The 46,608-nt window shown below is 43.4% G+C and carries 38 protein-coding genes, 1 tRNA gene and 2 pseudogenes (1 of these 41 cut by a window edge); 20 read left to right on the top strand and 21 right to left on the bottom strand.

Annotation, left to right across the window (positions count from 1 at the left end; genetic code table 11):
• The 3 genes in view from G458_RS0107965 to G458_RS0107975 are tightly spaced (each overlapping or abutting the next) and all read left to right on the top strand, a layout consistent with a single transcriptional unit that may run on beyond the window.
• On the top strand, positions 1-1,027 hold the 3' portion of the coding sequence (locus G458_RS0107965) for a nitrous oxide reductase family maturation protein NosD (protein WP_035467930.1). Its footprint begins 209 nt before the window's first position; only the last 1,027 of its 1,236 coding nucleotides appear in the window; the start codon falls outside the window, past its left edge; the stop codon is at positions 1,025-1,027.
• Positions 1,011-1,754, top strand: coding sequence for an ABC transporter ATP-binding protein (locus G458_RS0107970; protein ID WP_026951438.1), 744 nt, complete (start codon positions 1,011-1,013; stop codon positions 1,752-1,754). The genes G458_RS0107965 and G458_RS0107970 overlap by 17 nt, the downstream gene beginning before the upstream one ends.
• On the top strand, positions 1,747-2,514 hold the full coding sequence (locus tag G458_RS0107975; RefSeq protein ID WP_026951439.1) for an ABC transporter permease subunit: 768 nt from the start codon (positions 1,747-1,749) through the stop codon (positions 2,512-2,514). The genes G458_RS0107970 and G458_RS0107975 overlap by 8 nt, the downstream gene beginning before the upstream one ends.
• Before the next feature lie 75 nt (positions 2,515-2,589).
• Here G458_RS0107975 and G458_RS0107980 read toward each other — a convergent pair whose 3' ends face one another.
• From G458_RS0107980 to G458_RS20425, 8 genes are all read right to left on the bottom strand, one after another.
• Positions 2,590-4,812, bottom strand: coding sequence for a T9SS type A sorting domain-containing protein (locus G458_RS0107980; RefSeq protein WP_157359726.1), 2,223 nt, complete (start codon positions 4,810-4,812; stop codon positions 2,590-2,592).
• A 155-nt stretch (positions 4,813-4,967) separates the two neighbouring features.
• Positions 4,968-5,453 (bottom strand): GtrA family protein, encoded by a 486-nt coding sequence (locus tag G458_RS0107985; RefSeq protein WP_026951441.1) that lies wholly within the window; start codon positions 5,451-5,453, stop codon positions 4,968-4,970.
• On the bottom strand, positions 5,450-6,631 hold the full coding sequence (locus tag G458_RS0107990; RefSeq protein WP_026951442.1) for a glycosyltransferase: 1,182 nt from the start codon (positions 6,629-6,631) through the stop codon (positions 5,450-5,452). Before G458_RS0107990 ends, G458_RS0107985 begins: the two co-directional genes overlap by 4 nt.
• A 3-nt stretch (positions 6,632-6,634) precedes the next feature.
• Entirely contained in the window at positions 6,635-7,186 is a 552-nt protein-coding gene (locus tag G458_RS0107995; protein ID WP_026951443.1) for a hypothetical protein, read from the bottom strand.
• The gene (locus G458_RS0108000) at positions 7,183-8,004 is read right to left on the bottom strand and encodes a hypothetical protein (protein WP_026951444.1); all 822 of its coding nucleotides are present in this window, start codon (positions 8,002-8,004) and stop codon (positions 7,183-7,185) included. The genes G458_RS0107995 and G458_RS0108000 overlap by 4 nt, the downstream gene beginning before the upstream one ends.
• The gene (locus G458_RS20420; RefSeq protein ID WP_245579247.1) at positions 8,001-10,967 is read right to left on the bottom strand and encodes a glycosyltransferase family 39 protein; all 2,967 of its coding nucleotides are present in this window, start codon (positions 10,965-10,967) and stop codon (positions 8,001-8,003) included. Before G458_RS20420 ends, G458_RS0108000 begins: the two co-directional genes overlap by 4 nt.
• 55 nt (positions 10,968-11,022) lie before the next feature.
• Positions 11,023-12,108 (bottom strand): mannose-1-phosphate guanylyltransferase, encoded by a 1,086-nt coding sequence (locus G458_RS0108010; protein WP_026951446.1) that lies wholly within the window; start codon positions 12,106-12,108, stop codon positions 11,023-11,025.
• 38 nt (positions 12,109-12,146) lie between these two features.
• Positions 12,147-13,034, bottom strand: coding sequence for a glycosyltransferase (locus G458_RS20425; RefSeq protein WP_051287127.1), 888 nt, complete (start codon positions 13,032-13,034; stop codon positions 12,147-12,149).
• Between the two features lie 178 nt (positions 13,035-13,212).
• On the opposite strand from G458_RS20425, the gene G458_RS0108020 reads away from it, so the two are divergent.
• From G458_RS0108020 to G458_RS0108055, 7 genes are all read left to right on the top strand, one after another.
• Positions 13,213-14,580, top strand: coding sequence for a sigma-54-dependent transcriptional regulator (locus G458_RS0108020; protein ID WP_026951447.1), 1,368 nt, complete (start codon positions 13,213-13,215; stop codon positions 14,578-14,580).
• Between the two features lie 132 nt (positions 14,581-14,712).
• Entirely contained in the window at positions 14,713-15,255 is a 543-nt protein-coding gene (locus tag G458_RS0108030; RefSeq protein ID WP_026951448.1) for a heme NO-binding domain-containing protein, read from the top strand.
• Positions 15,252-19,328: a PAS domain S-box protein gene (locus G458_RS21400; protein ID WP_051287128.1), complete on the top strand. Its 4,077-nt coding sequence runs from the start codon at positions 15,252-15,254 to the stop codon at positions 19,326-19,328. The genes G458_RS0108030 and G458_RS21400 overlap by 4 nt, the downstream gene beginning before the upstream one ends.
• 38 nt (positions 19,329-19,366) lie before the next feature.
• Positions 19,367-19,819 (top strand): cupin domain-containing protein, encoded by a 453-nt coding sequence (locus tag G458_RS0108040; protein ID WP_407636955.1) that lies wholly within the window; start codon positions 19,367-19,369, stop codon positions 19,817-19,819.
• Positions 19,820-19,949: 130 nt separating this feature from the next.
• A complete protein-coding gene (locus G458_RS0108045) occupies positions 19,950-20,336 on the top strand; it encodes a response regulator (RefSeq protein ID WP_026951450.1) in 387 nt (128 codons plus the stop codon).
• Positions 20,337-20,348: 12 nt separating this feature from the next.
• Positions 20,349-23,051, top strand: a complete 2,703-nt coding sequence (locus G458_RS0108050; protein ID WP_026951451.1) for a DUF4184 family protein — start codon at positions 20,349-20,351, stop codon at positions 23,049-23,051.
• 130 nt (positions 23,052-23,181) lie between these two features.
• Positions 23,182-23,721, top strand: coding sequence for an SRPBCC family protein (locus G458_RS0108055; RefSeq protein ID WP_026951452.1), 540 nt, complete (start codon positions 23,182-23,184; stop codon positions 23,719-23,721).
• Positions 23,722-23,726: 5 nt separating this feature from the next.
• Here the strand turns inward: G458_RS0108055 and G458_RS0108060 are convergent, their stop codons facing one another.
• The 5 genes and pseudogenes from G458_RS0108060 to G458_RS0108080 form a co-directional block, all read right to left on the bottom strand.
• Positions 23,727-24,575, bottom strand: coding sequence for an N-acetylmuramoyl-L-alanine amidase-like domain-containing protein (locus tag G458_RS0108060; protein ID WP_026951453.1), 849 nt, complete (start codon positions 24,573-24,575; stop codon positions 23,727-23,729).
• Positions 24,576-24,620: 45 nt separating this feature from the next.
• On the bottom strand, positions 24,621-25,448 hold the full coding sequence (locus tag G458_RS0108065; protein WP_157359728.1) for a hypothetical protein: 828 nt from the start codon (positions 25,446-25,448) through the stop codon (positions 24,621-24,623).
• A gap of 122 nt (positions 25,449-25,570) precedes the next feature.
• A pseudogene (locus G458_RS20435) lies at positions 25,571-26,937 on the bottom strand (FAD-binding protein).
• 81 nt (positions 26,938-27,018) lie between these two features.
• On the bottom strand, positions 27,019-28,470 hold the full coding sequence (locus G458_RS20440) for a sulfatase family protein (RefSeq protein WP_051287136.1): 1,452 nt from the start codon (positions 28,468-28,470) through the stop codon (positions 27,019-27,021).
• 217 nt (positions 28,471-28,687) lie between these two features.
• A tRNA-Asn gene (locus G458_RS0108080) sits at positions 28,688-28,761 on the bottom strand.
• Between the two features lie 267 nt (positions 28,762-29,028).
• On the opposite strand from G458_RS0108080, the gene G458_RS0108090 reads away from it, so the two are divergent.
• From G458_RS0108090 to G458_RS0108100, 3 genes are all read left to right on the top strand, one after another.
• A complete protein-coding gene (locus tag G458_RS0108090; RefSeq protein WP_026951455.1) occupies positions 29,029-29,907 on the top strand; it encodes a membrane protein in 879 nt (292 codons plus the stop codon).
• A 3-nt stretch (positions 29,908-29,910) separates the two neighbouring features.
• Complete coding sequence (gene ctlX / locus G458_RS0108095) at positions 29,911-30,843, top strand: citrulline utilization hydrolase CtlX (RefSeq protein WP_026951456.1); 933 nt, start codon at positions 29,911-29,913, stop codon at positions 30,841-30,843.
• Between the two features lie 613 nt (positions 30,844-31,456).
• Positions 31,457-31,978: a transposase gene (locus G458_RS0108100; RefSeq protein WP_026951457.1), complete on the top strand. Its 522-nt coding sequence runs from the start codon at positions 31,457-31,459 to the stop codon at positions 31,976-31,978.
• 473 nt (positions 31,979-32,451) lie between these two features.
• On the opposite strand, the gene purB is transcribed toward G458_RS0108100, so the two are convergent.
• Positions 32,452-33,795 (bottom strand): adenylosuccinate lyase, encoded by a 1,344-nt coding sequence (gene purB / locus G458_RS0108105; protein ID WP_026951458.1) that lies wholly within the window; start codon positions 33,793-33,795, stop codon positions 32,452-32,454.
• A 205-nt stretch (positions 33,796-34,000) separates the two neighbouring features.
• Here purB and G458_RS0108110 point away from each other — a divergent pair, with 205 nt between their 5' ends.
• Complete coding sequence (locus G458_RS0108110) at positions 34,001-35,104, top strand: ferredoxin--NADP reductase (RefSeq protein ID WP_026951459.1); 1,104 nt, start codon at positions 34,001-34,003, stop codon at positions 35,102-35,104.
• Positions 35,105-35,114: 10 nt separating this feature from the next.
• A complete protein-coding gene (locus G458_RS0108115; protein ID WP_026951460.1) occupies positions 35,115-35,603 on the top strand; it encodes a hypothetical protein in 489 nt (162 codons plus the stop codon).
• Between the two features lie 202 nt (positions 35,604-35,805).
• Here G458_RS0108115 and G458_RS0108120 read toward each other — a convergent pair whose 3' ends face one another.
• The 7 genes from G458_RS0108120 to polX form a co-directional block, all read right to left on the bottom strand.
• The gene (locus tag G458_RS0108120) at positions 35,806-36,732 is read right to left on the bottom strand and encodes a DUF4097 family beta strand repeat-containing protein (protein ID WP_026951461.1); all 927 of its coding nucleotides are present in this window, start codon (positions 36,730-36,732) and stop codon (positions 35,806-35,808) included.
• A 15-nt stretch (positions 36,733-36,747) separates the two neighbouring features.
• Positions 36,748-37,563, bottom strand: coding sequence for a hypothetical protein (locus G458_RS20445; RefSeq protein WP_051287131.1), 816 nt, complete (start codon positions 37,561-37,563; stop codon positions 36,748-36,750).
• Between the two features lie 44 nt (positions 37,564-37,607).
• Positions 37,608-38,654 (bottom strand): porin family protein, encoded by a 1,047-nt coding sequence (locus G458_RS0108130; protein ID WP_026951462.1) that lies wholly within the window; start codon positions 38,652-38,654, stop codon positions 37,608-37,610.
• A gap of 39 nt (positions 38,655-38,693) precedes the next feature.
• Entirely contained in the window at positions 38,694-39,497 is an 804-nt protein-coding gene (locus tag G458_RS0108135; protein ID WP_026951463.1) for a hypothetical protein, read from the bottom strand.
• Positions 39,490-40,059, bottom strand: coding sequence for an RNA polymerase sigma factor (locus G458_RS0108140; RefSeq protein ID WP_026951464.1), 570 nt, complete (start codon positions 40,057-40,059; stop codon positions 39,490-39,492). Before G458_RS0108140 ends, G458_RS0108135 begins: the two co-directional genes overlap by 8 nt.
• 128 nt (positions 40,060-40,187) lie before the next feature.
• Complete coding sequence (locus tag G458_RS0108145; RefSeq protein WP_026951465.1) at positions 40,188-40,475, bottom strand: hypothetical protein; 288 nt, start codon at positions 40,473-40,475, stop codon at positions 40,188-40,190.
• 113 nt (positions 40,476-40,588) lie between these two features.
• Positions 40,589-42,292 (bottom strand): DNA polymerase/3'-5' exonuclease PolX, encoded by a 1,704-nt coding sequence (polX, locus tag G458_RS0108150; RefSeq protein ID WP_026951466.1) that lies wholly within the window; start codon positions 42,290-42,292, stop codon positions 40,589-40,591.
• 349 nt (positions 42,293-42,641) lie between these two features.
• On the opposite strand from polX, the gene G458_RS0108155 reads away from it, so the two are divergent.
• The 5 genes and pseudogenes from G458_RS0108155 to G458_RS0108175 form a co-directional block, all read left to right on the top strand.
• Entirely contained in the window at positions 42,642-43,040 is a 399-nt protein-coding gene (locus G458_RS0108155) for an EVE domain-containing protein (protein WP_026951467.1), read from the top strand.
• Entirely contained in the window at positions 43,037-44,656 is a 1,620-nt protein-coding gene (locus G458_RS0108160; protein WP_026951468.1) for a hypothetical protein, read from the top strand. Before G458_RS0108155 ends, G458_RS0108160 begins: the two co-directional genes overlap by 4 nt.
• A gap of 35 nt (positions 44,657-44,691) precedes the next feature.
• Positions 44,692-45,240, top strand: a complete 549-nt coding sequence (pyrR, locus tag G458_RS0108165; RefSeq protein WP_026951469.1) for a bifunctional pyr operon transcriptional regulator/uracil phosphoribosyltransferase PyrR — start codon at positions 44,692-44,694, stop codon at positions 45,238-45,240.
• Between the two features lie 2 nt (positions 45,241-45,242).
• Positions 45,243-46,169 carry an aspartate carbamoyltransferase catalytic subunit gene (locus G458_RS0108170; protein ID WP_026951470.1) on the top strand — a complete coding sequence of 309 codons (927 nt, stop codon included), beginning with the start codon at positions 45,243-45,245 and terminating at the stop codon, positions 46,167-46,169.
• A 256-nt stretch (positions 46,170-46,425) separates the two neighbouring features.
• Positions 46,426-46,608: pseudogene (locus tag G458_RS0108175) on the top strand (IS256 family transposase); the annotation flags it as partial.

Genomic DNA, 46,608 nt, shown 5'->3' on the forward strand with positions numbered 1-46,608 from the left:
GGTCATGGACGGTGAGAATAAAGGCAATATTTTTCTGGTAGCTTCCGAAAATGTATTGATCCGGGGCCTGAAATTTATCCGAACCGGGAAATCCAACATGGACGACTCGGCGGCAATCAAGTTCTTCGATTCCAAAAACTGCACCGTTGAAAACAATATATTGGTGGATACTTTTTTTGGTCTGCACTTTTCCAACTCCTCAAATCTGACCATTCGAAACAACAAAGTGAATGCATCGGCCAGTCGGGAATTTGAAGTAGGAAATGGCATTCATCTCTGGAAATGCAAGGACAGCCTGATAGAGAAAAATGAGGTCTCCGGTCATCGGGATGGTATTTACCTCGAGTTTGTGACCAATACTCTAGCCAAGGAAAACTTCATCCAAGGCAATATGCGCTATGGGCTTCACTTTATGTTTTCTCATGACAATACCTATCTGAAAAACACCTTCAAAAGAAATGGAGCGGGTGTGGCGGTCATGTACACCAAAAACGTGACCATGCAGGAAAACCGGTTTGAAGAAAACTGGGGAAGTAGTGCCTACGGGATTTTGCTGAAAGATATATCAGACAGTAAAGTGATCGGCAATGTCTTTCTGAAAAATACGGTTGGAATCTACATGGAAGGCAGCAGCCGGATTGATTTCAAGGAAAATACTTTCAAAGAAAACGGCTGGGCGCTAAAGCTGATGGCGAGCTGTGACCAAAATCTCTTCCAGGCCAACAACTTCACAAGAAACACCTTTGATATCAGTACGAATGGCAACTTAGTACTCAACCAACTCAAGGAAAACTATTGGGACAAATATGAGGGTTACGATCTCAATCGTGACAGAATCGGAGACGTGCCCTATCGCCCTATCAATCTTTACAGTGTGATCGTCGAAAAAATTCCTGCCTCAGTTATGCTTTGGAGGAGTTTTCTGGTGACCTTATTGGATCGGATGGAAAAAATCCTTCCAACCATGACTCCAGATGAAATGATTGATCATTCACCCAAAATGAGACCCTATGATTTCGGTACATAACCTATCCAAAAAATTTGGCAAGCTGCAAGTGCTCAATGAATTCAATCTGGAATTTGAGCTCGGCAACAGCTATGCGCTCATGGGGCCTAACGGCTCCGGTAAAACAACCCTGATCAAAACCATTCTCGGAATGGTGATTCCTGACAGTGGGGATATTACCGTAGGAAGTCAGTCCATCCAAGGCGATGTATCCTACCGAAAGCAGATTGGCTATATGCCTCAGATTGGGCACTATCCGGCCAACATAAAAATCGGGCAGCTTTTCTCCATGATGAAAGACATGCGTCCTGAGATCAAAAATTACGATTTGGAACTTGTAGAGGCTTTTGGCCTGGAGGAAATGAAAGATAAAGCCATGGGGACTCTTTCTGGCGGTACCCGTCAAAAAGTCTCTGCGGCCTTGGCTTTTCTCTTCCACCCAAGCATTCTCATTCTGGATGAGCCTACTGCTGGACTCGATCCTATTGCGGTGGAACTGCTCAAAACCAAAATCAAGAAGGAACGGGCTCAGGGAAAGCTGATTCTGATTACTTCCCATATCCTTAGTGATCTGGAGGAGCTGACTAACCGTGCGATTTACATTTATGAAGGGGAGGTGTTTTTCTCCAATACCATCGAAGAGCTAAAGGAAATCACTGGAGAGAGCAAGTTTTCCCCGGCCATTGCCAAGCTGATGGAGTGGACCCTGAAAAAAAAGTCAAAAAAAACGATACTGAATCATGTTTAAGTTACTCAAATACGCACTTTACGATATTCTGAAATCACGCTTTGCCATCATTTATACTGTGTTTTTGGCTCTGGTGGCGATTTCGATTTATCAGGTTTCGGACGATCTGAGCAAAGTCTCTCTGAGTCTGATGAACATCATGATCTTATTTATTCCGTTGATTTCGGCGGTTTTTGCTACTACCCATTTTTACAATAATCTGGAGTTTATCGAATTGATGCTGGCTCAGCCGGTAAAGCGGATTCACGTGTTTCTCAGCCAACTCCTGGCCGTAGTGATTATGCTGAGTTTATCCATTTTGCTGGGTTTTGGACTTCCTATGATGCTTTGGGGTGCTGATAGCAGTTTGCTTACGCTTCTGGTTGTTGGAGTCGTGTTAAGCTCAGTCTTTGCAGGATTTGCATTTTTGGCTAGCGTACTCACTAGAGACAAAGCCAAAGCCATCGGAATAAGTCTGGCGCTGTGGATTTACTTTTCCTTGGTCTATGACGGCTTGGTCTTGTACATCATTTACAGCTTTGCCGATTATCCATTAGAAAAAGCCACCTTGGCACTGGTCATGCTAAATCCTGTTGACTTGGGAAGAATACTCATGCTGATGCAGTTGGATATTTCGGCCTTGATGGGTTATACAGGGGCTTTTTTCCAACAGTTCTTCTCCAGTGGATCAGGCATTTTAATTGCCACATTTGCCTTGGTGATATGGATGCTTGTTCCGAATTATCTTGCCACCCGGGTTTTTAGAAAAAGGGATTTTTGATAGAGTTAAAGTTCGAAGGATAACTCCTGAGGTCCCTTTCTAGGATCCCTAGTGAAGGGATAGAGAAATAGATTCTTATTGCACCCAGAGTTTTGCTGTCACAGATTCTGTCAAAGAACCGATTTTGAGAATGTAAAATCCATCTTTCACGGCTTGGTCTAGGATCAATTCTTTTTGGTTTTCTCCCGGAACGGTAGAGATGGTTTCTTCATAAACCAGGTTTCCGGTAGCTAGATTATAAACTCCCAAAACCATATCTCCACCGGTTCGGGTTTTAAAGATGACATTGGTTTTCCCGACAAAAGGGTTTGGATAGACAAAAGCTTCTGCCTTCGCAGGTGCGGTGATTTCTTTTTGATTGGTGAACCTGACCTTGTCCAAAGCTAATTCCATAAGACCGGAATTCGAAAATCCCTCATTGGTGAAAGAGATCATAACCAGATCAGAAGGGTCCAAGCTTTGATTGATGCCGGTGGACACAAAATCCTTGAGAGCTATTTGAACTTGGGACTCTTGTCCTGTAAGTGGTACAGTGAGCGTGTAGTGATCTTCGTATTTGTCCACAGACTTTTTAATCAATCGAATCGCAAGCTCACCAGAACCTTTGGCAGAAAAGCTCAAGTACTCATATCCGGATAAATCAGCAGGAATTCCACCGCCTCGAATTGTCCTGTAAATGGTGCCATAGGTGGAAGTTTGGGCTGACAGATCCACTTTTCTCAAAAGTGGATAATTGGCCGTAGAGTCTTCGGTGGTGCCATTGGATACCGTAAAATCATTCAGGCTGGATCCTTCTGGCAGGTAATAGTTCCATAACCCATCACTGTCAAAGACATAGTCTGTGGTTTGGTTTTTATTTCCTAAAAAGACGGCAGCCTCGGCGTAATCTTTCAAGTCCAGAGTGATAGTATGCAAGCCTTTGGAAGGCAAGGGGAAAGTAAGTTGTTGGTTGATGATCTCATTGGAGGTCTCTGAAACCTTGGCTTCATAGCTTAGGCTGGCTTCATTTGCCTCTAATTGATTGAGGATTTTTAGGGTGACTTTACCGGGTTCGTTTGGATTTCTGTGACCTTTGGTGATCAAAATCTGGGGAACAGAGACTTGAGTAACCTGGTTTATGGTTCCTTGGAATTTTAGATTATTCAAAAGATCCAGGATCAGCGATTGCAAGAGCTTTCCATCTGCGCTCCAAAATTGGAAGTTGAAATGCTCGGGATAAGCTTTGTAATCCTCCAGCAACCAAGCGGACTGCAAGCCGAGTGATTCATTTCCGGAGTCAATTCCTACAGAAAAGGAAATCGCATATTCATTCAGCCCTTGTTCAGGACTGAGGAGGGTTCTTAGAAAGTGAAACCCACCGATCTCCACGCTGTCCACTGCCAGAATCTCGGAACCCTTGAGCCGGTCGCAGACATATTTGGTGTGGTCATAGACTCGCTGAGAAGTCTTGGTCGCAAAATAAGTGGCTAGGTTGTTCCCTCCTTTGACATAGTCTATGGAAATCACCTCTTCTGCATTGGTGAAGTTGATCAAATCTGTGGGGCTACTTAGGTATGCCATAAAATCTTGACCAAGGATGGATTCTGAAGGAGAAAGTTGATTCAACACCAAGCCTTGAATTCTTGCTTCAGCCTTGGAGTCCCAACGCTTAGCTTTGGTATAATTGATTTCTCCTTGGTCTTGTTGTACTCGGTTAAATGCGCGGGTTATTACGGCATTCCCCAAGCTTTTGCTTTCGAGGCCTCCATCACTTCCGGAGCTCACTCGAAGGTTTTCTTCAGAAATCAATCCTCCAACTCCATTTCCTGAACTCAAAGGGTAGGAACAGGTACATATCGGAAGGCCATCAGATGGATCTGTAAATTCCAAAGTGATGATCCCGGCAGTAGGAAGGTTGTTATTGTAAAAAGTGTATTTGACTTCATTTCCAGAAGGAATTCCCGGGGGATTGAAAGGAGATCCTGTATTGTTGTTTCCAAATGCCCAATTCAAGTTAGAAGATCCCTCAGAGTCGGTAATCCAGGTTTTGGTGATGACAGGCGGGTATAAAATGGGTTGGCCCCAGCCCAAAGTGAAATTTCCCTGGCTTTTGGAAGAAAGCGCAGCAAGGAAGTAGGGACTCACCGGACTGATGTTGGCGGCAAATTCAGTGACTTGCTGGCCATTACCGTTGTTTCTTTTATAGACCTCAGGGCAACGTTTGTTGTCTACTTCCTGACTTAATACCTGATGGCAGGATGATACCACCAATGTCCACATCAAGACAAACCGAATTGCAACAAAAATTTTATTTTTCATGACCTCTGAGAATTGTTTCTAGAATAGATTCAATCTCGGGGCCAAATTATAAATAATTGAAAATGAGTATTTTAAATATTGTTTCTATTCCTGTTTTTGGAATAGGATTAAGTGTATTCCATATTTTGGAATAATATGAGAGCCAATTTTAAGTCTTACTTCTTGAACGTGAAGTATTTCTGCAACAGGAAATTGACAGTCAGGACGATTACAGTAGAAATGATTTTAGCTACGGTCGGTTCCATGTCCAACAATACCACCTGAGCCTTGAGCAGCAAATAATCACTTCCCAAACCCTGCCCGACTACCAGGAAGTATTTGAAGAACTGAATGCCTGTTTTTTTCTTTGCCTTGGTTTCTGTTTTGAAGGCAAAGTTTTTACTCAGCCAGAATCCTGTCGGGATAGTCGCAAAAAATGCGATAATCAGGGCCACGGTGTAGGAGGCTACATTATAACCTTGGATATCATATCCTTCTTTAGGAAGTATCCACTCATAAAGAGCCGCAAAAAGAAAGATGTTAAGAGCGGTGTTTATGGCACCTACAGCCAGGTAAGCATACACCTGGTAATTCATCCATTTTTTGAAAATGGGATAAAAGAGACGCAGGAATCCCTCAATGGCTTTGACGAGCAGGCTCATTTCTTTTTGGGTAAAAGCTTCTGAATATGACTCAGGTACCATTGAGCAAGCTCGCCCATCGGAAGACCTTTGGCAGCTTTGAAGTTTTGATCTTCAATGCGCTTGCGTTCTTCCGGATCATCGATTAGCGAGCTTACGGCTTCAGCCAAACTTTCTGCATTGTCAGTTTCGAAAAATGCCCCTCCATAGCCTTCCTCGTCCACTACGCGCTCAAGATCATCAATTTTGGGGAGGATACAGGCCCGGCCATAGCTCCCCGCTTGGTGTAGGATGCCTGAGCTACCAGTGGTCGTGGTATAAGGAAATATTACAAAGGTGCTGTCCCAAAAGATCTTGGACACCATTTCCTCTGGGATGTATCCGGTGTACTCTACATTGGGGAGATGAGAATATTTGGCCTTGAGACTGTCAATATATCCTTTGACATTTGGGTTGTCGGTTCCCGCTACGGTGGATTTGAATTTCAGATCGGGGTATTTTTTCTCCAAAATCTCCATCGCATCGATCATCACTTCGGCTTTTTTGTAGGTTCCAAACTTCCCGAAAGCCATCAGGTTAATTTCTTTGAGATTTTCTGGGAGATAGTTTCGTTCCGGAAGTTCAAAGTTGCCATGAGGCAAAAGAACCACATTTTTGGCTTGGTATTTTTCCTTGAGAATGGTTACATATTGGGAAATAGTCACCCCGACTAGGTCTGCTTTCAAGATAAATTTGGTCAGTTGCTCTCCTATCCAGAGGAAGAGATTTCCCTTAAACTTGCTGTCTGCCATTCCAATCGTATCCAATTTGACAGTTTCGGTGATGTTGTGGAGGATGACCACCGAGGGAATTTGAAGCAGTTTGCACATCCAGGGAGTCAAAAGCCCCAAAGCAGCCGGAATTTTCCCGGATCCGAATGTCATAAACTGGAGATTTAGAATGACTGCATCTGGTTGAAGTTCTTTTAGCTTTTTGCGAAGCTTCAGGACGGTAAACCAACTGTCGAAATCCCAGCAGGGGATGATATCCAAGCCTTCCTCCGCATATCTGGAATATTCGCGGTCATCCTCCAGGTGATTGGTAAGAATGAAGATTTTATCCACCTCTTTTTTACCAATAAAACTTCGGGTAAGGTGATAGCCATACTCGTTGAGTGTGACTTGACTCGGTGGGTAGGGAGTTATAAAAGCTAGTTTCATGGTTTATGGGGAAAGTGGTTTTTCGTCTATAAATTTAATACCATCCAGTCTCCAATTATCACCTTGATAGACCAAGCTTAAAGCTAAGACTGCATCGGTTTGATATTGAGCGGAATCCGGAAGGAGGTAGGCAAACTGTAAGGAATCTATCATCTGGCAGGCAAGTCCATCTCTAGACCAGTTTTGGATGAGTAGCTTGTGATTTAAATCTTTTCGCTGTCCCAGCCCCGTAGTTTTTCCGGGATAGGCTATCGCCAAATTTGAATAAATGCGTTCAGTAAAGCGGTCTTTGCTGGGCTTGAGGTCATTGGTTTCATAGATGGCATTCAAATGAGCCCAAAGGGCCAGATAATCCTTTTTCAACACCTCAAGCTGTTGCTCATTGGGTGGAAAAGAAGCTTCGACATTGATCTCAATATCTGCCTCATGGGCTGCAGCAATCGAATCAAACCTGAGGAAATAGGGGACCTCATCCCTTCTAATTTGAAGCTTCGCCAGAGAAAATAGAAGGACTCCAACCAAGAGATAGAAAAGAATAAAAAGGTATCGGGTCATGGCTGAAGAATTAAGGTTGATGAAAAAACCTGGGCAATATTAGCCCTGACACTTGCGCCCTCAAAGCTGGTTCTTTCCAGCTCTAAATATCCAGATCCTCGGCTGGTAAAAGCCTCAATAGTCCAGGTTTTCAAGCCTTTTTTCAAGCTAAATGTAATCAGGGTTCCATCAGGCACCTGATTTCCAAAGGCATCATTTAAGGGGCCGGTTTCCAAAATGATTTTTTGTCCCGCCAGATCCATTCTGTGCTTCAGAGAAAGTGAAACCGGAGTTCCGCTGGCTACATAAAAACTCGAAAGAGGAGTACCCGAATCGCTGGAATAGGTTCCTGTTTTCGGGCTAATGGAAAGGTAGTTTTCCTTGAAAAGATTTTCCTTATCCAAAGAGTCAATATTTCCCGCTTGATCGATTATCAGCAGCATTTGCTGCTGAACCAAACTGCTATCAGTATTGACAGTTTTTGGACTTCGGAGGTCCACCAATTCTGAGTTTGATTCGGCTTTGTTCAGGTAGAGCGGAAAATGAAAACGACTCTCTTTATGGCCGAGGATTAGAATAGCTTGTCCTTGGATCCAGAGATTTTTTTCAGGCAAGGAAAGGCTGAGTTTTTCGTCCTGAGAATCAATTTTCAGGAAAATCGGCTGTAAGGGTGTCTGAAGCCAAGCTTGCCAGTCTGATTCCTCTACCGAAAACTCCAGAGGAGGAAAATCCTTTCCCCATTGATTGCTTGGATTTAGCCATACAGGTGCTTTTACTTCCTTTTCCTGACAAGAAAAAAGTAAAGCCAAAAGGACGATATGGATAAGCAGTTGCCTCATTGGAGATAGATTTCCGGAGATATAAAGGAGTGAGGTAAAATCTGAATGGGATAATCCTGGTTCCAGGATTTGTTGACTAACAGCCTGTTTTGACCGTTGATGCGCAGGGAAACCGGGAAATCTTCTAGGACTTTTGCCTTAGAACCTAGCCTTGGGAACTCCAATTGAAAGGTCTTGGCAAGTCCGCTGCGGATGGAAGCCGGATGGACGCCAATCTCTACATTGAGCACTCTTCCCAAGCTGTCTCTTTCTGACATCATAACTCCCGGAATGGTGATTTCCACGGACAGAGGATTGGCAATGGATACTTCCAGATGATAAGATTCGGCAGCTTCTTCAAGGACTTCGAAAGCAGTAGATATTCCCCGGATATACCCTCGTTCTGTGACGTCAGTTTCTGCTTCAAGCTCAATGGAAAGAAGTTCTTCAGCAGAAATTTTCCCCAGCCCGATTTTGAAATACGTCAGGGCTTTTGGGGCCAGATTGTAGTGCATCTCTTTCTCTGGATAGACGATGACCGTGCTGTCGTTATTGAATTTCAGATAGGCTTTCAGGGAAATGTTGATGGGGATGTTGTCCGCATTGATCAATTCTCCGGTGAGGCTAAGCGTGCTGTCCACTTGGACCAGATTTGCCTGATAGAATGCTGCAAAAGGCTTTTTTACGCGGTCATCTTTCACAGTTGGGAAGGATGAAATCACCCTTTTACCCATCTTTTTGAAAAGGGTATAGGAGTACGAAATCACTTGTTCCTCGGGAATTTCCAGATTGAGCTTAGGAGGTAGGATGTACCAGCTTCCGTTGATTTTTTCCAACTCCATCTTTTCCTTGGATTCACGTGGTCCTAAAGAGGTTCTCCAGCGGCTATGAACCAGAAATGACGCGGATGATTCTTCCCACGATAAAGTGTCAAGTTTGAGTTGATCCAGCTTGGCAAAAGAGGGGAGGAGACCTCCGTCTTTCACGGATTTTTCCAAGAGGTATTGATCGAGGGAATAATCAGGGGAAGGTTTGAAGAACTTAAATGCATCCTCGAAACGCTGAAAATCCAGATGGTCGTAAAAGGTATAGATCGCTGTGCCGGGGTCTTTTTGTTCATTGACCAAGAGGAGCTCATAGACCCGGATGACTAAAAAGCCTGAGAAAATCATAAATGGAAGCCAAGAGGAAAAGTAAATAACCGGCTTAGGATAATCGGGGATTACCTCCTCCGAGATCAGCTCCTCCTGTGTTTTCTTGAACTGAAACAGATAAAGCAGGGTGAGCAAAAAGGCGATGGCAACGGTAGAAAAAGGAAAGATTCCCCATACCAACTTCAATACCGGATGAAGTTCGGTAGGCTGTACAGGCTGTACCGTTGAGATATTCCCTTTCTCCCAGACCATGATACCGTTTTCCAGCTGGACAGTTCTATTCCAGCCGGTATAGAACAGTAGGGGATCATAATATCGGTCGTTGCTGAAAATGTATTTGAGCTGGTATTTCTCCGAGTCGGTGAGAAAGTCCGTCAAGCTAGCCATGCCTTCCTCGTAGAGGTATTTGGCATTTTCCAGGCGTTCCACGGCTTTGGAGGTCATTTCAGGAAGCCTTCTGGCCGAGTGATAATTCCCATCAATACTGGCAGCTAGAGTATTGGCGCTAAGCCAAGCCATTTGATCCCCAAATCCCAATGTCAAATACCTCCATCGCATGTGGTCATCCCGGTTTAGGAAGTTGAGAATGGGCTCAATCTTTACCTCAGAAGGCTGGAGAGGTCTAAAACTAGCTAGATGAAAGATGTAGATAATGAACAGAAAGTAGGACAGGCCACTCAATCCAGAAAGGAGAAAATGGGAGGTTTCACCGAATTTCCTGACCCAATATTGCCGGACATCTCCTGAGATAAAGGATAAAATAAAATGGCTCAGGTAGGGAATGGCGATTATAGAAGCCCAAAAACCAAACCGGTCCAGTGTCAGGATGTTGAAGGCGGTTTCGCCAAGCATCATCCTGGGAAGAGGCGTGGTGCCCCCGCTTCCCAATAACAGACAGAGGTAAAAGGATACAGCCCAACCCAAATGTCTTTTGTGTCGGGTAATCAGCCAGGAAATGGCGGGCAAAAGCGCGAATATGAGTAATAGTGGGATGACATAGAAAATCAGCCCAGAGCTGGTGACTTCCATGAAATTGTCCCTGGAACCGTGAGGAATGGGGACTTGGCTAATGGGGTCAGTTCGGCTCCAGTACCAATAAGGGAAAATCAGGGTAATGGTGAAGAATATCGCCAAAATCCCGAAAAGGAGAATCTCTTTTTTCTTTTTCCAAGCTTGGACTAAAAGCTGGGGAATAAAGCTGCCCAAAAGGGGGCGCTTGGCTAAATCGGCAGAGCCATCTACCAAAGCCATGAGCATGGTCGGTGCAATGAAAAACACCATCCCAAAGATGGCTGTCACATGATGGGAACTGACTACCACCCCAATAAAAGCCAAGGAAAGAATCAGGTATCTAAAATCTGATTTCTTGATGTATTGATATAAAAATGGAATGGAGTTGAGCAGAAGCGCCAGACCGGTCAGGGTGGGGACTTGCCCATATACGTGCAGGGTTTCTACCAATGAACTCAGGATCACGGTCAGAATTGCCGCTACGCCTGCGGTTCTTTTGTCGTAGAAGATCTTGGTAAATCTATAGACACCGATAATGAGCCCTTCAAAAACAATAGTTCCATAGATGGCAAAAGCTACTTTGAACGGGAAGACTTTCCCCAAAAGTGCTACTGCCTGATGGACCAAAGGGGGGTAGCTGATCGTCAGAAATCCGGTGTACCAGCGGTATTCCCAGGGTTCGAACCAAAACCGGGAATAGTGGTCTGCAAAAAAAATGTGAACGTACGCGTCATAAGTCTGGGTCAGCGTGAAGTACATAATTACTCCATGCGTTAATAAACCAAGGGAAAGAGCTACCAGAAGTAATCTCTTTCCCATAAACTCGGACCATAAATTCTGTGATTGTGGATTCATCCGCAAAAGTCAAGGGCAATTAAATATAAAGTTCTCCCTTGATTTCTTTTACTTTGGCCACATATTCTTTAATCTGTTGTTCATTTTCTTTTTTGCAAATCAACAAAGCTTCGGGGGTATTGACGATAATCAAGTCATCTAAGCCACCGATTACCATGAGCTTTTCCTCGTTGCTATGTACTAAGCAACCTTTGCTGTCCACCAAAATGGTGCTTTTGCTGTTGCAGGCATTTTGAGACTCGTCCTTGGAAAAGTTTTCCCAAGCACTGTTCCAGGTTCCCAAATCATTCCACTGAAAATAGGATGGAATCACGTACACATTCTTGGCCTTTTCCATGATTGCATAATCAATAGAAATAGATCGACATTCGCTGTAAATTTTTTCAATGGACTTTTCTTCCTCAGGTGTGCCTATCGCCGGCATAGCCTCATGAAACAAGTCATAAAAGTGTCTTGCATGCTCCCAGAAGGCCTGAATAATATCCTCTGCTTTCCAGATAAAGATTCCTGAGTTCCAGAAATATTCTCCTGACATCAGGAATTTTTTAGCGGTGTCACGATCTGGCTTTTCAGTAAATCGCTTTACCTGGAACACGTTTTCAGCTTCGTTCTTTTCGCCTTTTTGGATATATCCGTATCCGGTATTGGGGTGATTGGGCTGGATTCCCAAAGTGACAAATGCTTCGTGTTTTTCGGTGAAATCCAATGCCTTTAGGCAGGTTTCTTCAAACAAATCCAAATCTCCAATCAGGTGGTCACTTGGGGCCACGATAAAATTGGCTTTGGGATTCATCTTTTTCAACTTGAAAGAAAAGTAGGCTACACATGCTGCGGTGTTTTTTCTTTCCGGCTCAGCAATGATATTCTCGAGCGGAAGGTTTGGCAGTTGTTGCTGAACGATCCCTACGTACTCTTTCGAGGTGACGATGTAGATATTTTCTTCTGGGATAAAATTCGAGAATCTGTCGTAGGTACTCTGAATAAGGGTTTTTCCGGTATTTAGAATATCCAGGAATTGCTTGGGAAAGCTGGATTTGCTCATGGGCCAAAAACGACTTCCAACTCCACCGGCCATAATTGCGACGTAATGATTTTTATTTTTCATGGTTCTATAGTTTACAGGTTGTGGTTAAAAATTTCAGCTTAGTTAAGCGTAGGCTGGATTTTGATTTTTTGCTTTTTGGACTTGCTGACCAAAGACTTTGGCTTAGACTTGATGTGGTAGTTGTAGTACAGTTTCAGCAGTTGAAGAGGGATTCTAATAGTATCTTTCAATTTCAATCTGGAGTCACCGACTTCTGTCCAGTGAAGCAATGGGTATTCTAAAACTCCCCGCTGTAGGGTGGTTTTTCCAAACTTTTCCTGAAGTCTCAAGAAAATCTCCACATCAAATAACCAAGGTGTATTAAATGGCTTGCTAAATAAAAATGGGATCAAGTTTCTCTGAAAAATCTTTGCACCGCACTGGGTATCCTGAAAGTTTGCCTTTAGGATGGTTCTGATCATCTTCTTGATCACCTTACTGGCAAAAGATCTGCTCTCATCCCGCTGGATATTTGCTCCCAATCGGCTGATTCGGCTTCCTACCACCGCACCAAACTTGGGGTTGGCTTCTTTAAATTTCGCCATCATCAACCATTCTTCTGGCAAGGTGGCTAAATCTGCATCCAAAAATCCGATCAGGCTGGATGGATAATTTTTGTGTACGAATAGCATTCCGCTTCTGACGGCTTCCGCTTTTCCACCATTTTGCGCTTGATTGACGACACAAACGTTGGAAGGACACTCTGTCTGAAGACCTCTCAAAACTGCCAAAGTCCTGTCCTTGCTTCCGTCATTTACCAAACAGATCAAAACTTCTGGATGCTGGTCTGCGAAAGTTTTGAATTCCTGATAGGCAAACCGCTCTTCCTCATTGTAGCAAGGAACTACGATTGCATATTGATGCTTGACAACCGGTTCATAGTTAAGTGCTTCTTTGAGCATATTCTGAACAGGATTGATTCTTGTATTTTCAGATGGCTTTTTCATTTGTTTTGATTTATGGTCCGTGCCAACTTTAATTCAAATTAATGTCCAAAATCATAAAATACTGTAAATCAATAGATTAAGTTTATTTGAGGTATTTTATATTCCAGATATTGGAATTTTTTCCAGATTTTGAATCAGAATAACTGATTTGTTCTTACCTTTTATTGAGTTCAATCCTATGTCTATGAGTCAGTTCAAGATTTTTATTGTAGAGGATGATCCTTGGTATGGTCAGATTCTTCACTATCATCTAAGTCTAAATCCAGATTATGAGGTTACCCTTTTTGGCTCAGCCAAAGAATGCCTTCAAAACCTTCCAAAAAAGCCGGATTTGATCACGTTGGACTTTGGCCTTCCTGATATGTCCGGTGACAAGCTTTTCAATAAGATCAAAGAAACGGACCCGAATATTCCTGTGATCATGATCAGTGGGCAGGAGGATATTTCTGTTGCGGTGAATTTGCTGAAGGCCGGTGTAACAGATTACTTAGTCAAGGATGATGCGACCAAGGACTTGCTTTGGAACAGTGTGATCAAAATCCGGGAAAACCAATCTCTGAAAAAAGAAGTGGAAGTGCTGAAAGAGGAGTTGGGGCAAAAATTCTCTTTTGAAAACACGATTATCGGCCAAAGCCCGGCTCTGAAGCGGACATTTGTTTTGATCGAAAAAGCTTCCAAAACGCAAATCAACGTATCCATCACCGGAGAGACTGGTACGGGTAAGGAAGTGATCGCCAAGGCAATCCATTATAATAGTGACCGGAAAAAGAAAAAGTTTGTGCCGGTAAATATGGCCGCGATTCCCAAGGATCTGATCGAAAGTGAGCTTTTTGGCTATGAGAAAGGGGCTTTTACCGGGGCGACTGCAAGAAGGATTGGCAAATTCGAGGAGGGAAATGGGGGGACAGTTTTTCTGGATGAAATAGCCGAGATGGATTTGAACCTCCAGTCCAAACTTTTACGGGTTCTTCAGGAACGTGAATTAACTCGCGTCGGAGGAAATGAACAGGTCAAGCTGGATGTCAGGATTCTTATTGCCACGCATAAGAATCTTTCGGAGGAAGTGAAAAAAGGAAATTTCCGGGAAGATCTTTTTTTCAGGATTATGGGCCTTCCGATCGAACTCCCACCTTTGAGAGAGAGAGGGCAGGATATTTTGCTTTTGGCCAAGCATTTTATCGATGAAGCCGCAAAGGCAGATAAAAAAGCCCCGAAGAGTCTCTCCAACTCCGCCAAGGAAAAATTGATGTCCTATCCTTGGCCTGGAAATGTACGGGAATTAAAAGCTGTCGTGGAACTGGCAACTGTAATGGCAGATGGGAAAGAAATTGAGGCGGATGATATCTCATTTTTCTCCCCTCAAAAAGAAACCAACCTATTTCTTTTTGAACAAAAAACACTTCGGGAGCATACCTGTGATATTGTCCGGGTTTATTTAAAAAAGTATGGAGGCGATGTCATCCAGACAGCCAAAGCTTTGGATATCGGAAAAAGCACCATTTACAAAATGATCCAGGACGGAGAGATCCTTCTTGAAGATTCCTGATTTTGGAAAAAAATTCCAAAAATTGGAAAGTTTGACAAATTTAAAACTTCCTAATAATGCTTCTCCGGCCTGTAATTGCAGATTTTCTCCTTTGGCTTGAACTATGCAAAAGAATTAAAAACCCCAAATAACATGTATGGACTTGTAAATAAATCGATTCAAAACCTAGTAGAAACTAATTTTGGCCCAGATAAGTGGGAGGCTATCAAGCTCAAAAGCGGGATAGATATCGATTATTTTATAAGTACTCAGCCCTATGATGATTCGGTTACTTTCAAGCTGGCTGTTGCTGCTTCGGAGGTACTTGGAATTTCTGTAGATGAAGTTTTGGTGGCCTTCGGAGAATGGTGGATCCTCAAGACCAGTATGGAAAAATATGGAGGCTTGATGCAAGCCGGGGGAAATAACCTGAAGGAATTCTTGATGAACTTACCCTTATTCCATGATAGGATTATGATGATTTACCCCAAGCTGACGCCACCGGAATTTAAAATTTCAGAAGTTGAAGACAATTCTCTTGTGCTTCACTATTTTTCTAAAAGAGAAGGTTTGGTTTCGTTTATGAGAGGACTGCTTTTGGGTTTGGGAAAACTATATGAAAGTCCCGTAACCCTGGAACATACCCTCAGCAAAACTACAGGTTCAGATCATGAAGCATTTAAAGTAAGCTGGTGAGCATTCCAGGAGGACATCTAGATTTTTCATCCGAGCACATTGACCGGGTTTTTCCATTTCATTTTGGATTGGATGAATCTGCTATGGTCATTTGTCAAGGTTCGAGCTTACAAAAGCTCCTAGGGGATATCCAAAAGAAGAGATTTGACAAGCTCTTCGAAATTGTCAGGCCCGGAAATGTATCCCACAAGCTGGATCACCTGAAAAACCTGGAAAACCAGACCATTCTTCTGAAAATCAAAGATCGGGACAACCTCCTTTTCAGGGGACAATTTGACTATTATCCCGATTCCAAGCTGTTGATGTTCTGGGGTACGCCTTGGTTCAATTCCATAGAGGAAGTGGTGGAAACTAACTTATCCCTATCCGATTTTGCACCGGTAGATCCCCTGATTGATTTACTCCATTTAGTCAAAAACCATGAATTGGTGACTGAGGATCTCAAGCATTTGGTAGATACAGTCAATGTCCAAAAAGAAAAACTCAAGGAGCTTTCTTATGTCGCTTCTGCCAATTCCAACGGGATTTTATATACTGATGAAAAGGGAAATATCACCTACGTCAATCAAGGATTCCTCAAGATGACTGGGTTTGAAGAAAAAGAGGTATTGGGCAAAACTCCTGTCGAACTGGGCAAAGGTCCGGAGACCGATCTAGAGGAGATTCAAAAGATGCTCCAGGCCTTTTTTTCCCTGCAACCTTTCAAGGTTGAGCTCAAGCACTATCGAAAAGACGGAACTTGGTTTTGGGCCAGAATCAATGGTCAAATCATGCGTGACAATGAAGAGAAGTTTTTGAACTGCTTTTCTCTGATCGAGGATATTACCGAAGAAAAGAAGTCCAAAGAACGACTGAAGACCTTTGAACAGACTTTTCAGAAGGTCCTGGAGTTTTCCGGGGACAATGTTTGGGAACATGACTTCAGGACAGAAAAAACCCAGTTTTCCAATCTTTCCAATAATTTTCTCGGCTTGGATGTTCAAGAAGCAACAGATCTTGCCAAATTCTGGTACGAATCCATAGTACCTGAAGATTTAACTCTCCTTCAGGAAAATGATCGAAAATACCGGGCAGGAGAAATATCTTCCCATGAATTGGTTTACAGAATCAGACACAGAAATGGAGCTGTAAAGTGGGTGTTGGATCGTGGAATTGTCATCGAAAAAAACAGCAAAGGAAAGCCGATCAAAATCATCGGTACTCACTCTGATATAACCCGACAGAAGGAATCTGAACAGGAATTACTGGCAGTCAATAAGAAACTCGAAAGCGTACTTTTTGAACTCAAAGACGTAATATGGGCTGTGACTTTCCCAGAGCTGGAAAGTATCTTTTTCACTCCTTCGGCTGAAGACCTCTTTGAGCTGAAAATGGAGACTATCATGAAAGACAATTCATGGATTCTCCCTCTGATTTATGAAAAAGACCATCATGTATTCCATGAGATCATCCAGGAAGCAGTTGAGAAGAAAGAGTTTTCAAGAGAATTAAGACTGAAGACATCCTCTGGAAAAATCAAGTGGATCCACGTGAAAGGAAGGCTTACCGAGGAAGATGGAGGTGCTCTCAGGCTTAATGGGATCTTGAGTGATATTTCAGAAAGAAAGCGAACCGAGGAGCTTTTGGAGGCACAGGAAAATCTCAAGAATATCTTGATCGAGCTTTCCACCACATATATCAACATGGACCTTCAGGAGGTGGATGAAAAAATCCAAGCCTCTTTGAAACGCATTGGGGAATTTGTGGACGCAGACCGAGCCTATGTGTTTTCCTATGATCTAAAAGCCATGACCTGCAGCTGTAATCACGAATGGTGCGCTCCAGGGATAGCTCCTCAGATTCAAAATACCCAGCAAGTTTCCTTAAATGATATTCCCGAATGGCTAGAGGCACACCGGCGTGGGGAATCCTTTTTTGTGCCAGAAGTCAGTGCTCTCAAGGAACAAGGATTTGATCAGCTTCAAGGGGTTTTGGAAGAGCAGGGAATCAAAAGTCTTATCGCCATTCCCATGATTCTTGGAAAAGAATTGGTGGGCTTTGTGGGCTTTGATTCGGTTAGGCATAGCCATAAATATTCCCAGAAAGAGGTGGAATTATTATTTGTGTTTGCACAAATGCTGATCAATGTCCAAACCCGAAAGCAATCTGAACTTAGAATCATTCAGCAAGAGGAGAAATTCAGGAACATCATTTCCAATATGAGTCTAGGCTTGCTTGAAGTGGATAACGAGGAGACTGTGCTGCATGCCAATCAAACTTTCTGCGAAATGGCAGGATATAGGATGGAAGATTTAATTGGCACCAAAGCCACGGATCTGCTTTTGACTGAAGAGTCTAAAAAAACGCTGCTGAAAAAATCAGCCTCCAGAAAGTATGGAAATTCCGACTCTTATGAATTGCAGTACAAAAAGCCAGATGGGGAATTGAGATGGTGGCATGTCAGCGGTGCGCCTAATTACAATGACAATGGCCAATTGATCGGCTCCATAGGAATTCACCTGGATATTACTGCCCAGAAGAAACTAGAAAAGGAATTGATCCGTCAGCGGGAGGAAGCCGAAAAGTCCAGACGCTCGAAAGAACTCTTCTTCGCGAATATGAGTCATGAGATCCGTACTCCGATGAATGCGATCGTGGGTATGGGCGAACAGCTCGCCAAAACCCCACTTAATGAAAGTCAAAAAGGCTATCTCTCTGCCATACAGGTGTCTGCCAACCATTTGATGGTAGTGCTCAAAGATATCTTGGACCTTTCTAAGCTTGAGGCAGGTAAGATGACCTTAGAAGTTATTGGCTTTGATTTGAAGGAAGTCTTGGGTCGGGCCAAAAAAATGATGACTCCCAAGGCTGAAGAAAAAGGTCTGAGTTTCTCGATTCGTGAGTTTGATCCAAGAATCTCCAAAGTACTGAAAGGGGATCCCTTCCGAATCAATCAGATTATCCTGAATCTGGTTTCCAATTCGATCAAATTTACCAAAAAAGGAAAGGTGACTATGGCCTGCAGACTGATCGAAGATCATGAACAGGTACAGGTGATTTCGCTGGAGGTGGAGGATACCGGGATAGGAATGGATACAGAATTTATTTCCGGAGACTTTGCGAAATATGTGCAGGAAGACTCCTCCATCACCCGAAAATATGGGGGTACCGGACTAGGTTTGAGCATTACTAAGGAACTGATCAATCTGATGGAAGGGGAGATGCGCATTACTTCCCAAAAAAGTGAAGGGACTCAAATCCACATCATACTGCCTTTGGAAAAAGGGGTGGAAAGTGATCTGCCAGTGGAAAGGCAAGAGCAGCTATCCGCGGATCCCCTAAAAGGAAAAAGGATTTTGGTTGTAGATGACAATGATTTTAACAGATTGCTTGCTCTGACTATCCTAGAGCAGTACCAAGTAGAATGCTTTACGGCCAATAATGGTAAGGAAGCTATCGATAAAGTCAAATCTACCGATTTGGATTTGATTCTGATGGATATCCAAATGCCGGTCATGGATGGGGTGAAGGCTACCCATTTTATCCGAAACCAGCTACATGCGGATATGCCGATCATTGCCTTAACAGCCTTCGCCCTAAAAGGGGATGAGCAGAAATATCTGAATCAAGGGATGAATGGCTTTATCTCCAAGCCATTTCAGGAAAAGGACTTAATTTTGGCCATTTCCCGAGTTTTGGGGCATCAGCCAGAGATCCAAGAGGCAACTATTGAATCAAAGGAACCGGTTTCTGAGGTACCTAGATATAGCCTGGACGAGCTCAATCAAATTGCAAAAGGCAATGAAGACTTCGTTCAAAAAATGATTGAGATCTTCTGTACCAATGCCAAAGAAGGGATGAAAGAGATCCGGGAGGCCTTTGATTCGGAAGATTATGATACGGTCCGGAAGGTGGCTCATAAGATCAAGCCTTCCATTAAAATGATGCGTATCCGGGAAATCAGCGAAGAAGTCGTCGAACTTGAAAAACAAATTTTATCTGAAAAAAACAGTCCTAAAATGACTCAAATCATCCTCCATATGGAAGATATACTTCAGTGGGTTGTCCAGGACATTCAATTAAATACAAAATGAAAGAAAAGAACTCTGTTTTTAAACAAGCCGAGGAGCTTATGGACTCCTTCGGATTTACCATCGTCAAGCAGGATCGAGAAAGACCCTGGGGCGGTTTTTTAGTGATCGAGGAAAGCCAGGCTCCGCAGTTTGCGAAGCAGTTTTTTCCAGAGGAGGATTTCGAATCTCTGAAAATTTCCGAGAAGCTAAGCCCGAAAATATTACTGGTTGCTCCCGGAAAGAGGCTGAGTTGGCAATACCATTTCCGAAGAGCAGAAATTTGGAGATGCATCGATGGGGCGGTGGCTGTGGCCACTAGCCTTACTGACGAAGAAAGCGGGAGAGTAATCCTAAAAGTAGGAGACAAAATCAAACTTCAACAGGGGGAAAGACACCGTCTAATCGGCTTGGAAGACTGGGGCGTGGTCGCCGAGATTTGGCAGCATACTGATGCCTCTCATCCTTCCGATGAAGATGATATCGTACGCTTGCAGGATGATTTTGGAAGATAAATCCATCTAAAAACTGGAAATCAATTCCATATTTTGGAATAATTAAAATTGAAAAGTGCCTCAGAATGGTTTTGAGGCACTTTTTTTTATCGGCACTAGATTGGAAATAACTAGAGCAAAACTGAAAGCCATGAAAAATTTACAACAACTCCCCGTTTTTATTGTCGATGATGATCCTTTCTGGAATGCCATTTTGGCCCAGATCCTTGAAGGTCTAGGATTCTCGGATATCCATACTTTCGAAGATGGAAAAAGCTGTATTGAGAACCTGAAGTTAAACCCAGGATTGGTGTTTTTGGACTATCAATTGGGAGCCAGCAATGGTCTGGATATTCTTAAAGAAATCAAATCTTACAACACAGGAATCGAAGTCGTATTCTGTACTGCACTTGAGGATTTGGAAGTAGCCATTTCTGCCATGGAATATGGATCTACTGAATATTTGCTCAAAGCACATACCACCGAACAAAGCGTACTCCAGGTCCTTCAAGCCTTGGATAATTTTCATACCGTCTAAACCCAAAACCTAATGCCTTTTACATTCGCTCATCCTGCAGCTATACTTCCCGCTTCCAAGACTGGGAATCGACTATCCCAAACGGGATTGATCGTGGGAAGTATGGTTCCGGACTTGGAGTTTTTCTTCAAGCTTCGGTTGGATGAGAATATAGGGCATAAGCTTCACGGAATCCTCCTGTTTGATATTCCGGTCGGAATTCTGGTGGCGGTACTTTTTCATCTATTCATCAAAAGCCCCTTGATCCACTCTTTACCTTCATTTATCCAGAGACGAATTTCACCATTTCTAAATCCTGGAGTCCTTGATTCCATGAAGAAGAATTGGGGATGGTTTCTCTTTTCCCTGATTTTCGGAATCTTCACCCATTTGGGTTTGGATAGCATGACGCATTTTGACGGGTGGATTGTCTTGGCTTTTGAATCACTTCAAAACTCTATAACCCTAGCCGGAAAAACTTTTCCTCTTTACGAGGGACTTCAGTATGGCTTCAGTGTCGTCGGTTTGGTATGGTTGGGGGTGGCTTTTTGGAGAATGCCCAAGGGAAAAGCTATTCCATCCGAGTCAAAAGAAACCCTGAAATTTTGGGCTTTGGCTTTTGGGCTTTCCATTTTGTGGATTGGTTTGAGAATCCAATTTTATCCTGAGTTCAGTTCCTTTTGGGATGGCTTTGTGATGGTAGTCGGGAGTTTTTTCTATGCCACAGCAATGATCGGTCTATTCGAATTCTATCGTACTGAAAATAGCTCAGGGAGTGACGGCCAGTTCGATGAACTTATCAATGCCGGAAGTATTGATCCAAGTTTCAAAATCGGAGCCTTTTCGGTAGAGCAAGATCAATTGCCGATGATGCTGGGTGAGCGTGTAATGCATGTGGATCACTTCGTTGATAAAGCCCAGGTCGTTGTCGCTGATTCCTCTGACATCGAGGTAAATGATTTCAAAAGGTTCTCCGAGCAGCCGGTCGAGTTCTGCTCTCAAAAGTTCACTGCTTCCGCCCTTAGCCTCCCCGCTGAGTTCGATTTTACAAGTGGGTTTGCTCTGTCCTTGAACCGTAAATTCCTTGGTAGTTATATCCATGTTGTTTCACAATTTAGGGAAGTTATCAAGAGTCTTTGGAAACTGGTAGCATTCCTTTCAATTATTTTCTTGGTTTCAGTTCAGGTAAAGGCCCAAGAAACTATGTCGGCGGAGGTCCGTGAGCAGTGGATTCAGAAAGCCACAGCCTTGCGGGCAGAGGAAAAATTTCTCGATGCAATCGCATGTCTGGATTCCATTCTGGTTTCTAATCCTGTCGATGCTCCAATCTTATTGTTCAAAGGAGATCTTTCCCTTCAGGCGAAGGATTTTGGACAGGCAGTTTCTACTTACAAGGCCCTCTTACCCTTGGATTATGAGGCCACCATCACCCGCATCAACCTTTCTTATGCCCTGTTTATGGGCCGAAATCCAGGAAAAGCATTAAATGCTGCCTATGAGGCTTGGGCCCAGGACTCTTTGCACAAAGGTGCTGTGGTGAATTATTTCAATGCCATGCTTTGGAATATCAAGACCAAAGAAGCCGGGAAGTTTTTGGAAGAAAATAAAGGCCTGGTGGATCGTGATCAATACCTAGTCATGCAGGCTAGACTTTGGACTACTTCTGGAAATTATAAAACAGGATTGATCTACTATGATAGCTTGGTAAATGCATTTCCAAAGCCCTACTATATCCAGGAATTTACGGAGGTTTTGATCGGTAAAAAGAGATGGGAGAAGGCAGAGGCCATACTGGAAAATCTTGGCGACTCACTTTCAGCTTCTCAAAGACAAAAAATTGAAGGGATGCTTGCGGAGGCTGATACGCATACCGCAGGTGTTCAGCTTGGATTTTTCGAAGATATCGGAGGAAACAGAAGACTGGAACAGGCGATTTTCTGGAGAAATGAACAGAAATCCAGACTTCAGGCGGGTATCCGTGCAGGATCCAACCAAGTCACATCCCCTGAAGATCAATTCACGAGGAGTAATTTTCTGGCGGCTACATTGGGCTATAGATGGAGCCCGGCTGTAGAGTCTCAAGGGGAATTGGTGGCTCAGCAAGTAAGTCCTGATACCGGTGATTCCTACAGTGGATTGACCGGGAAATTTGAAACTCGCTATCAGCCAAATGATAGGAGAATGTTTGGAGTTTTCTACAGTTCGGAACTGCTGAACTTCACTGCTGACCTCTTGGGGAAAAATATCCGGAGTCAAAATCTGGGCTACGTCACTCACATCATGCTGGACGGTAAAACCGGGATATTTTCCCAAGGAAGCTATGGGACCATCAATGACGGAAATTCAAGGCAGCAGTTTTTCGGGTCTATTTACCGAGTGCTTCGTACAGAGCCAACCTTGAAGACTGGTTTGAACTTCTCTGCACTTCGGTTCTCAGACTCAGAGACGACTCTATATTTTGCTCCAGAGCGTTTTTTGAGCACAGAACTGTTTGTGGACTACAGCACTCCAATGCCTTTGGTAGCCAAGATGGTTGCCAAATTTCAAGGCGCTGCAGGGCTTCAGAAAATAGAAGAACTGGACTGGGAACCTACTTTCCGGGCACAGTTGGAGTTGGTCTATCGTCTTTCAGGATTTGATCTAGGTCTCACAGGACAATTTTCCAACGTCGCCTCCGCATCTGGTACAGGATATCGCTTTCATTACGTTACTCTAAATATCCAGAAGAAATTTTAAATCAGTAAAGAGGACGAGAAGTTGCTAATCACCCTCTCCTCGGGGAGTCCCTCATGCCTTCGGATTTGCTGGGGCTTCCTTTTTTATCTTTTTCCACTTAGATTTAATTATACTAAACAACACCCATCCTATGAAAATCTTAAAAATCACCGGCTTAATTCTCCTTTTGGCCATAGTTGGCCTGTTGCTTTATGGGCTTTTTATCCCAAATGAGTATCAGGTTTTGGAAAAAATCACCATCAACCGCCCGATTGAAGAGGTGTATGATTTTACCAAACTCCTGAAAAATCAAGATCAGTACAGTAAGTGGCAGCTGATGGATCCTGATATGGAACATTACTATGAAGGAGAAGACGGGACTGTGGGCTTTGTCTCTGGTTGGAAAAGTGCCAATCCAGACGTGGGCCATGGGGAGCAGGAAATCCTAGCCATCCAGGAAATGGAGCGGATAGATTACGAACTGAGATTCTTTGAGCCTTTTGAAGGTAAAGACAAAGCTTATATGACCTTCAATTCCCTTGGAGCCAATCAGACCGAAGTAGGTTGGGGTTTTGAAGGGAAAATGGCTTATCCTATGAATCTGATGATTCCGATGATGGGAATGGAGCAAATGATTGCGGACGACTTCCGGGTGGGATTGGAGAACCTCAAGAAATTATTGGAAAACTAGTCGTTCTAGTTTCCACTCAGCCTAGCCACCATAATCCCCGATTGGCCACGGTTGGTAGCTAAATACTCATGAAGAGGTAGAGCTGAAATCTCTACGGCTTTGTTTTTAGAGCTGGCGTGGAGGAGGTGAATGCGGCCATTTTGGGAGATGGCAAAGCCTACATGTACCACATCCAAGTTTGCCATCGGAGTAGTGATGGCGATTAGATCTCCGGATTGAATCCCTTTTTCCAAAGATTGGATCTGTTCCTTAGGGATAAAGGAATAGGAGTATTTGCTGATTTCAGCTTCCGCCTCTTTGATTTTCTCCACATTGCCGGGATCACTGAGCTGAGAGTAATACTTTGGATTTTCAGACATAAAGCTCGGCCGATTGGGGTAAGTAATGCCTCCGATTTCAGCTGTGATATCTTTAAGAACCCCTTTTTTTTGGTTGTCTACGATCCATTCGGTGAAGTAATGTAGTCGGCTTGGATAGCCTATATTTTTACCGGCACGATAGCGGATTTTTTCCAATTCCTTCTCAAATCGCTCAAAGCTAATCTCATCCATTTCTGTCATTCTGGCCAAAGTCACCACGGATTCCAAAAAGGTCGTGCAGTCCACACCCTGCAGGTTGATGACCAATTGCTCCGGTCCAGGAATTTCCAAAGTCTTTTCCACATAGGGAGTCCCCAAAAAGTCTTTTCCGATTTCAATGACCCATTCCTGGATGGTTTCGTGTTTTCCTTTTTCGGTTGAAAGTTTGCTTAACTCCTGATCCAATAGCTTTCGGCTTTCCAAGGTGCAGACTGTTTGGGCTTGGAGGAGATTTATAACCAAAAGGAGTGGTAGGGTGGCCAGTAATTTTTTCATTGAAGGAACAAAAGGATCATTTCAAATCTAGGAAAATTCATTGGACTAAGATTTAGGAATTGATTTTTGAGGGTTAAGAATATTCAAAGGAAGCTTATAGGCCAGTTCTACAATTGTTCCTTCTAGTTTGACCTCATCTCTAAAGCTTCCGGATTGGTTTTGATATTTCCAGTTGACATTTAAAACTCTTGAAGGAGAGGGTGATACTGCCCTGCTTAGCTGCAAAAGAAGTGAAGAGGACTTGAATACTTTAATTTCTGTATGAATACCGATTTTGAAAAATCCGGTCAGACCTTTGTCCTCTATTCTTACCACGTAATCCACATAATCAGTAGAAGGCCATTGGGTAAAGTAGTGGTAAAGAATATCCGGATTTCGGGGTTTTCTGGTTTGGTGTATTAGTAAATTCAAGGAGGTATGAGCCCCGAATCTAAAGTTCTGTTTGGTTCCGGTCGGGATATCGTACCGAAATCCGATAGGAAGATTTATGGAGTTAAAATTGGAATAGATGGGGACGGATTTTTCGAAACCTTTCAATTCATGAAGGTTTCTGGAAACATGCCATATAAAGCCCATTCCTACTTCAAAAGACGTATTATTGATTCGATAACCATAAATTCCAGTTACTATTCCATGGTATAGGGAGCTCCGGTAAAGTGGGAAATAATTCTCTTGGTCAGTGGAGTGTTTTCTCATTCCACCCTGAAAAAGCAAATAAGGACCATTCTCCCTACTGAGTTCCTGTCGCAAAGCTGAACGCTCTGAGGCTGGCAGTCTAAATCTGGTATAGACGGCATGATTTTTCACTTGAGCCAAAGTAGAATATCCCAGCAAAAATGCTATCGTAAAGAAAAAGGAGGTTTTGGAGTTCATGGGTTGATTGGTTTTTTCAGAAAAACGAATCAATCCTGTTAACTTATATAGTTAGTAAATTTTATTTTTTAAATCCTTAGGAAGTGATTTTATAGGTGGGAATAATTTTACTAGCCTCAAAATTATTCCCCATAGAGATGCTGTTGGATAAAGTCATTTCTAAATTTCCCTTTCGGATCGTGTTTGGCCAAAAGGGCCTTGAATTCCTCCAATTTGGGATAGAGGGCAGCCAATTGATCAGCGGGAATAGTAAATAACTTCGCCCAATGAGGTCTGGGATGGAAAGGGGCTAGCTTTTCCTCCATTTGTGGCAGAAAGGCCATGACTTTCTCCGTTTCCTGTTTCCAAGTCGTGTGTATGGCAATGGAGTCTTGTTGGTAACTGGTGCTCATCCACAAGTCGTCTGCTTTAATGCTTCGGATCTCTGAAATAAAGAGATGAGGATGGATTTGTTTTGCCATTTCAGCAATGGCAAAAAGCCCTTCCACACCATTTTCAAAAGGGATGAAATATTCGGATTGGAGTTCTTTTCCGGCACTGGGTTGAAACTTCATTTTGAAATGGGGAAGTCTTTCAAACCAAGGTCCCGGGACGCCCAATTGCTCCGAGCAACTTTCCGGATCCAAATCCGGTACCGGATGCATTTTGATACTTGCTTTTTTGGCGCCATAAAAATCCTCCGGAAACTGAAGCTCTTCACCGGGAGTCACTTTCTTTTTGACCCAGACCTCAGTGACATTGCTTGTTTTCCAGTCGATAAAAAGGCTAACGCTGTATCCCGCTCCCATGATTTCCCTGAAATTTTCCTTCAAAGACTCCATGGGTAAATCCAGATAAACCACCTGGGCAACTTCAAAAGTAGGCATGATATCCAGAGTCACTTGCGTGATCGGCCCCAAAGCTCCAAGGCCTACGACAGCACCAAAAAACTCCGGATCATTTTTCGTCAGTGAAACAAGTTCACCGGCCGCATTGACAAACTCCAAGCCGGAAACGCTGGAGGATAGATTTCCGTTTCCCACTCCTGATCCATGAGTAGCGGTAGAAATGGTCCCTGCCACCGTGATATGGGGAAGTGAGGCCAAATTGTGCAAAGCATAGCCGCGTTCGTGAAGGTATTTGGCCAGTTCCCCGTATTTGATTCCCCCTTGCACAGTGACTTGAAGTTTTTCCTCATCGAGGGAAACCACTTGGTTCAGTTGATCAAAAGAAATCAGGCTTTCCGTGCTGTCGGCAATCCGGTTGAAGGAATGCCTGGGGAACCTAAAACCCGAAGTTTCGGAGTGTTTTTGACCAGATTTTGGACCTCTTCCGTGGACTTAGGATAATGCACATTAGATGTGCTGAATTCAAAATTCTCGGCCCAGTTTTTCAATAATTCCGGGCTGGCTGTTTCTTCAGGTTTTCTGGGTGAGCAGGATACAAATGGAGGAAGTACAGCAGATCCCAAAAGCAGGGCGGAGTTTTTCAGGAAGTCGCGTTTTTTCATGGTCATTTGGGTAGGGGAGGTTTTCAAGGTCAAAAGAGTGACCTCCGGGGAAGCCTTTTCTTAAAAATAGGGAAATCAGGTTTAAGGAACATTCCTCCCCGATTCCAAATCCTTCAGCATATCTGGCATTTTCACCATTTTGCTTTCATGCTCTTTAACCAAAGCCTTGATTTTTTCAATGATTTCGGGGTGGGCTTCAGCGATATTAAACCGTTCACTGGGGTCTTGGTCCACATTGTAAAGCAGAGGAACTTCATGGTAGAGTTTTTCCACCTTTCCATAGCCACCTTTGGTAATGAAATGGGCTTTGAAAGATCCTAGACGTACGGCATACAACTCCCTTTCCCGATAGTAATACACTTCTTTTCTCGGACTGCTTTCCTTATTGAACAAGACTCCGGACAGATCATAGCCGTCCAGCTCTCGGTCCTTGGGTAATTCCTGCCCTGCAATCCTGCTGAAGGTGGTAAATAAATCCATAGTGGTTCCCAAGTCGGTAATCACCCCTGGTTTTATATTTCCCGGAGCCCAAAAAATGGTAGGTTCACGCATTCCCCCTTCCCAAGTAGTTCCCTTTCCATCTCTTAGTTGACCGGCAGTGCCTCCAGAAATCTCCGTGGGCAGCCAAGGGCCGTTATCCGAAGTAAAGACTACCAAAGTGTTTTTGTCTAATCCTTCTTCTTTCAATGCTTCGAGGATTCTTCCAACCTGATAATCCATTTCCTCGACCACATCCCCATAGAGGCCGCCTTTGGAACTTCCCTTAAATCGCTCATTGGTAAAAAGAGGGACATGGGGAAAATTATGGGCTAAATAGAGGAAAAAGGGATGGTCTTTATTTTTACGGATAAAGGCTATGGATTCATCGGTGTAGCGTTCCGAAATGGTGTGTTGATTGGCTGGCCTTTCGATAATTTCTGTGCCTCTGAGCAGGGGAACATTAAAGTCTTCAATGCTGAGTTGATCATAGAGTTTGGTCCATAATTCCCAATACCCATTTCCCGGAGTCAACTTTCTGGTGATATCCATATCATTGGAATAGGGGATTCCATAGTAAGAATCGAAGCCATGATTGGTGGGGAGATAGGGTTCTTTATGTCCCAAATGCCATTTTCCGACCATTCCTGTTTTGTATCCGGCCTTTTTGAGCTGCTCTGCAAGCGTGATTTCAGATTCCGGTAAGCCATTGGCGGAATTGGGATAAAGTACTCGGTTTGGGGAACTCATCATTCCATTTCGGATCGGCAATCTTCCTGTCATAAGAGCCGCTCTGGAGGGAGTGCACACAGAAGCACCTACATAGAAATTTGTCCATTTTTGCCCTTCCATGGCCATTCGGTCCAAGTTGGGCGTAAGAATGGATGGATTTCCAAAACTGCTTAAATCCCCATAGCCGAGGTCATCCGCAAAAATGATGATGAAGTTCATCTTATCATGGGAAGGGGCTTGAGCCTTGGAGGTTGGCAAGCCAAAAAATAGAGTGGAGATTAGGATAATTGAAATCCCAATACTTTGATTTTTAGTAGTTTTCAATGGGGCGAAGGGTTGTATTAAAACAAAAGACAGATAGCCTAAAATAGGGCTTTGTAGGGGAAGTTTTGGTAGGGGATTCCAAAAAGTATGGAATAGTTTGAGAAAAAGGGATTCAGAAAAATGTCTCTTTATAGGCTCAGAAATTTGCTTGGAGAAAAAGCCGATAGGTGTAAAATTAAAAAAGCCCTCAGAAGTAAATCTGAAGGCTTTTCTGAAGCTCCCCCTCTTGGGCTCGAACCAAGGACCCCATGATTAACAGTCATGTGCTCTAACCAGCTGAGCTAAGGAGGAGTTTGTTTTCGTTGTCCCTTTCGGAAAACGTGTTGCAAATGTAGAGGCATGTTCCTTTTTTTCCAAATCAGTTTTCAAAAAATCTAAGGTTTTATGCAGGAAATGGCTTTTTCTGATTCAATTTCAGGGACTTATTTTTCGATATTTTTTGAATAATTTTTTATCCAAGGATTCCAATCCTGCTTTTTGCCTAAAATCGGAAAAAGAAAAACAATCATTAACAGGGTTTTTTGAGGGATAGCGGATAGCAAATCCTATTTTTAAAGGATGAATTACTTCAAAGCCTTGTTGATCTTCTTATGCTGCGGAATGCACTCCATTTCCCTTTTTTCACAGCAAAAAGTAAAATTCGATTCTCTATATCTGGCGGGGGTGCCCGTTGGGCAGATCTCCAATAAAGATTTGGATGAAATCAGCGGCTTGGCTTTTTCCAGAACGCACCCCAATCTGATCTATGTTCATACTGATAGCGGTGGAGAGCCGGCGGTTTATTTGCTCGATTCCTTGGGGCAGGAGATTGGGAAAATCTCCCTTATGGGAGCTGCAAACCGGGACTGGGAAGATATTGCGGTGGGTCCGGGTCCAAATGGTAAATCCTTCGTGTTTGTCGGCGAAATCGGGGACAATGCTGGAATCCATCCGGAGATTTGCATTTACAGGTTTCCTGAGCCTGAGAGAGTCCAAAAATCATCCCAGATCAAACCGGATATTCTCCGTTTGACTTTTCCCGGAGGAGCACGAGATGCAGAAACTTTGATGGTTGACCCGAGGACAGGAGATATATATCTGGTGAGTAAAAGAGATGAGAAAAACACGCTTTATTGGGTATCTGGAAATGCTTTTGCCCAAGGAAGGGCAGTCCTGAAGGAACTGGGGAAATTTGAGTTTACCAGTGCAGTGGCAGGAGATATCTCGGCAGATGGATCTAAAATTTTGATTAAAAACTACTATGGGATTTATTATTGGGAAAGGGGAAGCGGAGAAAGACTGGAGGAGGCTTTGAGGAGGACTCCCAAAAGACTACCTTATATACCAGAGCCGCAAGGGGAGGCGATAGGTTTCAATGCGGATGGTTCGGCTTTTTTCACCCTGAGTGAAAAGCGATACAATATCGTTCCTACACTTTATCGGTTTTCCAAAAATTAAGCTATGCAGACGACACCCAATCTGATAATGATCCGTCCGGCGAGTTTTGGATTTAATGCTGAAACTGCGAAAAATAACTTCTACCAGAAGGAAGATGGGCGTTCTCAGGAAGAAATCAGAAGGCTTTCCCGGGAAGAATTTGACGGATTTGTGGCTTTGTTAAGAGATCAAGGAGTGAAAGTTTTGGTTTTGGAAGATTCGGTTTTACCGACCAAAACGGATGCTGTTTTCCCGAATAATTGGTTTTCTACCCATCGGGATGGAAAAGTCATTTTGTATCCCATGTTTTCACCCAACCGTAGGTTGGAGCGAAGAAAGGAAATTTTTGAATCCCTGATGCAGCAGGGCTTTCGGATCAATGAAATCATTGATTTGAGTTTTTTTGAAGAAAGCGGCCAATTTCTGGAGGGAACAGGCAGCATGGTAATGGATCACGACCAGAAAGTGATTTATGCCTGCTATTCTGAGCGCACTCATCCGGTTCCCTTGGATTATGTGGGACAATTATTGGGCCACAAAGTAATTGGATTTGAGGCGGCTCAAGAGATCAATGGGTTGCTCAGTCCTATCTACCATACCAATGTCATGATGCATGTGGGAAGTGATCTGGCAGTGGTCTGTTTGGATAGCATCGTTAAGTCTTCTGATAGGAAATTGGTCCAGGATTCCTTGACCCAATCTGGCAAGAAAATCATTCCGATTACTCCCAAGCAAAAGTTCAATTTTGCCGGAAATATGCTTGAAGTGACCAACGGGGGTGGGGAGAAGTTTACCGTCATGTCCCAAACTGCCTACGATTCCCTGACTGTGGGGCAGATTCAGTCCATTGAAAAATATTCGACTATCATTAGTCCAAATCTTCCGATTATCGAAAAACTCGGAGGAGGCTCTGCCCGGTGCATGATGGCGGAGAATTTCTTGCCATTTAGCAAGTAGACAGTCCCAGTGATCACTGAGACTGATCACTGGGACTGATTTCTGAACACTTAAATCACTGCCCAATCGAGTGTCCTCACTCGATTTCTTAAGCATTAAATAGATTGTTGTGAGTGGGGACACTTATTACGGCAGAAATGGAATATTGTGAGTGGGGACACTCACAATGGCGGAGGAGGCTCTGCCCGGTGCATGATGGCGGAGAATTTCTTGCCATTTAGCAAGTAGACAGTCCCAGTGATCACAGAGTATATTAAAAAGATTGTTGTGAGTGGGGACACTCACATTGGCAGAGAATATTATTAGTGAAGAAACTCACAAAGGAGGAGACACTTCCAATGGCAGGATAGAGGAATGCCCAATCGAGTGTCCTCACTCGATTTCTTAAGGTTTGAGTATGAAAAACAGTAAAAGGGATGCTGTGATTGGGAGCAATCACAACGGAGGCGAAAAACTGTAAATGGAATATTGTGAGTGGAGACACTCACAACGGCGGAGAGTTTAATATCATTATGCTTTCAAAAAATAATGTCATGAGCCGCTTACAGTTATTAGAATTTAACTAATGTTGTTAAATTTTATTTTAAAATTTTTGTCACGAATTGTTTCTTCGATGGAACTCGAAAAAGTTTATTTTTTTACAGCAACTATTAAGGAATGGAACACTCTTTTAGAAAAAGATGTGTTTAAAAGAATAGTATTAGAAAGTTTACAATTTCTAAGTTCAAAAAAACTTATTAAAGTTTACGGCTTTGTAATTATGCCGAACCACATTCATTTAATTTGGGAAATGCTTGAACTCAATGGTAAAGAGTCCCCACACACAAGTTTCTTGAAATACACAGCACATAAATTTCTAAAAACACTAAAAGAGAAGGATCCTACTTATTTAAAATTTTTTGAAGTGAATGAACAAAATAAAGCTCATTTATTTTGGCAAAGAAATTCATTACCTATTGAGATATATTCTCCAAAAGTCATTTTTCAAAAGCTAGAATATATTCATAATAATCCGTGTCGGGGAAAATGGATGCTTTCTGAAAGTCCAGATCTTTATCCATTTTCATCTTATGAGTTTTATGAAACGGGCAGAGACAGATTTAATTTTTTGAACCATATCGGTGAAAGGATTTAAGATCTTTCCTGAGTTTGCTAAAATGATAAATAATGCTTTTTGTGGAGGATCACACTCGTGCAACGATGAAATAAGTAATGTTGGATTTTGTGAGTAGGGACACTCACAACGGCGGAAATGGAATATTGTGAGTGGCGACACTCACAATGGCGGAGGAGGCTCAGCCAGGTGGATGATGGCGGAGAATTTCTTGTCATTTAGCAAGTAGACAGTCCCAGTGATCACTGAGACTGAATACTGAGACTGATTTCTGAACACTTAAAGCACTGCCCAATCGAGTGTCCTCACTCGATTTCTTAAGCATTAAATAGGTTGTTGTGAGTAGGGACACTCACAACGGCAGAAATGGAATATTGTGAGTGGGGACACTCACAATGGCGGCGGAGGCTCTGCCCGGTGGATGATGGCGGAGAATTTCTTGCCATTTAGCAAGTAGACAGTCCCAGTGATCACTGAGACTAAATACTGGTTACTTAAATTCCCGTGTAATTAAACGGGCTGATGGCTTTCAATTCACTTTTCAATTCTTCAGAAATTGGAAGTCCATCCACAAAAACAGCAATGGATTCCTGAGTGATTTTGGTATTGGTACGGGTAAGGTCCCGTAGTGCCTCGTAAGGCTTAGGGAAGCCTTCTCTTCGGAGAATCGTCTGAATAGCTTCAGCTACCACAGCCCAGTTTTCTTCCAAATCCGCCTCGATTGCGGCCTTGTTCAATTCCAACTTGTTCAGACCTTTTTGTAGGGATTCCAAGGAAATCAACATATGCGCCAAAGGCACTCCGATGACCCGAAGTACTGTGCTGTCTGTCAAGTCACGCTGAAGCCTTGAGATCGGAAGCTTTGCAGCCAAGTGTTCCAAAAGGGCATTGGCAATCCCCAAATTACCTTCAGCATTTTCGAAGTCGATCGGGTTTACTTTATGTGGCATGGCTGAGGAACCCACTTCTCCGGCTTTGATTTTTTGCTTGAAGTAATTCATAGCTACGTATTGCCAGACGTCTTTGGAAAGGTCCAAAAGAATGGTGTTGATCCGCTTCAAGCCATCAAACGTAGCGGCCAGGTTGTCGTAATGCTCAATCTGAGTGGTAGGAAAAGAACGCTCCAGCCCCAGGAAATTTTCGACAAAAGTGAAGGCAAATTCATTCCAGTCAAATTCCGGGTAGGCGACTTGATGGGCATTCATGTTTCCAGTGGCACCGCCGAATTTGGCAGAATAAGGTACTTGCTCCAATAGCTCCAATTGCTTTCTCAAGCGGACTACAAATACATTAAATTCTTTGCCCAGTCGGGTAGGAGAGGCCGGTTGTCCGTGGGTTTTGGCCAGCATGGGAATGTCTTTCCATTCTTCCGCCAGATCCGCCAGTTTTTCGACTACGGTTTCCATCTGAGGTAAAATCACCTCCTGAAGCCCTCTTTTTAGCATCAAAGGGGTAGCGGTGTTGTTGATGTCCTGAGAAGTCAACCCAAAATGAATGAATTCTTTGTACTGCTCAAGTCCCAGTTGGTCGAATTTTTCCTTCAGGAAGTATTCTACCGCCTTCACATCGTGGTTGGTAGTTCGCTCAGTGGTCTTGATCCATTCTGCATCCTCGAGGGAAAAATGCTTGACCCAATCTCTAAGCTGAGGGAAAAGCGCATGATCAAAACTTTCTAACTGAGGCAAAGGAAGCTGGCAGAGGGCAATAAAATATTCGACTTCTACATGCACCCGGTATTTGATCAGGGCAAATTCAGAGAAAAAAGGTCGTAAAGAGGCTGTTTTGCCGGCATATCGTCCATCTACTGAGGACACTGCTGTCAAGGCATTGAGTTCCATTCTTAATTGGTTTTGCGAAGCGGGGCTTCATTTTTTAGGAAGTCCCAAAGTTAATCCATTGGGTCAAATTGTTGGTCTCTTCCTAAGAATTATCCGAGGATTGGCAAACTAAGCCAATCTATTTGGGGTTATTCTATGAAAAATTACCCAGGGATTCGGTATTCCAGCTTTGAGGGTTATTTTTGCACCCAATTCCAAAATTTAGATGTTTAATTTCTTCAAGAAAAAGAAAGAGGAAGTCAAGGTAAATCCTTTTATTCCTCTGAAAGTGCGGGAGGTAGTACACGAGACAGCAGATACGGTTACCCTTTATTTTGAGCAGCCAGAGCCTTATTTGGATTACAAGCCTGGTCAGTTTCTGACCTTGGTGATGGAGTTTGAAGGAAAGGAACAGCGTAGGTCTTATTCTCTTTGCACTTCTCCTTATGTGGATCCATTTCCGGGAATTTCTGTCAAGAGGGTTCCCAATGGGCTTTTCTCCAATTTCTTGAATGAGAAAATATTCCCTGGCAAGACAATTAATGTACTGAAGCCTCTGGGAAACTTCACCACAGATTTCCATTCCAAAAACAGGAGGCATTATTTTCTGATCGCAGGTGGAAGCGGAATTACCCCGATTATGGGAATTTTAAAATCCGTGTTGGTCAATGAGCCAGAGTCGATTATTACGCTGATTTATGCGAGCAGAAATGAGGAAAATATCATTTTTGGGAAGCAGCTATCAATGCTTCAGCTAGCCAATCCGGACCGACTCAAGATCATTCACAACCTTAGCCAGCCATCCGAATCTTGGACCGGACTGAAAGGGAGAATCTCTGCGGATGTTTTCCGTGACCTATTTGCCAAAGCGGAATACGAGCAGCGATATCAGGAAATATACTTCCTCTGTGGGCCCGACGGCATCATGGATACCGCGATGAAGGTGTTGGAAGAATTGAAGGTGGATAAGGATAGAATTCATCGAGAAAGCTTCTACTCTGCTGCTGCGCATCAGGCGCATGAAGATGCCATCCACGGCATCAACACCGGGATTTTAACCCGGGATGTGAAGATTGTTTTGGAAGGAGAAGAATCAGTGGTGACGGTGAGTCCCGAACAGACTGTTTTGGAAGCCGGACTTGCAGCCGGTCTGAATATGCCTTATAGCTGTCAGAGTGGTCTTTGCACGGCATGTAGAGGAAAAGTTCTCAGCGGTCAGGTGAAAATGGATGAGGATGCGGGATTGAGTGAAAAAGAGCTGGCGGCTGGATATGTCCTTTGCTGTGTGTCACGGCCTTTGACAGACGACATTAAAATCACAATCGAATAAGCATCCCATTTTGGAAAATCAAGAAATCCGGAAGATCTACCAAAAAATCGAACAGCTAAGTCTGGTGGTTTTGCTGATCGCCATCCCTCCGTTCGGAGTAGTTTATCTTTATCACAATTCCGGAAACTTGGATTGGGGATTGCCTAGCCTTCCTGATTTTGCAAATGGATTGTTGGTGGGGATCAATATTGGCTTACTGATCGGCCAGTATATGATTTTCCATAAAAAGCTTAAAACAGCCTCAGAAGAGATGTCTCTTGTGGAAAAAGTTAAAATCTATGCTCAGGCGACCACATTCAGGTTTTGGATGCTGTTTTTGATATCCATTCTTTCCACCGTAGGCCTTTTGCTAGACCAAGGCGCGGTTCATATTCTGATTTTCGCCGTGTGTTTGGTGTTTTTTTCTTTGGCCAAACCCAGTGTGGACCGAATTTCCAGATTGATGAAGTTGAAAAAAGAAGACCGGGAGCTTCTGAGAGAAACTACCCGGCCTGTCTAGATTTGAGATTTGATTTTTTTACAACTTGGCTTTGCTCAGCACAAGGCTTCGACTTCGCTCAGCACAAGGCTTCGACCCCGCTCAGCACAAGGCTTCGACTCCGCTCAGCACAAGAATTTGAAACTTAGGATTTGAAATTTGATGCTTCGACTCCGCTCAGCACAGGTCTTCGGCTTTTCTCAGTATAAAATAGTGAGAGAGTTTAGTTTTCTATGGTGATGTTTCCTGAGGAAATATTGCCCTTCACCCAAGTAGAAGCACCATTGTCAATTTCCAGAGTTTTTCCGGTATTAGTTCCTCCGACTTTTAGATTTCCGGAGGAGGCTCTTAGGGAAAAGTTAAATGCTTTGAGATTGGAATTGGTTTGAACTCTGAAATTCCCGGAAGTGCCGCTAAACTTGGTGTTTGGACCTAAACCTGAATTGGTAGCGCGGATATTTCCGGAGGTAAACTGCATAGAGCCTAGTTTTCCTGCATTGTTGATTTTGGCATTGCCTGATGTGAGTCGGACATTGATTTCTCCGGCTATTCCGTCTGCATCCAAAGATCCGCTGGTGGATTCGTAATTCAGATTTCCCTGAATATTGGAAAAGTTGCCATTGCCGGAGGTCACGCCTCCGATTACATTTCCGGAAATTCCATCTGCAGTCAGGTTTCCTGAGGTTGCTTTGATGGAAAGATCTCCATTGATATTGTAGGCTTTGACATTTCCTGAGGATACTCTCAGATTGGTTTCTGAGCTGGAGATATTTTCAACGGTTAGGTTACCAGAACTACCTTTGATATCCAAGTCCATGTTTTCTGGTCCGGTAATGTTGATGTAGCCCTTGTTTTTGGTGTTCCAATTGTAATTGTTCTGCTTGCGGGTATGGCTGATTTTCAGGACATCTCCGACTGTGACAAACACAATATCCTGATCTGAATCGTTGGACTCAAGGTAGGCTTCTACATTTATTCCACTGGAGTTTCCGCCTTTGTAAGTGACATTCAACCAGCCGCTTTCCACTTCCACCCGCTTAATTCCGGAATAGCTTTTTTTGGTGTTTACCAAAACGTTCTGTGCGAACACAGCCGTTGACATCACCACCAAAGTGAGGGCAAGGAATGCTTTTTTGAATAAGGTATTCATAGTATGTAGGGTTGATTAATTAATTCTTACACCAAAGCTTATGGCTTGAAGTTCTGGACCTTTTTGATCCTCAAAGAAATTGTTCAGGTCATAATTGAAGAAAAGGGTTACATCTGCAATTCCGATTTCTCCCCGAACTCCGTAGCGGAAGTTGGCTGCGTACATGTTGGACTTGGTGAAATCTTTGACCTTTTCTCCGTCCAGTTCATAGACAAACTTTCCCCTGCCTCCTAATCGGTAGCCCAAGTAGCCTCCGGCTCCGATTCTCATTTTCCCGTCATTGGTTTGAAGGGAAGGTATCAAAGTCAATGTCGCATAGGAGGCGGATATTTTGGACTTGGTAGGTATTGCGGCTTGATTCTCTACTACATCTGTGTAGTCCACAAAGTCAATTCCTCCGGGTGTTTTTATGGCGACAAGGCCTGGATCCTCGAATTTGAAATTATACCAGTTGACGCCTAAATAGGATTTGAGGTGGAAGTTTTTGGTGGCTTTCCATGTTCCTTCTGACTGAAGAGCCACATACCAGCTTCCCCAAGGTTTTACTTTTGGAGCGCCTTTATCCACTGGCCAGACATTGATTCCGACCTCAGATTCCAGAAAATTGTAGTGGAATTTCGAAGGGTGTTTGTCTGAATGGCTGTACTCTTCTTTGTCAGTTTCCCACTCATAGGACTTGGTCCCGTCTTCATATTTGATCACCTTCCAGGATTTTCCGAAAATGGTGAATTCTGTAGTCTGATTTTCCACCTTGGTAGAATCGGTGGTTTGACTCAGTAGGCTTCCCGAAAAAAACAGGGATACCAAAATGGTTAAGTTTAATTTTCTCATAGTTGGTGTATTTTCATAAAAAGGTAGGGGGGATTCCCCCCTGATTAGAATACTATTCCGAAAGTGATCGGATTCAATTCAGGACCTTTATTATCCTGGAAAAGGGAGTTCAGGTCATAGGTGGAGAAGAACTTCACTCTTCCTACTCCGATTTCACCACGGATACCATAGCGTAGATTTTCTAGGTATAATCCCGTTGATTCCTTGTCCCGGCGTCTTCCAGAACCGTCCAATTCACGGTATAAAAACTTAGACTGTCCCCCAAGACGGTAGCCCACATAAGGACCTGCGGCTAGTCTCATTCCTCTTCTACCTTGGTCATTCATTTTCCCAAAGTCCAATTCAAGCATGGTCATGGCTGTGAGGTAGGTGGAGGAGATTTTGCTTTTGAATCCTTCGACATCAGTTCTTTGGACAAACTCGATCATTTCATCTCCTCTGACGGCTTGGAAATCACGGTTTTCAAATTTGAAATTGTAGAACTGAATCCCAATTCCAAAATCCCAGAAGAAGCCTTTGGAAATTCGCTGAGCAGCCATCCAGTTAAGGCCCAGTTGCCAGCTTCCCCAGCCTTTGACGGCATAAGGTTGGTCGGAGGTCGGGAATTTCCCGTCAGCATCTAGGTAATTGTTTACCCCAAGGTCGATGTTGAAATAAGTTCTGAATGGAGGATCCTGGTGTTTTCGGGCTCCGGTTTCAAATTTGACCTTGGTATTGGATCCATTTTCATCGACAGAAATTTTCATCCTGCCCACATTGACTTCGGTCTGTCCTGCATCTTCATACACTTTGACGACCTCTTTCACTGATCCGTCTTTTTTGCGGATTTCCACGATGGTAAGTTCTCCGGTTTCTTTGTTTTCCTGAAGGTCCAATTCGCTGATAATCTGATTGATATTCATCAGTTTCAGTTTGTCGAAATCTTCTTTGGATTCTACGATGATCACCACTTTTCCGGATTTCCCGAACTCGATGACCACGCTGTCTTTTAGGACAATGGCTTCTGTTTTCAAAGGGAATTCCTTGTACTCACTGGCGAAGGCTACCTGAACCAAGGCCATCAAACAGAATAATAGCAGGTATTTTTTCATGATTTTGAATCGATTAAAAGAATGAGTTGGTTTAGTTTTTTATGGTTTTTCGTCTGCTCTTTCCCTTTTGGAAGTAAGGGAGGCAAATAGGTTGTCTTTTTTATCCTGGATTCCTGCAAAGCCTTCATCCACTTTCCCCAAAAGGCCTTCCACATGACCCACTGTCTTTCCTAATTCCGTAATCAGGTTTTTCTCCATGGGCTCTGATTTTTTGATCCCATTAGAAAAAATGCTGACTCGGTAGAGAGGTTCGTCGGAAGGGCTGCTTTGGACTTCGGCCACTGCTTTACTGATATCGGTGGTCTTTAATTCTGGAAGGCTTAAAGAAGACTCTGTAGGTCTTGTCTCCAAAACCCGAACTGGCTCGGCTTGCTTTTCCATTGGCTTCGAAGATGCTTCCGCCACAAAAGATTCTACTTTCGTTTCTTTCTGAGCGGTAGCTAGGGAAGGGGAAGGAGTCTTAGCTTTTGATTGGATAGGGGTCTGATTTTTCTGAGTTTCAATTGGGTTTTCGGGCTGTGATTTATCGGAAATACTTTCGGAAGTTGATTTTTCCTTTTCAAGGATAGCTTCTTCAGAAGTCGCTAAAGCTTCCTGAAAATTTTCCGTGGAGGCCACCAAGCTACCCTCCACAATCACTGGTTCAGTCGGCCAGTTGACATAGGCTACCATCAACAAAGCACTGAGAGATGCGGCAATTGCCCACCAGAATCCTGCTCCAGGCTTCTTGGATTTGGGAAGCTGGCTCTCCAGTCTTTCCCAAGCCAAAGCGCTGGGCTTTTCTTGGTGTCCTTCCAACTTTTCCTTGAAAATCTGGTCGAATGTTTCGTTTGACTTAGCCATGATTTGTCTTGATTTTAGGTTGCAGACCGGCAATTTTTTCTTTGAGAGCGTTCCGGGCGCGGTTGAGCTGAGATTTGGAAGTGCTTTCGGTTATTCCGAGTAATTCCCCGATTTCCTGATGGGAGTAGCCCTCGATTGCATAAAGGTTGAATACGGTCCGATAGCCTACCGGTAGACTTTGGACCAGATCCATCAGTTCGGCTGCCTCCATATGGGTCAGTTCGTAGTGATGGTTTTGGTACTCGTATTCTCCTTCGATGTGGACTTCCATCATCAGATGACGGTTACTTCTCAAGGTCATTAGCGCCTGAGTGACTACAATCCGCTTCATCCAGCCCTCGAAACTGCCCTTAGCTTGATATTGAGGGAGTTTTTCGAAAATTTTCATAAAGCTTTCGATCATCACGTCCTCGGCATGTTCTCTGTCTTTGAGGTACCTGAGACAGATTCCCAAAAATTTCCCCGAATAAGTATCGTACAAGTGACGCTGCGCCGATCGGTCGCCATTCATGCATCCCTTGATGAGTCCTTCTTCAGTTGAAAAATTTGGTCTGTTAAACATTCCGGTTGGCTTTCAATAGGGTAGATGCAGGCCTGGGAGAAATCGTTGCGTGGCCTGTCAAAAAAAGTTAAAAAATATTTCTCAGGAAAATAAAGCAATTGATAATCAGTTGCTTTGGTTCTCCGGTTTTACAGAGAAAAAATGAAGAAAAGCAATGCTACACCCAACACAAGAATCAGGATTTGAGCCTTTTCTTTGAATTCTGGTGCTAGTTTTCTCTTTCTTAATACCAAAATGGATTGACCAATTCCTGCGAATTGCAAAAGCAGACTTACCCCATTTAATGGACCCATGGGAGCATCCAAGTAAGCAAAATGGGTATTGATCAGGGAAAGTGTTCCCAATATGATTCCTACAATCCCAAAGAGAAAAGACCTTTGAAGCAATACAGGTTCGGGTAATTCAGACCATTTCATATTAATTAGGAATTAGGAATTAGGAATTAGGAATTAGGAATTAGGAATTAGGAATTAATTTTTTGTCAACGGTCCACTGTCCACAGACCACTGAGACTGATCACTGGGACTGATCACTTGATCTTCGCTTTTCGTTCTGCAAAGAAAGCAGCAATTTCTTCCCGACTGAGTGCATTGAGTGTCATTTCTTTGGTCAAGCCGCCTTTTCTTCCAACCAAGACTCCATATTTCATGTCCAAATACCCATCCATTTCGTGAGCATCGGGATTGATGGCTAGCTTGACACCTTGGTCCATGGCGTAGCGAACCCATCGCCAATCCAAATCCAGCCTCCAAGGGTTGGCATTGATTTCAATGACTACATTTTGGGCGGCACAGGCGTCGATGATGGTTTTATGATCGATGGGATAGCCTTCTCTTCTAAGCAATAGCCGTCCAGTCGGGTGGCCTAAAATGGTGGTGTATGGATTGGCAATTGCGCGAAGTAAACGGTCAGTGGCTCGATTTACATCCATATTCAAGATGGAGTGGACGGAGGAGACTATGAAGTCAAAACTTGCAAGCACGTCCTTAGGGTAATCCAAACTTCCATCCCCCAGGATATCAGATTCTATTCCTTTGAAAATCCGGAAAGGGGCCAATTCTTTATTCAGTTCATCAATTTCTTGATGTTGCTTCAGGACTTTTTCGATTTCGAGACCTCCGGCATAGGTGGCAGTCCGACTGTGATCTGCAATACCCAAATATTCATACCCCAAAGCCTTGCAGTGTTCTGCCATTTGGCGAAGGCTATGCTTCCCGTCACTGTAGGTTGAGTGGTTGTGCAGGATGCCTTTGAGGTCTTTGTCCTCCAAAAGCTGAGGGATTTTATTTTCCCTTGCCAAGGTAACTTCTCCAAATCCTTCCCGCATTTCGGCAGGGATAAATTGAAGATCGTTTTTGGAGAAAAACTCTTCTTCGGATTGGTAGTCTTTTTTCTGGATTTTTTCTGCGATAGTTTCAGTATCCGAGGCAGGAGAAAGCAAATGTCCTTTTGCTGCGGTGAGGCTGAGTTTTTTCCAGAGAAAATCTTCCTCAGCGCAAAAATCTACTCTGACATGCAAATCTGCTTCTTTCAATTTTCCCCTCCAGGTATTTGGTCCGGATTTGGTGAAATCCCAATCGATATCTTCAAAGGCTTTTAAGGCAGATTTGACTTTCTCTGGATTATTGGTTCCAAGGAGGAAATGTGCCAGGGAAATGATTTCCATCTTTCGGGCATATTCTCCGACGATTGCAAATTGAGCCGAGGAGCTGATTTTTTGGATTTTTTCCGCAAGAGCTTCGAAGACGGGTTCGATGTCTGCAAATAACCACTTATCTGCATTGGAGGCTTTGAATTCCAAATTTTGGATAATGGTCTCTTGGGTCTTTTCTCCAAAGCCTTTGGTCTTGGCCACAATTCCGCTTTGGCAGGCCTCCATCAGCTCATGAGTGGAGGTGATGCCTAATTCCTGCCAGAGAACTTTGACTTTTTTTGGTCCTAATCCCTTGATTTGAAGGATTTCGAGGATTCCTTCGGGAGTCTTTTCCAATAATTCGTCCAAGGCAGGAAAAGATTCGGTCTCTTTCAGGTTTTTGATTACTTCCACGAGACTTTTTCCAACTCCATTGATTTGAGTCAGTTGATCATCTGAAAGCTCCATAATATCAAAATCCCCGCGATCCATCGCCGTAAGGGCACTTTGGTAGCTTCTGATTTTGAAGGGGTTTTCGTCGTGAAGTTCCATCAGCTGGATGCCCAGCTTTAGTTTTTTAAGAAGAGTCTTGTGGTCCAAAATTTCCTGTTTTTCGTAAACGAACTTAGACAAATGTCTTTAATTATTGTTTCAATTTAAAGTCCGAAAGGGTAACTTATGAATTAAGTCTTGGATTCGGGGAAATTGATCGCACCAGGGAGCAGGCAAGGAAGCAGCCATTGGATTTGGAGAAAATGGGGATTGGTAAGAGGCTTCTGCTTGGCTCAGGCTGAAAGGCAATAGGCAATAGGCAATATGCAATTGGCAAGATGCTCGAGTTTCACTTTCCAATAACCAATAACCAATAACTAATAACTAATAACGAATAACCTATTTCCCAATAACCAATAACTATTAACTTACTATTCCAATAACCTAAAACTCACATATGAACTACTGGATGGTCAAAACAGAGCCTACATCTTACTCTTGGGAGGATTTTCTAGCTAAAGGAGAGGATGTTTGGGATGGTGTTAGGAATTATCAAGCGCGGAATTTTCTCAAGGAAATGAAAAAGGGAGATTTGGTGTTGTTTTACCATAGCGGGAAAGAAAAGGCAGTTGTTGGAGTGTCTGAAGTGTCCGAAGAGGCCTTTCCGGATCCAAAAGATGAGGCTTGGGTAGCGGTAAAACTGAAAGCCAAACAAACTCTAAAAAGACCTGTTTCCCTTGCCGAAATCAAGTCCGAAGACCGGCTTTCCGAAATGTTGATGCTGAAACAAAGCCGCCTTTCCGTAATGGCTGTAAGCCCCGAAGAATTTGAACTTCTGATCAAAATGTCTGCATGAAAAAACTTATTGTCCTATTACTCTCGATTTTTATTCAGACTCAGCTTTTGGCTCAAGTGAAATTCCTCTCACGCTATGAAGTCAGAGGAGATGAATATGAGCCCATTTTTGAAATCATGAGGACAGATATGGGGCTGGTATCCTTCCGGACCTTACAGACGAAAAGCTTTTCAGCGGAAAGGACTCTCCAATTTTTCATCACCGATAAAAATCTGAATTCAGAAGGAGTGATCGAGCTCCCAATCCGAAACAACTACGAGATGATCGGATACGATACCGAAAAAACCAAGCTATACATTTTGTTGGCCAGGGGAATGACTCCAAGTGCGGCCAAGTATATTCTGGAAGTCGATCTGGAGACCAAAAAGGGACTGGAGTATGCCGCAGACAATCTTTTGGACTTAGAGCTGGTGGAGTTTCTGGTTCAAAACAAGAAGGCCATTTTCATGGGGACATCTGATGCCCGGCCCGTTTTGCAGATCCTGGATTTAGAAGATAAAAGTCTTCATACCGTCCAAGGGGTATATGGAAATAATACCCAAGTACTTCAGATCCGAAAAATGCCCGAACTGGAAGCTATAGAAGTGGTGGTGAGTAGGAAAGGGCAATACCGCAACCGGGAAACTTCCATTTTAACCTATGATTTGCTGGGGAATTTAGTTCGGGAGGTAAAGGTCGATCGATTTGGATCGGCTGACCAGGAGATCCTGGATGGGATTCTTCTTGCTGATCAAAACTACCAACAAGTCATGATTGGCTCTTTTGGGCAAGATGGAAGAAATTCCTATCAGGGGATGTATATCATGGAAATCAATGAGTTTGGAGAGTATACCTTCAAGTTGTACACCTTGGAAGACTTCCCGAATTTTTACAGCTACCTGAAGGAAAAACAGCAAGAAAAAAGGAATAAGCAGATTTTGAAAGAGTTGGAAAACAGTAAGGTTCCATCCATCCGAAATTCTTATTTGGTCAGAGATGTGAGAGAAACTGAAGAGGCCTACTATGTCTATTTTGATCAGTTGAATATCTCCACTTCAAGAGGAGGGAATCGTCCCAGAGGATATTCACCTTTTACGACTTATAGGTATGACCGATTCAATAGAATGGGATACTCTCCCTATTTCATGGATCCTTTTCTTCCCATGAATTTGTCTCAAAACCAGTACTTCAGCGTTATTGACTACCAATATGTCTCTGCACATTTCATTAAAGTGGGCAAACAAGGACAAGTAATCTGGGACAATTCGGCCTCATATGCGGGCTTCTCTACCAATTATCAGGAGCCTTTTGGAGAGGTAGCAGTGGTTGGGGATGATTTGTATCACGTTTACATCGAGGAAGATCAGATCATTGCAAGTTTCTTCAGAAACGGGGAAAAGGTATTCGAGCGAATGTTTTTCGCGCTGGAGTTGCTGGATGAAAATGAAAGGATTCGAAATACAGACACGGAAACTTTACGCTTGGTCCACTGGTATGACAATTACTTTTTGATCTCTGGAAAGCAGACCATTCGCTACTTGGGAGAGGGCAATCGGGAGGAATTCAGAAAAGTGTTTTTTATGAGTAAAATCGTTTTGGACGGGGATTTGTACACCCCGGAAGGGGAAAAAGACTAGTTTTATTTTTCTATATTTACGCCCAAATCTACCTCATGCAAAAGCGGCTTGTACTCGATCAGCAGCAGATTGCCATCACCCTAAAAAGGTTCTGCTACCAACTCATCGAAAATCACGACAATTTCGACAATACGGTAATCCTTGGGCTACAGCCCAGAGGGACCATTTTGATGGAAAAAATCGTCCAACTTTTAGCTGAAATTTCAGGAGTGAAAGTGCCTTATGGAGCTTTGGACGCAACTTTTCACCGGGATGATTTTCGGAGAAGAGATTTTCCGCTCAAGGCCAATGAAACCCGAATTGATTTTTTGGTGGAGGGTAAAAAGGTCATTTTGATCGACGATGTACTTTACAAAGGCCGTTCGGTCCGAGCTGCCATGGATGCCATGATTGCTTTCGGAAGACCTCAGAAAGTGGAATTGATGGTGTTGGTGGATAGAAAATTGACCCGGGATTATCCGATCATGCCTGATTATTGCGGGGTGAAAGTAAATACCCTGGACAGTCAATATGTGGTAGTAGAATGGGCTGGACAAGGCCAGGAACAAGACGCTATTTGGATCACAGAGAAAGCTAATAATTAATCATGTCGCAACTCAGCACCAGACACCTACTTGGAATCAAGGACATCACCGAATCTGATGTTCGATTAATTTTAGAAACTGCGGCAAACTTTAAAGAGGTCATCAACCGACCCATCAAAAAGGTTCCTTCCCTCCGGGACATTACCATTGCCAATGTATTTTTTGAAAACTCTACCCGGACCCGACTTTCTTTCGAACTGGCTGAAAAAAGACTCAGTGCTGATGTGGTCAATTTCTCTTCTTCCAATTCCTCTGTGAAAAAGGGAGAAACCCTGGTCGATACTGTCAATAATATTCTGGCCATGAAAGTGGATATGGTGGTGATGCGTCATGCCAGTCCTGGGGCTCCGCATTTTCTGTCCAGAAATGTCAAAGCAAATATTGTCAATGCGGGCGACGGAACGCACGAGCACCCGACCCAAGCATTGTTGGATTCTTTTTCCATGCAGGAAAAACTTGGAGATTTGGCCGGGAAAAAAGTGGCGATTATCGGTGATATTCTTCACTCCAGAGTAGCCCTTTCCAATATCTTTTGCCTTCAAAAATTGGGAGCTGAGGTGATGGTCTGCGGACCGATTACGCTTTTGCCAAAATACATTTCCAGTCTTGGTGTCAAAATCGAACTGGACGTGCAGAAAGCTCTGGAATGGTGTGATGTAGCCAACGTGCTCAGAATCCAGTTGGAAAGACAGCAGATCAAATACTTCCCAAGTTTGAGAGAATACTCTTTGTACTATGGCATCAACCGCAAGATGCTGGATTCCTTAAACAAAGAAATTGTCCTAATGCACCCGGGTCCTATCAACCGCGGAGTGGAATTGAGCTCGGATGCTGCAGATTCTGCACATTCCATCATTTTGGATCAAGTGGAAAATGGAGTAGCTGTTCGGATGGCAGTTCTTTACCTTTTAGCAGGAGCAAAGGGATAGTTTTTAGAAGCAAGGTTTCGCCTAGCTAAGCCTGACAGGCGAAAAGCAAGAGATAATAAGCAAGAAAAAAACGGTGAGGTTTGTCCCAACCGTTTTTTTGTTTTAAAGGAAATAGCTGGATCCATCTTCAGTTTGGGTAGCGTCCCGATAAGTGTGTAAGTGGTAGAAAAAGTTATTCTGGAATTTTTCGGCCCCTTAAAAGGCCTGGAAAAATTACGGAAATAACTTTTTCGGGATACCTTCACACACTTAAGCTATGAAAAAAGAAGATGCATTCAGCGAGGAGTTCCTCAAGCAGTTCAAAAATGGAGAAGAGCTTTACGCTTTTCTGGGTCAGCTCCAAAAGCGGGGCGTAGAAGCCATCCTTGAAGGAGAAATGGATAATCACCTGGGCTATGAGAAGCACGGGGAATCCACCGGGGAAAACACCCGTAATGGG

The sequence above is a fragment of the Algoriphagus mannitolivorans DSM 15301 genome (assembly GCF_000429425.1).
Taxonomy (GTDB): domain Bacteria; phylum Bacteroidota; class Bacteroidia; order Cytophagales; family Cyclobacteriaceae; genus Algoriphagus; species Algoriphagus mannitolivorans.

Excerpts from the sequence above, each read along its gene's own strand:
- pyrR (WP_026951469.1), top strand. The coding sequence starts at position 44,692 with ATGCAAAAGCGGCTTGTACTCGATCAGCAGCAGATTGCCATCACCCTA.
- G458_RS0108160 (WP_026951468.1), top strand. The coding sequence starts at position 43,037 with ATGAAAAAACTTATTGTCCTATTACTCTCGATTTTTATTCAGACTCAG.
- G458_RS0108020 (WP_026951447.1), top strand. The coding sequence starts at position 13,213 with ATGTCTATGAGTCAGTTCAAGATTTTTATTGTAGAGGATGATCCTTGG.
- G458_RS0108155 (WP_026951467.1), top strand. The coding sequence starts at position 42,642 with ATGAACTACTGGATGGTCAAAACAGAGCCTACATCTTACTCTTGGGAG.
- G458_RS20425 (WP_051287127.1), bottom strand. The coding sequence starts at position 13,034 with ATGAAAAAGCCATCTGAAAATACAAGAATCAATCCTGTTCAGAATATG.
- G458_RS0107995 (WP_026951443.1), bottom strand. The coding sequence starts at position 7,186 with ATGACCCGATACCTTTTTATTCTTTTCTATCTCTTGGTTGGAGTCCTT.
- G458_RS0108050 (WP_026951451.1), top strand. The coding sequence starts at position 20,349 with ATGCCTTTTACATTCGCTCATCCTGCAGCTATACTTCCCGCTTCCAAG.
- G458_RS0108100 (WP_026951457.1), top strand. The coding sequence starts at position 31,457 with ATGGAACTCGAAAAAGTTTATTTTTTTACAGCAACTATTAAGGAATGG.
- G458_RS0108000 (WP_026951444.1), bottom strand. The coding sequence starts at position 8,004 with ATGAGGCAACTGCTTATCCATATCGTCCTTTTGGCTTTACTTTTTTCT.
- G458_RS0108145 (WP_026951465.1), bottom strand. The coding sequence starts at position 40,475 with ATGAAATGGTCTGAATTACCCGAACCTGTATTGCTTCAAAGGTCTTTT.
- G458_RS20445 (WP_051287131.1), bottom strand. The coding sequence starts at position 37,563 with ATGAGAAAATTAAACTTAACCATTTTGGTATCCCTGTTTTTTTCGGGA.
- G458_RS0108135 (WP_026951463.1), bottom strand. The coding sequence starts at position 39,497 with ATGGCTAAGTCAAACGAAACATTCGACCAGATTTTCAAGGAAAAGTTG.
- ctlX (WP_026951456.1), top strand. The coding sequence starts at position 29,911 with ATGCAGACGACACCCAATCTGATAATGATCCGTCCGGCGAGTTTTGGA.
- G458_RS0108130 (WP_026951462.1), bottom strand. The coding sequence starts at position 38,654 with ATGAAAAAATACCTGCTATTATTCTGTTTGATGGCCTTGGTTCAGGTA.
- purB (WP_026951458.1), bottom strand. The coding sequence starts at position 33,795 with ATGGAACTCAATGCCTTGACAGCAGTGTCCTCAGTAGATGGACGATAT.
- G458_RS0108065 (WP_157359728.1), bottom strand. The coding sequence starts at position 25,448 with ATGAACTCCAAAACCTCCTTTTTCTTTACGATAGCATTTTTGCTGGGA.
- G458_RS0108060 (WP_026951453.1), bottom strand. The coding sequence starts at position 24,575 with ATGAAAAAATTACTGGCCACCCTACCACTCCTTTTGGTTATAAATCTC.
- G458_RS0108030 (WP_026951448.1), top strand. The coding sequence starts at position 14,713 with ATGTATGGACTTGTAAATAAATCGATTCAAAACCTAGTAGAAACTAAT.
- G458_RS0107975 (WP_026951439.1), top strand. The coding sequence starts at position 1,747 with ATGTTTAAGTTACTCAAATACGCACTTTACGATATTCTGAAATCACGC.
- G458_RS0107990 (WP_026951442.1), bottom strand. The coding sequence starts at position 6,631 with ATGAAACTAGCTTTTATAACTCCCTACCCACCGAGTCAAGTCACACTC.
- G458_RS0108120 (WP_026951461.1), bottom strand. The coding sequence starts at position 36,732 with ATGAATACCTTATTCAAAAAAGCATTCCTTGCCCTCACTTTGGTGGTG.
- G458_RS0107970 (WP_026951438.1), top strand. The coding sequence starts at position 1,011 with ATGATTTCGGTACATAACCTATCCAAAAAATTTGGCAAGCTGCAAGTG.
- G458_RS0108040 (WP_407636955.1), top strand. The coding sequence starts at position 19,367 with ATGGACTCCTTCGGATTTACCATCGTCAAGCAGGATCGAGAAAGACCC.
- G458_RS0108055 (WP_026951452.1), top strand. The coding sequence starts at position 23,182 with ATGAAAATCTTAAAAATCACCGGCTTAATTCTCCTTTTGGCCATAGTT.
- G458_RS0108010 (WP_026951446.1), bottom strand. The coding sequence starts at position 12,108 with ATGAAAAATAAAAATCATTACGTCGCAATTATGGCCGGTGGAGTTGGA.
- G458_RS0108110 (WP_026951459.1), top strand. The coding sequence starts at position 34,001 with ATGTTTAATTTCTTCAAGAAAAAGAAAGAGGAAGTCAAGGTAAATCCT.
- G458_RS0108090 (WP_026951455.1), top strand. The coding sequence starts at position 29,029 with ATGAATTACTTCAAAGCCTTGTTGATCTTCTTATGCTGCGGAATGCAC.
- G458_RS0108045 (WP_026951450.1), top strand. The coding sequence starts at position 19,950 with ATGAAAAATTTACAACAACTCCCCGTTTTTATTGTCGATGATGATCCT.
- G458_RS0108170 (WP_026951470.1), top strand. The coding sequence starts at position 45,243 with ATGTCGCAACTCAGCACCAGACACCTACTTGGAATCAAGGACATCACC.
- G458_RS0107980 (WP_157359726.1), bottom strand. The coding sequence starts at position 4,812 with ATGAAAAATAAAATTTTTGTTGCAATTCGGTTTGTCTTGATGTGGACA.
- G458_RS0108140 (WP_026951464.1), bottom strand. The coding sequence starts at position 40,059 with ATGTTTAACAGACCAAATTTTTCAACTGAAGAAGGACTCATCAAGGGA.
- G458_RS20420 (WP_245579247.1), bottom strand. The coding sequence starts at position 10,967 with ATGGGAAAGAGATTACTTCTGGTAGCTCTTTCCCTTGGTTTATTAACG.
- G458_RS0107985 (WP_026951441.1), bottom strand. The coding sequence starts at position 5,453 with ATGAGCCTGCTCGTCAAAGCCATTGAGGGATTCCTGCGTCTCTTTTAT.